The 57,671-nt window shown below is 48.0% G+C and carries 54 protein-coding genes and 1 riboswitch (1 of these 55 running past the window's edge); of the genes, 35 read left to right on the forward strand and 19 right to left on the reverse strand.

Annotated elements, in window-relative coordinates:
- Positions 1-222: hypothetical protein (locus KNQ13_RS07915; protein ID WP_214773209.1), on the forward strand; the 222-nt coding region annotated here is incomplete at its 5' end.
- Here KNQ13_RS07915 and KNQ13_RS07920 read toward each other — a convergent pair.
- The 7 genes from KNQ13_RS07920 to dnaA form a co-directional block, all read right to left on the reverse strand.
- Entirely contained in the window at positions 192-1,238 is a 1,047-nt protein-coding gene (locus tag KNQ13_RS07920) for an HD-GYP domain-containing protein (protein ID WP_014969064.1), read from the reverse strand. The genes KNQ13_RS07915 and KNQ13_RS07920 overlap by 31 nt on opposite strands.
- Before the next feature lie 93 nt (positions 1,239-1,331).
- Positions 1,332-4,004, reverse strand: coding sequence for a DNA gyrase subunit A (gene gyrA / locus KNQ13_RS07925; RefSeq protein WP_014969063.1), 2,673 nt, complete (start codon positions 4,002-4,004; stop codon positions 1,332-1,334).
- Between the two features lie 27 nt (positions 4,005-4,031).
- A complete protein-coding gene (gene gyrB, locus KNQ13_RS07930) occupies positions 4,032-5,945 on the reverse strand; it encodes a DNA topoisomerase (ATP-hydrolyzing) subunit B (RefSeq protein WP_201770341.1) in 1,914 nt (637 codons plus the stop codon).
- Between the two features lie 10 nt (positions 5,946-5,955).
- Positions 5,956-7,110, reverse strand: a complete 1,155-nt coding sequence (recF, locus tag KNQ13_RS07935) for a DNA replication/repair protein RecF (RefSeq protein ID WP_014969061.1) — start codon at positions 7,108-7,110, stop codon at positions 5,956-5,958.
- Position 7,111: 1 nt separating this feature from the next.
- A complete protein-coding gene (yaaA, locus tag KNQ13_RS07940; protein WP_012368917.1) occupies positions 7,112-7,333 on the reverse strand; it encodes a S4 domain-containing protein YaaA in 222 nt (73 codons plus the stop codon).
- A 140-nt stretch (positions 7,334-7,473) separates the two neighbouring features.
- On the reverse strand, positions 7,474-8,607 hold the full coding sequence (gene dnaN / locus KNQ13_RS07945) for a DNA polymerase III subunit beta (RefSeq protein WP_026830491.1): 1,134 nt from the start codon (positions 8,605-8,607) through the stop codon (positions 7,474-7,476).
- A gap of 186 nt (positions 8,608-8,793) precedes the next feature.
- Entirely contained in the window at positions 8,794-10,179 is a 1,386-nt protein-coding gene (gene dnaA / locus KNQ13_RS07950) for a chromosomal replication initiator protein DnaA (protein WP_014969059.1), read from the reverse strand.
- Between the two features lie 734 nt (positions 10,180-10,913).
- Here dnaA and rpmH point away from each other — a divergent pair.
- From rpmH to KNQ13_RS07990, 8 genes are all read left to right on the forward strand, one after another.
- Complete coding sequence (gene rpmH, locus KNQ13_RS07955) at positions 10,914-11,048, forward strand: 50S ribosomal protein L34 (protein WP_012371910.1); 135 nt, start codon at positions 10,914-10,916, stop codon at positions 11,046-11,048.
- A gap of 168 nt (positions 11,049-11,216) precedes the next feature.
- Positions 11,217-11,567, forward strand: a complete 351-nt coding sequence (rnpA, locus tag KNQ13_RS07960) for a ribonuclease P protein component (RefSeq protein WP_012371909.1) — start codon at positions 11,217-11,219, stop codon at positions 11,565-11,567.
- A gap of 99 nt (positions 11,568-11,666) precedes the next feature.
- The gene (gene yidC, locus KNQ13_RS07965; RefSeq protein WP_014971746.1) at positions 11,667-12,521 is read left to right on the forward strand and encodes a membrane protein insertase YidC; all 855 of its coding nucleotides are present in this window, start codon (positions 11,667-11,669) and stop codon (positions 12,519-12,521) included.
- A 149-nt stretch (positions 12,522-12,670) separates the two neighbouring features.
- Entirely contained in the window at positions 12,671-14,053 is a 1,383-nt protein-coding gene (mnmE, locus tag KNQ13_RS07970; RefSeq protein WP_026830490.1) for a tRNA uridine-5-carboxymethylaminomethyl(34) synthesis GTPase MnmE, read from the forward strand.
- Positions 14,054-14,095: 42 nt separating this feature from the next.
- The gene (mnmG, locus tag KNQ13_RS07975) at positions 14,096-15,982 is read left to right on the forward strand and encodes a tRNA uridine-5-carboxymethylaminomethyl(34) synthesis enzyme MnmG (protein ID WP_026830489.1); all 1,887 of its coding nucleotides are present in this window, start codon (positions 14,096-14,098) and stop codon (positions 15,980-15,982) included.
- A 5-nt stretch (positions 15,983-15,987) separates the two neighbouring features.
- Complete coding sequence (gene rsmG / locus KNQ13_RS07980) at positions 15,988-16,704, forward strand: 16S rRNA (guanine(527)-N(7))-methyltransferase RsmG (protein ID WP_026830488.1); 717 nt, start codon at positions 15,988-15,990, stop codon at positions 16,702-16,704.
- A 49-nt stretch (positions 16,705-16,753) separates the two neighbouring features.
- Positions 16,754-17,587: a nucleoid occlusion protein gene (gene noc, locus KNQ13_RS07985; RefSeq protein WP_014971742.1), complete on the forward strand. Its 834-nt coding sequence runs from the start codon at positions 16,754-16,756 to the stop codon at positions 17,585-17,587.
- Between the two features lie 40 nt (positions 17,588-17,627).
- Positions 17,628-18,392: a ParB/RepB/Spo0J family partition protein gene (locus KNQ13_RS07990; RefSeq protein ID WP_014971741.1), complete on the forward strand. Its 765-nt coding sequence runs from the start codon at positions 17,628-17,630 to the stop codon at positions 18,390-18,392.
- 82 nt (positions 18,393-18,474) lie between these two features.
- Here KNQ13_RS07990 and yyaC read toward each other — a convergent pair whose 3' ends face one another.
- Entirely contained in the window at positions 18,475-19,092 is a 618-nt protein-coding gene (gene yyaC / locus KNQ13_RS07995) for a spore protease YyaC (RefSeq protein ID WP_026830487.1), read from the reverse strand.
- 183 nt (positions 19,093-19,275) lie between these two features.
- On the opposite strand from yyaC, the gene KNQ13_RS08000 reads away from it, so the two are divergent.
- The 18 genes from KNQ13_RS08000 (at position 19,276) to rlmH (ending at position 36,664) form a co-directional block, all read left to right on the forward strand.
- On the forward strand, positions 19,276-20,205 hold the full coding sequence (locus KNQ13_RS08000) for a mechanosensitive ion channel family protein (RefSeq protein WP_014971739.1): 930 nt from the start codon (positions 19,276-19,278) through the stop codon (positions 20,203-20,205).
- Positions 20,177-20,365 (forward strand): DUF951 domain-containing protein, encoded by a 189-nt coding sequence (locus KNQ13_RS08005; RefSeq protein ID WP_012371900.1) that lies wholly within the window; start codon positions 20,177-20,179, stop codon positions 20,363-20,365. Before KNQ13_RS08000 ends, KNQ13_RS08005 begins: the two co-directional genes overlap by 29 nt.
- 265 nt (positions 20,366-20,630) lie before the next feature.
- Positions 20,631-21,731 (forward strand): redox-regulated ATPase YchF, encoded by a 1,101-nt coding sequence (gene ychF, locus KNQ13_RS08010; protein ID WP_014971736.1) that lies wholly within the window; start codon positions 20,631-20,633, stop codon positions 21,729-21,731.
- Between the two features lie 123 nt (positions 21,732-21,854).
- Positions 21,855-22,142 carry a 30S ribosomal protein S6 gene (gene rpsF / locus KNQ13_RS08015; RefSeq protein WP_012371898.1) on the forward strand — a complete coding sequence of 96 codons (288 nt, stop codon included), beginning with the start codon at positions 21,855-21,857 and terminating at the stop codon, positions 22,140-22,142.
- A gap of 23 nt (positions 22,143-22,165) precedes the next feature.
- Positions 22,166-22,693 carry a single-stranded DNA-binding protein gene (locus KNQ13_RS08020; protein WP_014971735.1) on the forward strand — a complete coding sequence of 176 codons (528 nt, stop codon included), beginning with the start codon at positions 22,166-22,168 and terminating at the stop codon, positions 22,691-22,693.
- Positions 22,694-22,741: 48 nt separating this feature from the next.
- A complete protein-coding gene (rpsR, locus tag KNQ13_RS08025; protein WP_012371896.1) occupies positions 22,742-22,972 on the forward strand; it encodes a 30S ribosomal protein S18 in 231 nt (76 codons plus the stop codon).
- 137 nt (positions 22,973-23,109) lie between these two features.
- Positions 23,110-25,095 carry a DHH family phosphoesterase gene (locus KNQ13_RS08030; protein WP_014971734.1) on the forward strand — a complete coding sequence of 662 codons (1,986 nt, stop codon included), beginning with the start codon at positions 23,110-23,112 and terminating at the stop codon, positions 25,093-25,095.
- Entirely contained in the window at positions 25,092-25,535 is a 444-nt protein-coding gene (gene rplI / locus KNQ13_RS08035) for a 50S ribosomal protein L9 (protein WP_014971733.1), read from the forward strand. The genes KNQ13_RS08030 and rplI overlap by 4 nt, the downstream gene beginning before the upstream one ends.
- A 19-nt stretch (positions 25,536-25,554) precedes the next feature.
- Positions 25,555-26,907: a replicative DNA helicase gene (gene dnaB, locus KNQ13_RS08040; protein ID WP_014971732.1), complete on the forward strand. Its 1,353-nt coding sequence runs from the start codon at positions 25,555-25,557 to the stop codon at positions 26,905-26,907.
- Positions 26,908-27,125: 218 nt separating this feature from the next.
- On the forward strand, positions 27,126-28,418 hold the full coding sequence (locus KNQ13_RS08045; protein WP_014971731.1) for an adenylosuccinate synthase: 1,293 nt from the start codon (positions 27,126-27,128) through the stop codon (positions 28,416-28,418).
- 249 nt (positions 28,419-28,667) lie between these two features.
- Entirely contained in the window at positions 28,668-29,378 is a 711-nt protein-coding gene (gene yycF / locus KNQ13_RS08050) for a response regulator YycF (RefSeq protein WP_014971730.1), read from the forward strand.
- 2 nt (positions 29,379-29,380) lie between these two features.
- Complete coding sequence (walK, locus tag KNQ13_RS08055) at positions 29,381-31,231, forward strand: cell wall metabolism sensor histidine kinase WalK (protein ID WP_014971729.1); 1,851 nt, start codon at positions 29,381-29,383, stop codon at positions 31,229-31,231.
- Positions 31,228-32,544: a YycH family regulatory protein gene (locus KNQ13_RS08060; protein WP_014971728.1), complete on the forward strand. Its 1,317-nt coding sequence runs from the start codon at positions 31,228-31,230 to the stop codon at positions 32,542-32,544. The genes walK and KNQ13_RS08060 overlap by 4 nt, the downstream gene beginning before the upstream one ends.
- Before the next feature lie 6 nt (positions 32,545-32,550).
- Positions 32,551-33,387, forward strand: a complete 837-nt coding sequence (locus KNQ13_RS08065; protein WP_014971727.1) for a two-component system regulatory protein YycI — start codon at positions 32,551-32,553, stop codon at positions 33,385-33,387.
- Between the two features lie 10 nt (positions 33,388-33,397).
- Positions 33,398-34,189 carry an MBL fold metallo-hydrolase gene (locus KNQ13_RS08070; RefSeq protein WP_026830485.1) on the forward strand — a complete coding sequence of 264 codons (792 nt, stop codon included), beginning with the start codon at positions 33,398-33,400 and terminating at the stop codon, positions 34,187-34,189.
- A 105-nt stretch (positions 34,190-34,294) separates the two neighbouring features.
- Positions 34,295-35,584, forward strand: a complete 1,290-nt coding sequence (locus tag KNQ13_RS08075; RefSeq protein WP_026830484.1) for a S1C family serine protease — start codon at positions 34,295-34,297, stop codon at positions 35,582-35,584.
- Positions 35,585-35,950: 366 nt separating this feature from the next.
- Positions 35,951-36,112, forward strand: coding sequence for a CxxH/CxxC protein (locus KNQ13_RS08080; protein WP_014971724.1), 162 nt, complete (start codon positions 35,951-35,953; stop codon positions 36,110-36,112).
- A 72-nt stretch (positions 36,113-36,184) separates the two neighbouring features.
- Positions 36,185-36,664, forward strand: coding sequence for a 23S rRNA (pseudouridine(1915)-N(3))-methyltransferase RlmH (gene rlmH, locus KNQ13_RS08085; protein WP_012371884.1), 480 nt, complete (start codon positions 36,185-36,187; stop codon positions 36,662-36,664).
- 306 nt (positions 36,665-36,970) lie between these two features.
- Here rlmH and KNQ13_RS08090 read toward each other — a convergent pair whose 3' ends face one another.
- The 5 genes from KNQ13_RS08090 to KNQ13_RS08110 form a co-directional block, all read right to left on the reverse strand.
- Positions 36,971-37,660 (reverse strand): class I SAM-dependent methyltransferase, encoded by a 690-nt coding sequence (locus KNQ13_RS08090; RefSeq protein WP_209548315.1) that lies wholly within the window; start codon positions 37,658-37,660, stop codon positions 36,971-36,973.
- A 181-nt stretch (positions 37,661-37,841) separates the two neighbouring features.
- A complete protein-coding gene (locus tag KNQ13_RS08095) occupies positions 37,842-37,997 on the reverse strand; it encodes a hypothetical protein (RefSeq protein WP_160166517.1) in 156 nt (51 codons plus the stop codon).
- 139 nt (positions 37,998-38,136) lie between these two features.
- On the reverse strand, positions 38,137-38,922 hold the full coding sequence (locus KNQ13_RS08100; RefSeq protein WP_209548314.1) for a hypothetical protein: 786 nt from the start codon (positions 38,920-38,922) through the stop codon (positions 38,137-38,139).
- 202 nt (positions 38,923-39,124) lie between these two features.
- Complete coding sequence (locus tag KNQ13_RS08105) at positions 39,125-39,367, reverse strand: hypothetical protein (RefSeq protein ID WP_014971721.1); 243 nt, start codon at positions 39,365-39,367, stop codon at positions 39,125-39,127.
- Positions 39,368-39,382: 15 nt separating this feature from the next.
- Positions 39,383-40,015, reverse strand: a complete 633-nt coding sequence (locus KNQ13_RS08110) for an HNH endonuclease family protein (RefSeq protein WP_014971720.1) — start codon at positions 40,013-40,015, stop codon at positions 39,383-39,385.
- A 342-nt stretch (positions 40,016-40,357) separates the two neighbouring features.
- Between KNQ13_RS08110 and KNQ13_RS08115 the strand changes: the two genes are divergently transcribed.
- From KNQ13_RS08115 to KNQ13_RS08125, 3 genes are all read left to right on the forward strand, one after another.
- Positions 40,358-41,554: a DUF4317 domain-containing protein gene (locus KNQ13_RS08115; protein ID WP_026830482.1), complete on the forward strand. Its 1,197-nt coding sequence runs from the start codon at positions 40,358-40,360 to the stop codon at positions 41,552-41,554.
- A gap of 256 nt (positions 41,555-41,810) precedes the next feature.
- Positions 41,811-42,920, forward strand: a complete 1,110-nt coding sequence (locus tag KNQ13_RS08120; RefSeq protein ID WP_026830481.1) for an alpha/beta hydrolase — start codon at positions 41,811-41,813, stop codon at positions 42,918-42,920.
- 4 nt (positions 42,921-42,924) lie between these two features.
- Positions 42,925-45,699, forward strand: a complete 2,775-nt coding sequence (locus KNQ13_RS08125; RefSeq protein WP_026830480.1) for a glycoside hydrolase family 3 protein — start codon at positions 42,925-42,927, stop codon at positions 45,697-45,699.
- An 89-nt stretch (positions 45,700-45,788) separates the two neighbouring features.
- Here KNQ13_RS08125 and KNQ13_RS08130 read toward each other — a convergent pair whose 3' ends face one another.
- From KNQ13_RS08130 to tnpB, 3 genes are all read right to left on the reverse strand, one after another.
- Positions 45,789-46,784, reverse strand: coding sequence for a tRNA dihydrouridine synthase (locus KNQ13_RS08130; protein WP_026830479.1), 996 nt, complete (start codon positions 46,782-46,784; stop codon positions 45,789-45,791).
- A gap of 101 nt (positions 46,785-46,885) precedes the next feature.
- On the reverse strand, positions 46,886-48,481 hold the full coding sequence (locus tag KNQ13_RS08135; protein WP_051590472.1) for an FMN-binding glutamate synthase family protein: 1,596 nt from the start codon (positions 48,479-48,481) through the stop codon (positions 46,886-46,888).
- A gap of 158 nt (positions 48,482-48,639) precedes the next feature.
- Positions 48,640-49,812: an IS200/IS605 family element RNA-guided endonuclease TnpB gene (tnpB, locus tag KNQ13_RS08140; protein ID WP_214773212.1), complete on the reverse strand. Its 1,173-nt coding sequence runs from the start codon at positions 49,810-49,812 to the stop codon at positions 48,640-48,642.
- 217 nt (positions 49,813-50,029) lie between these two features.
- Between tnpB and KNQ13_RS08145 the strand changes: the two genes are divergently transcribed.
- The 3 genes from KNQ13_RS08145 to KNQ13_RS08155 are packed head-to-tail and all read left to right on the forward strand — an operon-like array spanning position 50,030 to position 51,561.
- Positions 50,030-50,515 (forward strand): LURP-one-related/scramblase family protein, encoded by a 486-nt coding sequence (locus tag KNQ13_RS08145; protein WP_026830477.1) that lies wholly within the window; start codon positions 50,030-50,032, stop codon positions 50,513-50,515.
- A gap of 17 nt (positions 50,516-50,532) precedes the next feature.
- Complete coding sequence (locus KNQ13_RS08150) at positions 50,533-51,042, forward strand: LURP-one-related/scramblase family protein (RefSeq protein WP_026830476.1); 510 nt, start codon at positions 50,533-50,535, stop codon at positions 51,040-51,042.
- Complete coding sequence (locus KNQ13_RS08155; protein ID WP_014971712.1) at positions 51,043-51,561, forward strand: NUDIX hydrolase; 519 nt, start codon at positions 51,043-51,045, stop codon at positions 51,559-51,561.
- A gap of 41 nt (positions 51,562-51,602) precedes the next feature.
- Here KNQ13_RS08155 and KNQ13_RS08160 read toward each other — a convergent pair whose 3' ends face one another.
- On the reverse strand, positions 51,603-52,847 hold the full coding sequence (locus KNQ13_RS08160; RefSeq protein WP_026830475.1) for an MFS transporter: 1,245 nt from the start codon (positions 52,845-52,847) through the stop codon (positions 51,603-51,605).
- Positions 52,848-53,060: 213 nt separating this feature from the next.
- Positions 53,061-53,603: a histidine phosphatase family protein gene (locus tag KNQ13_RS08165; RefSeq protein WP_026830474.1), complete on the reverse strand. Its 543-nt coding sequence runs from the start codon at positions 53,601-53,603 to the stop codon at positions 53,061-53,063.
- Positions 53,604-53,820: 217 nt separating this feature from the next.
- Positions 53,821-53,896: riboswitch (glycine riboswitch) on the forward strand.
- Positions 53,897-54,058: 162 nt separating this feature from the next.
- On the opposite strand from KNQ13_RS08165, the gene KNQ13_RS08170 reads away from it, so the two are divergent.
- Positions 54,059-55,426 (forward strand): amino acid permease, encoded by a 1,368-nt coding sequence (locus KNQ13_RS08170; protein WP_014971709.1) that lies wholly within the window; start codon positions 54,059-54,061, stop codon positions 55,424-55,426.
- Between the two features lie 145 nt (positions 55,427-55,571).
- Here the strand turns inward: KNQ13_RS08170 and KNQ13_RS08175 are convergent, their stop codons facing one another.
- Positions 55,572-57,098, reverse strand: coding sequence for a cryptochrome/photolyase family protein (locus tag KNQ13_RS08175; protein ID WP_026830473.1), 1,527 nt, complete (start codon positions 57,096-57,098; stop codon positions 55,572-55,574).
- A 233-nt stretch (positions 57,099-57,331) separates the two neighbouring features.
- On the opposite strand from KNQ13_RS08175, the gene KNQ13_RS08180 reads away from it, so the two are divergent.
- Positions 57,332-57,671, forward strand: the beginning of a protein-coding gene (locus KNQ13_RS08180) for a malate:quinone oxidoreductase (protein WP_026830472.1). It continues 1,154 nt past the right edge of the window; the window shows 340 of its 1,494 coding nt (coding positions 1-340); its start codon is at positions 57,332-57,334; its stop codon lies off the right edge, out of view.

The following is a 57,671-nucleotide window of genomic DNA, read 5'->3' on the forward strand; positions in this document are numbered from 1 at the left end:
CAATGGGAGACCACGGAAATGTCTCAACTGGAAAACTGCATACGAGGTCTTCTCGGAAGAAGTGTTGCACTTAATTTGACAAACCGTCATAAAAAAAAGAAAAACTCTTTTTTTCACTCATCATACGATGAACAAAAGAGTTTTTCTTCTATAGAAGAACATAGTACTAAACAGGTTTTAAGACAATTGTTTCAGTCCATGAGTTGGATGATGTTCAGCTGACGTTCTTCCATTAAATCTTTGACAACTCGTTGGTTATGTTCTTCATAGGCAATCACCGGGCGATCAAAAACCGGATTCTTTCGAAGGACCGTCGCGATTTTACCGTTGCTGATCAACACACGGTCCCCAATTTCGATCGGCAGCAACAGTTGTCCGAGCAGTGTGACGTATTTCGAATCGTATTGCATCGGTCGCGATTTTAAATGACAGTAGGCATCATACACAGTATATGCTTCACGGTACGGACGCCAACTGGTCATAGCGGCGAATACATCTGCAACGATGAAGAGTCGGGTATGATCCATGATTTTATCGCCTTTGACTTTTAACGGGTAACCCGATCCATCTAACCGTTCATGGTGTTGGACAATTAATCGTTTGACCGTATCTGAAATGACACTTTCTTTTTGTAAGGCTTGAAAAGCCATTGCTGGATGACGATGAAAAATCTCTTGTTGCATCGCTTCATACCGTTTTGTATGGCGCCACTCCATGATCCGGGCCAACCCACAATCTGCAAAATAGGACGCAACCCATAAATCATGAAGCATCTTCCGTTCTTTTCCTACTTCTTCTGCTAGTAGCTGGGCAATCGCCCCACGGTAAATCGCGTGCCGGACTGTGTAGGCTTCTGTTCCCCGTTCTAAGAAGTACGGTAAGATATCTTCCCGACGGACCATTTCCGGCATCGACTCCTTGACCCAACGTAACGCATCATAGACGTTCGGGACTAATCCTTGTTCCCACGATGTAAAAACGTGATTGTACGTATCGATCAATTGATCAAATGGACTGCTCTCTGTCATGTCGCCTACTTCGACATCCATCAACGGATCCTCGTTCATCCCTTCTGGTCGTTCCTCGATGTCGACTTCTTTTATCAAAAACCGTTTGATCCGTCTTAATTCATCTGCTCCAAGTTTTTTTCCTGCTTCAACGATCGGGATATCAGTATGTAAAAAAAGAGATTCCGTTATTCGGTCACCAAGGATGAGCCGCTCACTTGCCACACGCATCTTTGTCTCGTTCCTTCCTCATAATGATTTTTAGAAAAACAGCAGAGTAAAGACAAAACTGTCCTCACTCTGCTGTACCTCATTCTACTCGGTTTATTCTTCTGGCGCCTGTTCAGATTCCTCACTTACTTGAGAAGCAGCGTCATCCTGTTCATCTGAAACAGTGACTCCTTCTTCTAAGATAGCGAGTTCTTCCTCGGCAACATCTTCTTTTTTCAGTTTTGCAACGGTCGCGACACGGTCACCTTCTTCGATTCGAATCACTTTCACCCCTTGTGCGTTACGTCCGACACTTGAGATGTTTTGTGAATCCGTCCGAATGACGATTCCGCTTTCTGTCATGATCATGATGTCATCATCCACATCAACAATCCGAAGCGCAACGATTTGACCAACACGTTCCGTCACTTTACTCGCGATCAGTCCTTTACCACCACGTGATTGCGTCCGGAATTCGGTCATTGGCGTCCGTTTCCCGAACCCTTTTTCCGTGATAACAAGTACGTCCTGGTCGTCTCGGGCAAGCTCCATCCCAATGACGATTGCGTCTGCTGACAGGTTCATCGCTTTGACGCCTCGTGCACCACGTCCCATCGAGCGGACATTCGTAATGGGGAAACGGATCGCTTTCCCACTATTTGAGACCGTAAAGACTTCATCTTCCGTTGAAGCCAGTCGAACGGATGTCAGTTCGTCGTCTTCGAATAGACGAATCGCAATCAGACCATTTTTATTGATACGAGCGTAGGCAGATAACGGTGAACGTTTGACACGCCCTTTACGGGTCATGAAAATCAACGACTTCTGCTCGTCTTGCATCACTTCTTCTGTATCTAAGACTTCTTCCGGTTCTTCCAGACCTTCTGAAGATCCAACCGTCTCATCCGACTCAACCGCAACATCGATGACCGTTTCCGTCTCTTCCGTTGCTTGTTGTTCTTCGAGATACCGTTTGAAGTTGACCGGAATCATCGTTTCTACTTTTTCATCGCGCTCGATTTGAATCAAGTTGATGATTGGTACACCTTTTGAGGTCCGGCTCATCTCCGGTACTTCATATCCACGAATCCGGTAGACTTTACCACGGTTCGTAAAGAACAAGATCGTATCATGCGTCGAACATGATAAGAGACGCGTCACGTAATCGGCATCATTCGTTCCGATGCCTTGGACACCGCGTCCTCCACGACGTTGAGCACGATATGAATCCGTCGTCAAACGTTTGATGTAGCCGCTGCTTGTCAACGTGATGATGATGTCTTTTTCCGGAATCAAATCTTCATCTTCGAATTCGATATGGTCCATCCGAATTTCAGTCCGACGTTTATCGTTGAAGCGTTCTTTTACTTCTTCGAGTTCTGTCCGAATTAATTCGAGTAACTCTTCATCACTTTCGAGGATGGTTTTGAGTTCCGTAATCAACTGCATGATTTCATCGTACTCAGCATCAATCTTCTCACGCTCAAGACCGGTCAAACGTTGGAGACGCATATCGAGAATCGCTTGTGATTGTTTCTCTGATAACGCAAAACGTTCCATCAACTGCTCGCGGGCAGCATCTGCCGTCCGGTTCGCACGAATGATCCGGATGACTTCATCCAAGTGATCCAACGCAATCCGTAAACCCGCTAAGAGATGTTCACGTGCTTCCGCCTTCTCAAGATCAAACTGCGTCCGGCGACGAACGATTTCTTTTTGGTGCTCTAAATAGTGATACAACATTTCCTTCAACGTCAACGTACGTGGACGACCATTGACGATCGCAAGCATGTTGACCCCAAATGTCGTTTGCATCGACGTTTGTTTGTACAGGTTGTTGAGGATGACACTTGCATTCGCATCACGACGGATTTCCATCACGACACGCATACCACGGCGATCCGACTCATCCCGTAAGTCGGTGATGCCTTCAATTTTCTTCTCCCGGACGAGATCGGCAATTTTTTCAACGAGACGGGCTTTATTGACCTGGTACGGCAACTCCGTCACGATGATCCGTTCGCGATCTTTTTTTGTCTGTTCGATTTCCGCTTTGGCTCGGACGATGATCGATCCGCGACCTGTTTCGTAAGCACGACGGATTCCACTGCGTCCTAAGATTTCACCGGCTGTCGGGAAATCAGGTCCTGGTATATGTTGCATCAGTTCCTGGATCGTGATGTCCGGGTTATGCGAAAGAGCTAACACGCCGTCGATGACTTCACCGAGTTGGTGAGGTGGGATGTTTGTTGCCATCCCGACCGCGATCCCACTCGAACCGTTGACGAGTAAGTTCGGGAAACGAGAAGGTAATACTTCTGGTTCCCGTTCCGAACCATCGTAGTTGTCTTTAAAGTTGACGGTGTTTTTATTGATATCGCGGATGATCTCCATCGCGATTTTTGACATACGAGCTTCCGTATACCGCATGGCTGCGGCCGAATCCCCATCAACGGATCCAAAGTTTCCGTGACCGTCGACGAGTTCATAACGGTAACTGAAGTCCTGCGCCATTCGAACCATCGTGTCGTAAACGGCAGAATCACCGTGCGGGTGATACTTACCGATGACTTCACCAACGATACGGGCGGATTTTTTATGTGGTTTGTCGGCGCGAATACCTAAGTCGTTCATCGCGTACAAAATACGACGATGACCTGGTTTCAAGCCATCACGGACGTCCGGTAAGGCACGTGCGACGATGACACTCATCGCATAATCCATGAAGGACGTACGCATTTCTTGACTGATGTTGATATCTTTAATGATCCCTTGTTGATCGGACATTCGTATGGCCACCCTCTCTATTCAACGTTAAATATCCAAGTTCTTCACATAGTGTGCGTGCGACTGGATAAAGTCACGACGTGGTTCTACCTGGTCTCCCATCAAAATATCAAAGACCTCATCTGCTTCGATCGCATCTTGAAGCTCGACACGGAGCATTTGGCGACCACTTGGATCCATCGTGGTTTCCCACAGTTGCTCCGGATCCATCTCACCGAGACCTTTGTAACGCTGAATGTCGTATCGTGCATTTTCTGGAAGTGCTGCTAATGCTTCGTTCAGTTCACGTTCGTTATGCACATACGTGATGTTTTTCCCTTGTTTGATGCCGTAAAGCGGTGGCTGAGCGATGTAGACATACCCATGCTCGACAAGGGGACGCATGTAGCGATAGAAGAATGTCAATAAGAGTGTCCGGATGTGGGCACCATCGACATCGGCATCGGTCATGATGATGACTTTATGATACCGGGCTTTCTCGATGTTGAATTCAGAACCGATACTCGTCCCAAGCGCCGTGATGATCGTCCGGATTTCGTTACTGCCAAGAATCTTGTCGAGACGTGCTTTTTCGACGTTCAAGATTTTACCTCGGATTGGTAAAATCGCCTGGAAGTGACGGTCACGTCCGGATTTTGCCGAACCACCCGCTGAGTCACCCTCAACGATATAGATTTCAGAGATCGTCGCATCACGTGACGAACAGTCGGCCAGTTTACCCGGAAGTGAGCTGACTTCGAGAACGCCTTTACGCCGTGTTAATTCACGCGCACGTTTCGCAGCCATTCGGGCGCGAGACGCCATCATTCCTTTTTCGACGATTGCACGGGCACTCGTCGGATTCTCCATCATGAACTGCTCGAATGCCGAAGAAAATAGCGTGTCCGTAGCAGTCCGCGCATCGGAGTTGCCGAGTTTCGTTTTCGTCTGTCCTTCGAACTGTGGATTCGGGTGTTTGATCGAGACGATCGCTATCATCCCTTCACGCACATCTTCGCCAGACAATGTGCCGTCTGCATCTTTCATCAAACCAAACTTTTTCGCATAGTCGTTGACGACACGTGTCAACGCGGTCTTAAAACCGGTTTCGTGTGTCCCACCTTCATGCGTCGGGATGTTGTTCGTAAACGAGTAGATGTTTGCTGCAAATCCATCGTTGTACTGTAACGCCACTTCGACTTCGATGCCGTCGCGGTTGCCGTGTACATAGACCGGCTCTTCGTGAACGACTTCTTTCGAACGGTTTAAATGCTCGACATATGACTTGATTCCGCCTTCGTAATGGAAACTACGCGTAATCGGTTCATCAGAACGGTCATCCGTGATCTGAATCGTCAGTCCTTTATTTAGGAATGCCAGCTCACGTAAGCGTGTCGCAAGCAGATCATAATCGTATTCGAGTGTTTCTTGGAAAATCTCATCATCCGGGAAGAAACGAATCATCGTTCCTGTCTCTTCTGACGTACCGATGACCGCTAAATCTTCAGCCGGTACACCACGGTGATACGCTTGGTAGTACAACTTTTCATTCCGCTTGACGAAAACTTCCAGTTTCGTCGAGAGCGCGTTAACGACGGATGCCCCGACACCGTGTAGACCACCGGATACTTTATATCCGCCGCCGCCGAATTTACCGCCCGCATGAAGGACCGTCAAGATGACTTCTACTGCCGGACGTCCCATCTTTTCTTGAATATCGACCGGGATGCCCCGTCCGTTATCCTCGACTAAAATCGAATTCCCTGATTCAATCGTCACTTTAATCGTATCGCAATACCCTGCGAGTGCTTCATCGATCGAGTTATCGACGATTTCCCAGACTAAATGGTGAAGTCCCTTCGACGCAGTCGATCCGATATACATACCCGGACGTTTCCGAACGGCTTCTAGACCTTCAAGCACCTGAATCTGATCGGCACCGTACCCTTGTTCTACTTCCATATCTTCATGATTACTCATCGGTTTTCTCACCTACTATTTCTTTGTATGATGTCTCTTCCAAAATGACAGCCCCCTGTTTCACGTGGAACAACTTTGCCTGTTTGATCGTTTCGTGTGCAATTCCATCGACGCTTGTCGTCGTCAGGATCGTCTGCACTTTTTGTTGCATCGTATCGAGCAAATGGGTTTGACGATGATCATCGAGCTCGGATAAGACATCGTCTAGAAGTAGCAACGGATATTCCCCCACTTCTTCATGAATCAATTCAATCTCTGCTAATTTCAAAGAGAGTGCCGCCGTCCGTTGTTGTCCTTGTGAACCGTATGTCTGGACATTCCTTCCGTTGACTTCCATTTCAAAGTCATCGCGATGGGGTCCGAACAGCGTCACACCTCTTCTAATTTCGTTTGTCTTCATTTTACCAAACTTCTGCGTATAAGAAGCAGTCATTCCTTCGACATCGAGCAAATCATTGCTAAATGTATCGGAACGATAGATCAAGACGAGCTTTTCCTGTCCGCGACTGATTCCTTCATGAATCGGACGTGCCCATTTTTCAAGCTGGGCAATGAAGTGATGGCGGCGCTGGACGATTTTAACGGCAAGCGTAATCATCTGCTCCGTCAAGACATCGAGGAACGTCTCATCTCCACCTTTGATCGACAACTGTTTCAACAGCGCATTACGTTGTTTGAGGACTTTTAAATACTGACTTAATTCATGTAGATAGACCGGACTGACCTGACCAATTTCCATATCCAAAAAGCGACGTCTGATTTGCGGGCTACCTTTGACGATGTGTAAGTCCTCTGGCGCAAACAACACGATGTTCAATGCCCCGACATAATCACTCAGGCGGCGTTGCTCGAGATGATTCAACTTCGCCTTTTTCCCACGACTTGAAATGACGATTTCCTGTGAATGGGATCCTCTACGTTTATGAATCCGTCCTTCCACCCGCGCCGTCTCCGCATCCCACTGGATCAATTCCTTGTCGTGCGTCGTCCGGTGGGACTTGGCGAGAGCCAGTACATAGATGGCTTCAAGCAGATTCGTTTTCCCTTGGGCGTTTTCCCCAATCAGAACGTTCGTCTTTTCTGAAAAAGATAATTCCAACGACTCGTAGTTGCGATAATGACTGAGTCGGACCGAATCGAGTCGCACGTTAGTTCCCCTCGTTCTTAATGATGAACTGACCGTAATCTTCTACGTCAATCACATCTCCATCCCGTAGTTTACGACCACGTCGCTGATCGACTTCACCGTTGACGAGAATGGGTACCTCAGCGAGAAATGGTTTGGCTTGTCCACCGCTCGATATGATATCTGAAAGTTTCAGGAACTGACCTAATGTGACGTATTCTGTTGAAATCTTGATTTGATTCATGGTTTGACTCCTCCTACCTACATATTATAAATGACGTACTCTTTATTGTACTAAAAAACTCGCGATTTGGCAAAATGAACGAACGTATATACGGATTTCAAAAAAAGCCCAAGGAACAGAGGCTGTTCCTTGGGTGCAAATCATGCCGTTCGAACCGGTAAGATCAGCTGTAAGACATTGTCTTGATCGACAGGGTGCAAGATGAACGGTCGAATCGAACCGGTGAACTGGATTTCGATATCCGTCGCATCCAGTGCCTTTAAGGCGTCCATCATGTATTTCGAATTGAACGAGATTTTTAACTCTTCTCCTTCAAGTGACAAGATGCTGACCTGCTCCGATACTTTACCGACTTCTGGTGAATGAGACGAGATTTCAACAGCCGTCGTCCCTTCCGCCGCGAACTTGATCACGTTGTTGCGGTCTTCACGTGCGAGCAAAGATGCGCGATCGATCGCTTGCAACAAGTCTTTTGCGTTCATTCGGACAGCAGTCCGGTACTCTTCCGGGATCAGACGGGACGTATCCGGGTAATTGCCGTCAAGCAGACGCGAGAAGAATAGGACATGTTTCATCTTAAAGAGGATCTGTTGATTCGTAATCGTGATATCGACATGACCATCACTAAGTAATTTCGATAACTCGTTTAAACTTTTCCCTGGAACGATGACGTTCTGGAACGAGATTTCATGATCCGTCTCAAATTGTGCGCGGCGTAACGCCAGTCGGTGACTGTCCGTCGAGACGCACGTCAAGATGTCTTTATCCGCCGAGAAATTGACACCTGTCAGTACGGGACGTGTTTCCTGTACTGCGACGGCAAAACTCGTTTGACGAATCATTGACCGCAATAAGTCTGCTGGTAAACGGAACTGTTGTCCGCCATCGACTTGCGGAAGACGCGGGAACTCATCTGGATCGAGTCCGTTTAAATGGAATTCTGCCGTACCGGACTGAATCCGTGTCATGAAGTTCGGTGAGACTTCGAGGATCACTTCATCCGTTGGTAACTTTTTCACGATATCTCCAAAGAAGCGGGCGTTTAAGACGACGCTTCCTGCACGATGGACCGTGACGTACGACGTACCGTTCTCTTCCGCATAAATCGTCCGTTCGATCGAGATTTCTGTATCGCTTCCTGTCAGCGTCATACCATCTCCATGAGCCTCGAGTTTAATTCCTGTCAGGATCGGAATCGTCGTTCGGGATGAAACGGCTTTTGCTACATCTTGAATTGCTTGGATTAAAGTATCACGTTGAATTGTAATATGCATATTGTCGTTAAGCTCCTCTCAAAATGGGCGTTACATCATCATAACATAATAATATATTTTTTTAATAATAGTATTAGGGGCTGTGGATAGTGTGGATAAGTCGGTGGATAACTTGGTATAGAGCCAAAACGCTTGTGGATAACTTGTGGATAACTAGCCTCTTTTATCCACAGCTTATCCACAGGTTTAAGAATGTTTCAATTCATGCTTGATTTGTTCGATGACTTTTCCCGTTTCTCCGTCTGATTTGACGAGTGTACTGATTTTCTCATGGGCATGGATGACGGTCGTGTGATCACGCCCCCCAAACTCTTCACCGATTTTCGGCAAGGAGCTTTCTGTCATTTCCCGTGACAGGTACATCGCAATCTGACGGGGGAAAGCAATCGACTTCGTTCGCTTTTTAGCTTTTAAATCATCAAACGGCAGATTAAAGTGTTTACTGACCGATTCTTGAATGTCACGAATCGTCACTTTGCGGGGTTCACTCGCAGGCATGATGTTATGCAAAGCTTCGGCAGCAACATTCGGATCAATCGTTCGCCCGACAAGGTTCGCGTAAGCAATGACACGGGTTAAGGCGCCTTCAAGTTCCCGGATGTTCGTATCGATCTGGCTGGCGATGTAGAGCATGACTTCATTGGAAACATCCAATTGTTCCGCATTGGCTTTTTTTCGGAGAATCGCAATCCGTGTCTCAAGATCCGGTGGCGTGATATCCGTGATCAGTCCCCATTCGAAGCGTGAACGCAGTCGATCTTCGAGCGTCGGGATTTCTTTAGGCGGACGATCACTTGAGATGATGATTTGTTTCTGATCGTTATGCAACGCATTGAAAGTATGGAAAAACTCTTCCTGCGTCTGTTCTTTTCCGGCAAGAAACTGAATATCATCTATTAATAGAACATCGATGTTCCGATATTTGTTCCGAAACTGAACCGTTTTGTTATCACGAATCGAATTGATGAAGTCGTTTGTAAACTGTTCCGATGAAACATAAGCAATTTTGGTACCGAGTTTTTGATCTTGGACGTACTGACCGATCGCATGCATCAAATGCGTTTTTCCAAGTCCGACCCCACCATAGATGAAAAGTGGATTGTAGGCTTTAGCCGGTGCTTCTGCCACGGCCAAAGAGGCAGCATGGGCAAAGCGGTTGCCCGACCCGATGACGAACGTATCAAAGGTATATTTGGCATTGAGTTGTCCCAGCTCACTCATGACGAGCTCATCCGTCGGTGTACGTTTCTTTGGGACTTTTGTTGGTGGAGCTGCTTCGATTACTTCCTCATTTTGACGATCGAGCATATGTTTTGCTTGACCTTCCTCGATGAATTGAATATCAAGCCGGCTTCCTGTCACTTCTTCGACGGTATCTTCTAATAGAGATAAGTACTGACGTTCTAACCAAGTTACTGTAAAAGCTGCTGGTGCGGAGACGATCAAGGTCGTTCCATTCAGCGTGACTCCTTCTGTAGACTTTAACCACATGTCGTAACTGGCTTTTGGGGTACGTTGTTCTTCCTCGATTACAGATAATACATTGTGCCAAAGTTCGGCAGCGTTTTTCATAAATACCCCCCTTTTTCTATCATAATATAAAAAATTATACACAGGTTTATACACAGGACTAACTTAATGAAGAAACACGACTTATCCCCAGAACATAAAAACTGTGGATAACGTTATCCACAGGGGTTGATTTCTGTGTATAAAGTTATCCACAGGCTGTGTATAACTTGAAGAATCAATTTGTCTTACGTTCATGTTATGCACAATTAGTGTATCAAATGAAATGGGGTCTGGCAATGGTTAGAACGATTTATCCACAAGTAAATCAACATATACACAGGCAGTTACCCACAGGCTGTGGATAGTGTGGATAAGTTGTGGATAAGATGTGTATAACTTTTCGAAAGAGGAAGCGTTCAAAAAAGTTATACACAAAATCAAAGAAGTTGTGCAAAAAAAATCCGGAAACAGACCTTGACGTTGATTTTAAAAAATACTATTGTAGACAAAGTGATAAGTTATCCACGGAACATGTGGATAGTGTGGATAAGTCTGTGGATAGTTTAAACGAGGAAGTTCTTGATCCGTCTTACGAAGCAAACGATATCGTATGATATGAAACAGGCTGGTGAATTCTATTTCCATGAATCGCGTTCATGATTGCTGAAAAGGCTCATGATAATTCTTATGAACTTTCATTGACAAGGTCACTTTTGATTTATATAATATACAAGACTGCCTTAAAGTAGAAAACGATGATTTTTATAGAGTATTTTTAAAGGAGGTGCAGACTAATGAAACCAACTTTCAACCCAAACAACCGTAAGCGCAAAAAAGTTCACGGATTCCGTGCGCGCATGGCAACTAAGAGTGGCCGCCGGATCTTGGCTGCTCGCCGTCTTAAAGGCCGCAAAGCCTTGACTGTATAATCGAGCGATGATGAGATCACTTCTGGCGATGCCTGGAGTGATCTTTTTTTTGTTGTTTTTTAGGATGTTCGTGTTTTTGTCACAAGACGACTCTCGCAGAGCAGGTTTATTCTATGATATGATGAAAGACGACGAATTTTCGTGATGTCAGGATGGGGTGTGATCAAGGTGAAAAAGGAATACCGCGTCAAGAAAGACAAGGAGTTCCAAGCGGTGTTTACTCGAGGAGCCTCTGTCGCAAATCGGCAATTTGTCGTATATGCACTAAAAAAAGAGCAGCAGACTCACTTTCGGATTGGTTTATCGGTGAGTAAGAAAATCGGGAACGCCGTTGTTCGCAACCAAGTCAAACGTTACGTTCGCGAAGCCTGTCAGCTTCATGAAGCGTCGCTTGCCCCGAATTATGATTTTGTGATCATCGCGCGCAATCCGGCTGCGAAGATGACTGCTCAAGAAGTCGCGGACAGTTTGCGCCACGTCTTTAAACGTTCTGGTGTCTGGAAGCGACAAGTTAAATAAACGTGCAGTATATCCTGTTGATTTGTAGCGGCCGCTCGCCTACTTCTATCATATAGAAATACGAGGACCGACCACGTGTAAACATTACTAGGAGGAATTATGAACAAGAGAACTAAGATTTGGCTGACGCTTGGGCTGATGTCCGTACTCGCAATCGTTCTATCTGGTTGTACCCCTGGAACATACGGGACCGGTGAACCGATTACCGCTGATACAGAAGGTTTCTGGAAACACTACTTTGTTTGGCCGATGGCATGGTTGATTGGTAAATTTGCTGAGTACTTTAATGGAGATTACGGGATTGCGATCGTTATCACAACATTGATCGTCCGTCTGGTCATCTTACCGTTGATGATTAAACAAACGAAGAGCATGGGTGGTATGCAAGTCATTCAGCCAGAAATGATGAAACTTCGTGAGAAATATAGTTCGAAAGATCAAGAAACACAGCAAAAATTGCAACAAGAAATGATGAAGCTGTATCAAGAACACAACGTCAATCCGCTTGCCGGCTGTTTACCAATCTTGATTCAGATGCCGATTTTGATTGCTTTCTACAATGCGATCATCTATACGCCGGCGATTTTCCAACATTCGTTCCTCTGGTTCGATCTCGGAAAACCGGATCCGCTTTTCATCCTGCCGATTTTGTCAGCCGTCTTTACGTACTTGCAACAGAAAATCTCGATGGCCGGTCAAGACGATAATCCACAGATGAAAATCATGTTGTATGTCTTCCCAGTCATGATCTTCGTCATGGGTGTGACGTTACCATCTGCCTTGTCTCTCTACTGGGTCGTTGGTTATATCTTCTCCATTATCGTGACAATCGTCATCATGAAACCGATGCGCGAGAAGATCAAAGTGCAGACGGAAGCAACAATTGCTTCAAAACGTGAAAAAGAAGCGGCTGAAGCAGCTCCTGCTCCAAAGAAACCGAAAAAGAAACGTTAATCACAAATGAGGGCGATACTCCGTTTTTACAGAGTGTCGCTCTTTTTCTTTTGGGCTATTTCGTGTATAGTTGTCACGTTATACCCATTTATATCATTCCTGAACATTAACTATAGAAAAGCTTGCAGAAAACGAGGTGTGAACAACAGATGATGGAATTTGATACGATAGCCGCGATTTCAACACCGATGGGGGAAGGAGCGATTGCGATTGTTCGCTTGTCCGGTCCACAGGCGGTCGCAACAGCCGATCGTGTCTACCGTGGCGCGAACCGCTTGAACAACGTCCCGACGCATACGATCCATTACGGTAAATTGGTCGAACAGACGACTGAACAAGTCGTCGATGAAGTGATGGTCAGTGTCATGCGGGCTCCGAAAACCTTTACGCGTGAAGATGTCGTGGAATTGAACTGTCACGGAGGCATCGTCGCCGTCAACCGTGTACTCGAATTGATTCTGGAGCAACCAGATGTGCGATTAGCAGAACCCGGCGAATTCACGAAACGTGCCTTTTTGAACGGACGGATCGACTTGTCACAGGCGGAAGCCGTGATGGACTTGATTCGTGCCAAAACAGACCGGGCGATGACCGTCGCCGTCGGTCAAATCGAAGGACGTCTCTCGAAACTGGTCCAAGATTTACGGGAACAATTGTTACAGACGATTGCTTCGATTGAAGTGAACATCGACTATCCGGAATATGATGCGGAAGAGATGACACAACAAATCGTGCAAACGAATGCAGGAGAAGTACGACAGATCTTAACGGAATTGCTCGCAACGGCGCGCCAAGGAAAGATCCTCCGAGAAGGGTTATCGACAGCGATCATCGGACGACCGAACGTCGGGAAATCGTCCTTGCTCAACACATTGGTGCAAGAAGCAAAAGCGATCGTCACCGACATCGCCGGGACGACCCGCGATACGATTGAAGAATACGTCAATGTCCGTGGTGTTCCACTAAAGTTGATCGACACGGCCGGGATTCGGGAAACGGAAGATATCGTCGAACGGATGGGTGTCGAGAAGTCAAGGCAGGCACTCAATTCCGCCGATCTGATTTTACTTGTCCTGAACGGGAACGATGAACTGACAGAAGAAGATGTTCTGTTATTCGAGGCGATTCGTGGGATGAACGCCATCATCATTGTTAATAAAAGTGATTTACCGCAACAGATTGATCTCGAGCGCGTGAAACAGTTGGCAGATGACCGTCCGATCGTGACGACGTCCCTGCTGGAAGAAGCAGGGGTCATGGATCTTGAAGCAGCAATCGCGGCCCTCTTCTTTGAACAAGGAGTCGAGGGGCAGGACATGACGTATGTCTCGAATGCCCGTCATATCCAGTTGATCAAACAAGCAAGTCAGATGATCGAAGATGCCCTTGGTGCAGCGGAAGCATCGATGCCAATCGATATGGTACAGATCGATTTACGCCGTGCGTGGGATACGCTCGGAGAAATCAATGGCGATACGGCGCAAGACAGCTTGCTCGATAAATTGTTCTCACAATTTTGTTTAGGTAAATAATAGATAGTAGGTTGTTGATTTTTAAAAGGAGGAACCACAGTTATGGCTTATCAAGCAGGTGAATTCGACGTCATCGTCATCGGAGCGGGTCATGCGGGAATTGAAGCATCCCTCGCTGCCGCTCGAATGGGTTCGAAGACTGTCATGTTGACGATGAACCCCGATATGGTCGGATTCATGTATTGTAATCCGTCGATCGGCGGTCCGGCAAAAGGAATCGTTGTCCGGGAAATCGATGCACTCGGTGGAGAAATGGCACGTGCCATCGATGCGACGTATATTCAAATGAAAATGCTCAATACTTCAAAAGGTCCAGCCGTCCGCGCACTGCGGGCACAAGCGGATAAGTTCGAGTACCAAAACCGCATGAAGAAGGCACTCGAAGATGAACCGAATCTCTTGTTGCGTCAAGCCCTCGTCGAACGACTATTGATCGAAGACGAGACGTGTGTGGGTGTCGTCACGAATACAGGAGCAGAGTACCGGGCGAAAGCGGTCATCATTACGACCGGGACGTTCATGCGCGGAAAAATCATCATCGGCGAATTGTCGTATGAGAGTGGTCCGAACAATCAGATGCCTTCGGTCAATCTTTCGAAACATCTGGAGGAACTCGGATTTGAATTAGCCCGTTTCAAAACAGGAACACCACCCCGAATCGACGGCAAAACAATCGATTATTCGAAAACCGAGATTCAACCAGGTGACGCGGTTGCCTTGCCGTTCAGCCATGAAACAACACAGATGATCACAGAACAGATTCCATGCTGGTTGACGTATACGACCGAATATACGCACCAGTTGATTGATGCGAATCTTCATCGGTCACCGATGTTCTCCGGGATGATCAAAGGAACGGGTCCCCGTTACTGCCCGTCGATCGAAGATAAGGTCGTTCGGTTCAGTGATAAACCCCGTCACCAGATTTTCTTAGAACCAGAAGGTCGTGACACGGAAGAAGTCTACGTCCAAGGATTATCGACGAGTCTGCCGGAAGACGTCCAGCACGATATCTTACGGTCGATTCCAGGTCTTGAGAAATCGGAAATGATGCGTCCCGGTTATGCAATCGAATATGATGCGGTCGTGCCGACACAACTCTGGCCGACACTTGAGACGAAACGGATCGCCGGATTATTTACAGCCGGACAAATCAACGGGACAAGCGGATATGAAGAAGCAGCCGGACAAGGTATCATGGCGGGTATCAATGCGGCACTCAAGGTCCAACAAAAAGACCCGCTCATCCTGTCACGTTCCCAAGGCTATATCGGCGTCATGATTGATGATCTCGTGACAAAAGGAACCAATGAACCATACCGTCTGTTGACATCACGTGCCGAATACCGGTTATTGTTACGTCATGACAATGCCGATTTACGCTTGTCGGATATCGGTCACGAACTGGGACTGATCACTGAGGCCCGCCATGCGAAATTAGCGGAGAAAAAACAAGAAATCGAGCGGGAAATGAAACGTCTTGAAAAAGTTGTCATCAAGGCAACGAGTGACGTCAATGAACAGTTGACGGCAATCGGCGTCTCCCCGTTAAAAGAAGCATTGCATGCCATCACGTTACTGAAACGTCCAGAAATCACATACGCGATGATTGCCGAGATGACGCCAGCACCAGTCGCACTTTCACCGGAAGCAGCCGAGCAAGTCGAAATCCAGGTCAAATATGCGGGTTATATCGACAAGCAGCTGGATCAAGTCGAGCGGATGATGCGGATGGAGAAAAAACGGATTCCTGAACGTCTTGACTATGATGTGATCAGTGGTCTTGCGATGGAAGCGAAACAAAAACTAAACCAAGTGCGTCCGCTCTCGATTGGACAAGCCTCACGTATTTCAGGCGTCAATCCGTCTGATATCTCGATTTTGCTTGTCTACATCGAACAAGGCCAATACGCATTGACTGCGGAGTGAATCAGATGAATCAACAGCAATTCGTAACAGCATTAGCGGAACAAGGGCTTGACGTCTCGGAGCACCAATTGAAACAGTTCCAACGGTATTATGAACTACTCGTCGAATGGAACGAAAAGATGAACTTGACGGCGATTACGGCGGAAGAAGATGTGTACCTGAAACATTTTTACGATTCGATCACAGCGGCGTTTTACTTTGATTTTACAGAAGTCGAAACCGTCTGTGATGTCGGTGCCGGTGCCGGATTCCCGAGTCTCCCGATTAAAATCATGTTCCCACACCTCAAAGTCACCATCATCGATTCGTTGAATAAACGAATCGGATTCTTGAACATGCTGGCGACGGAACTGGGTCTTGAAGGAGTTGCCTTCCATCACGGTCGTGCGGAAGAATTCGGTAAAAATAAACAATTCCGGGAACATTTTGATGTCGTGACGGCACGTGCCGTCGCCCGGATGTCGGTCCTTGCGGAATACTGCTTGCCCCTTGCCAAAGTAGGCGGACAATTCGTCGCCTTGAAAGCCGCCAAACTGGGAGAAGAGCTGGAAGAAGGCGCAACTGCCTTGAAAGTGTTGGGTGGGAATTTGCGGGAAAGTTTCCAATTCCAATTGCCAGGTGAGGAAAGTGAGCGTAATATCGTTATTGTCGACAAAAAACGATTAACACCCGGGAAATATCCGCGTAAAGCAGGTACACCGGCGAAAGACCCACTAGGTTAACACACCGTTTCACGTGAAACGATGACTGATGAAGGCGAGGTACACCAACGTGAAGAATGCAATTGCCAAACTGCTCGGTAAGGGAGGAACCGTTTCCCTAGAGCTAGATCCACAAGATACCGTCCGTGAGTTGAAGTTAACGGAATTGGTCGCCAACCAGTTCCAACCGCGGACCGTCTTTGACGGGGAACGGATTACCGAACTAGCGACCACGATTGAAGAACATGGTTTACTGCAACCGATTGTCGTCCGAAAACAAGGCGAAGGGTATGAAATCATCGCCGGGGAAAGACGTTTTCGGGCTGTGCAATCGCTCGGATGGGACACGATTCCCGCCATCATTAAGCAGATGACGGACGAGACGACGGCTGCCCTCGCACTCATCGAAAATCTACAACGTGAAGAGCTGACACCAATCGAAGAAGCAGAAGCCTATGCCCGCTTACTCGCGATGCAAGACATCACACAGGAAGTGTTGGCGAGAAGACTCGGACGTAGTCAGTCCACGATTGCGAATAAACTTCGCTTACTCCGTTTGCCGGACGTCGTCCGCGAGGCACTCAAACAGCGAAAGATCACAGAACGGCATGCCCGTGCCCTTCTGCCATTAAAAGCAACGGATTTACAGACCCAGGTCTTACTTGAAATCATCGAACGGGAATGGAACGTCAAGGAGACGGAACAACGTGTCGAACGATTACTGACCCCGAAGGTCCCTAAAAAGCGTCATAAAAGTTTTGCGCGGGATACACGGATTGCGTTGAATACGATTCGGGATTCGGTCGATATGATTGAACGGACCGGATTGCTGGTCGAAAAGGAAGAAGTAGATTGTGAAGAATATGTCGAGGTGCGGATCCGCATCGTGAAGGCACGTCCGTAAACAGCGGTCGTGCCTTCCGCTACGTTTAGGAGAGATTAGCATGAATGAAATACCCATTGGAGCGATTCGCCCCAATCCGGGACAACCTCGGAAACAGTTTCATGAAAAAGCATTAGAGGAATTGGCGAATTCCTTAAAACGGCATGGGATGATCCAACCGATTGTCGTCCGTCCACGCGAAGGGTTTTATGAAATCGTTGCCGGTGAACGGCGGTATCAAGCGGCGAAACAGGCGGGTTTTACACGTGTCCCCGTGTTGATCATTGAAGCGAATGAGACCCGTGTCATGGAACTGGCTTTGATCGAAAACATTCAACGAGCCGACTTGAGCGCAATCGAAGAAGCGATGGCCTATGCCGAGATGTTAGAGGAATTTAACGTGACGCAAGCCGAACTCGCCGCACGTGTCGGGAAAAGCCGTTCTCATATCACAAACAGTCTCCGGTTGTTGCAGTTACCGGTCAACGTCCAGCAAGCGGTGATGGAAGAACGGTTGTCGATGGGGCATGCCCGTGCCTTATTGTCTTTAAAAAACCCACTGAAAATTGAACGGATGGCAGAACGCGTCATGCATGAAAATTGGAACGTCCGGCGTCTTGAACAAGAATTACGGGAAAAAAAACAAGTCCGTCCTGCGACGAGAAGATCGACCGAACTTGATTTTATCGAAGAAACTTTACGGGAACGAATCGGTGCGACCGTCCGGATCAAAACGACGAAACAGGCCGGGAAACTCGAAATCGATTTTACGGATGAAGAGGATCTGAATCGGATTCTCGAGCTCCTCTTGCCGGAAGACGACTGACTGTTAAAAAGGATCCACTCCGCTGTTTTTCGGAATGGATCCTTTTGTTGTATCAGGATGACCAAATGGGGAGGCGCATCGATTAGATCGAGCGTGGTGTGAAGGAAATCGTCGTACGTGTCGTCTCAGCGACCAACTTCGTATCGAGTAATGCAAAACTGTCGGCGACGAGTTCTGCTAGCTCATAGACCAGGTGAAGACGTGTATTTTGGAGAATCATCATTTCCATGAACCCACTGACGTTGACGACGGCTTTGATATTAAAATCACCGACAGCCGGAAGTTCTTTTTGGACACCAGCGCCAGGCGCAAGTGGTCCTTCGGAGAAAAAGACATGACCGACACTCGATAAGCGACCGAGGCAAGCATCGATGGCGATGACGAGTGGACGATAATGGGTCGTTTGAATCGAGTGGATCGTCTCAGCCAAATTCAAAGCATGGACAGGCTTTGCTAACGTCCCGTAAACATGCATGTTTGCCGGACGATTTTTTTCTAAAAATGTACCGACGAGTGGTCCAAGTGAATCTCCTGTCGAACGATCGGAACCGATGCAGACGAGAACGACAGGTCGATTTTCTTTTAGTGCACTGACCTGTTCATGTAATTGTTCGGCAAGTCGTTCTTTCGCGAATGGTTCTGTATATTCTAGAAAGAAGGAATAGGGCTTTTTTTCGTGGGAATGGAAACGGAAGTTCATCTAGATCATCCTTTCTTCTCCTGGTGTCAGCGTCCTGGTGTCATGGTGAGAGTGAAGGCGTTCTGTAATGATTTTCCTTTCCCGGTTTTTAAGGAAATCTAACGTCAAAATCGGTTCTTTAGTTGAAAGTCATTTAAAATCACGTATACTGTCGTAATAGAGAGAACTGAAAGGATGGAGAGAATGGCTACCAATCAAGATGTACAAAATTCAGTCGCCCAGGTCGATCGAATTCTGGAGCAAGTAATGGACGCAGACATGTGGATTCGTTTTGGACTCAAATTGTTGATCGCCCTGATCATCATCGCCGGGTTTTATATATTGACACGTGTTTTGACAGGGGCGGTGTCGAGGTTATTTACGATTCGAAAGATTAATGAACACGACTATTTGGCGCAACGACAAAATGAAACGTTGTTGAAATTACTCCAAAATGCCATTCGTTATGTCTTAGGAATCGTCATGTTGTTGACCGTGCTCAGTCAGTTTGGAATCAATATCACGGGACTGGTCGCAAGTGCCGGTATCGCGGGTCTGGCGATTTCATTTGGTGCCAAAAACTTAGTCCAGGACATCATTACGGGAGCCTTCATCATCTTTGAGCGTCAGTTCAAGGTCGGAGATTTTGTTCGTGTCGGTCTGATCGAAGGGGTCGTCACAGAACTTGGGATTCGAACAACGAAGTTGAAGGGATTGAATGGAGAAATTCATATCATTCCGAATGGTCAAATCTTACAAGTGACGAACTTTTCGGTCGATAACAGTTTCGCTTTGGTCGATGTCCAAGTGTCGTATGAAGAAGATTTGGAACGCGTCGAACGGGTCTTGCACCAAATTGCCGATACGACGACTAAAAAATATGAAGACATGTTCGTCGAACCGATTGAAATGCTGGGTGTTCAGACGCTTGGTCCTTCTGAAGTCGTCTACCGGCTGATGGCGGAGGTCCCACCGATGCAGCACTTCCAGGCAGGACGCTTAATCCGGAAAGAACTGAAGCAAGGACTCGAAGTGGAAGGAATCAAGATTCCATATCCACGGATGGTCATGATGAATACAGAACAAGGGAATGGTGGTCAAGCCGATGATGCCAAAAACGTACAATCTTCATGATTATGTCGAAATGAAAAAACAACATCCATGCGGCACAAACCGCTGGCAGATCATTCGGGTCGGAATGGACATCCGGATCAAGTGTCAAGGGTGTGGCGCAAGCATCCTGATGCCACGCCGTGACTTTGATAAACGTTTAAAAAAAGTCTTACCAGAATGAATTCGGATCAAGCCCTTGACGATGAAGCATGTCGTCAGGGGCTTTTCGTTGGATCCACACGTATAAAAAAACCGATGGCTTGCTTCGAATTACAGAAAAACGTACATCAAACAGCCATGTCTTTAAAAAAGAATTCGCATCTCCTTGCTTAAAAAAATTGAACTATCTATAATTGTGAAAGATGTGCTGACGTGGTGTAATCATTCTACCCACTGCGGCCGCTAGCACGGATTTCCTAGGAAATACCGAAAAGGAGGAATTCCAAGTGGGATTAACAGCCGGAATCGTTGGCTTACCAAACGTAGGAAAATCAACACTTTTTAATGCAATTACACAAGCAGGTGTCGAGGCGGCGAACTATCCGTTCGCAACGATCGATCCAAACGTCGGTGTCGTCGAAGTACCAGACGCACGCTTGCGTAAATTAACAGAACTCGTCAACCCAAAGAAAACGATCCCGACGGCATTCGAATTCACGGACATCGCCGGAATCGTCAAGGGTGCATCAAAAGGAGAAGGGTTAGGAAATAAATTCCTCGCCAATATCCGTGAAGTGGATGCAATCTGTCAGGTCGTCCGTTGTTTCATTGACGAAAACATCACACACGTCTCAGGAAAAGTCTCACCAATCGATGACATCGAAACAATCAATCTCGAGTTGATTCTTGCCGATCTCGAATTGGTCGAAAAACGGATCCAACGTGTCCAAAAACAAGTCAAGTCGCGTGATAAAAATGCAGCAGGTGAACTCGAAGCACTCGAAATCATCCTTGCTCTATTAGAAGACGAAAAACCAGCCCGTCTCGCTGAACTAAACGAAGATCAAGCAGCAATCGTCAAACACTTCCAGTTACTGACGATGAAACCGATGCTTTACGTCGCAAATGTCGGCGAAGATGAAGTCGCGGATGCGGACAGCAACGAAAACGTCCAGCTCGTGCGCGAATTTGCGGCAAAAGAAGGCGCAGAGGTCATCATCATCTGTGCCCGCATTGAAGAAGAAATCGCAGAACTCGAGCCGGAAGAACGCCAAGAGTTCCTGGTTGATCTCGGAATCGAAGAATCAGGTCTCGATCAACTGATTCATGCTGCGTATAACACGCTGGGTCTCGCAACGTACTTCACGGCTGGTGAAAAAGAAGTCCGTGCTTGGACATTCAAAAAAGGCATGAAGGCCCCACAATGTGCGGGTGTCATCCACTCTGACTTCGAACGTGGTTTCATTCGTGCTGAAGTTGTCGCATACGATGACTTAGCAGCAGCTGGGAACATGGCGACGGTCAAAGAACAAGGACGTTACCGTTCTGAAGGAAAAGAATATGTCTTCCAAGATGGCGATGTTGTCACATTCCGCTTCAACGTTTAAGAGGAGCGAACGAATCGTTATTGCATAAACCAAAATACTTTGATAGTATTAACAAATGTGAGTAATGAATTATTGCTCCTTGCTCGATGAATCGAGCCGCCAGTCCAAGAGGAGGTGACAGATATGCGTAAATACGAAGTACTTTACATCATCCGTCCGGAAGTTGATGAGGAAGCACGAAAAGCTCTAGTTGAGCGTTTCAACAAAGTCCTCACTGACAACGGTGGTACAGTTGAAAAAACAACTGAAATGGGTAAACGTCGTTTTGCTTACGAAATCAATGATATGCGTGAAGGTTTCTACGTTCTTCTTAACGTGACTGCTGAACCAGCAGCTACAAAAGAACTTGACCGTCTCATGAAGATCAGTGACGATATCGTTCGCTTAATGATCACAAAAGACGAGAAATAAGCTGAAACAGGAGAGTGATTCTGATGATTAACCGCGTCGTTTTAGTCGGTCGGTTAACTCGTGACCCTGAAATGCGTTATACGCAGAGCGGGATTGCGGTAACGCGATTCACACTCGCTTGTGACCGTCCGTTTACAGGACAAGATGGGAAGCGAGAAGCTGACTTCATCGATTGCGTCGTATGGCGCAAGCAAGCAGAGAACGTTGCTCAGTATTTGAAAAAAGGGAGCCTCGCAGGTGTTGAGGGTCGCCTTCAGATTAGTAGCTATGACGATAAAGATGGTCAACGTCGTTATCGTGCAGAAGTCGTCGCGGATAGTGTTCGATTCCTAGAATCACGCAATGCAAGCCGTTCTTCCGATAGTGATAGCTACTCTTCAACTTCAAATACAGGTGGAAACGGAAATGCTGCAGGATGGGGTTCACAGCAACAGCAGAACAACTCTTCCTCGCCAGCACCCGCTTCATCTTCATCGAATTCGGGCTTCGGCGCTGATCCGTTCAGCGGCGGCAGTTCGATCGATCTTTCAGACGACGATCTCCCGTTCTAATCGGGAACGTCGGACTGAAAAATTTACTCTAAAAAGGAGGTTAATCACATGGCACGTCGTCCAGGTGGAAAACGTCGTCGTAAAGTATGTTACTTCACGTCGAACCACATCACTCATATCGATTATAAAGACGTAGAACTTCTTAAACGTTTCATTTCGGAACGCGGTAAGATTCTTCCACGTCGTGTGACTGGTACTTCAGCGAAATACCAACGTCCACTTACAATCGCAATCAAACGTTCACGTCAAATGGCTTTAATTCCATACGTAGCTGACTGATTACGGTCTAGCGCTTTTCCTTTTCGAAGGGAAGGCGCTTTTTTTCGCTTCGCTTTCAACCTGTCCTGCTTTTCGGTTATAATATACAAGTTAACGAATTTTTTAGATGAGTATATTCAGTATACAAGGAGGACGCGATGGGGTTAGGTCAGCAAGTATCACCCGAACGAGAACGGCGATTCTTTCGTTTCGTTCCGTATCTATTAATCGTGGCTCTACTTTTTGTCATTGCCGTCGATCACCCCGTTATCGCGGCCATCGGTGCCGTCTTGACGATGGGTCTGTTCGCTCTTCATATCCTGGAGGAGCGACGTGGGCGTAAGTCGTGGGAAAGTTATGTCGCCGGCATATCGATTCAGGTGGAAGACACCGGTCAGGATGCGCTGACGAACATGCCAATTGGTATTTTACTTTATGATGAAGAAACACGCGTCACCTGGTTTAATGATCCGATGCGTGAGATTTTTGATGATTTGGCAATGGGACAGGTTTTGACGGATCTTGATTCTCTGTTCGTCGAGATGATTGCGGTCGATGAAGATCAAGCGACACTCGAGATCGGCGAGTCCGTCTATCGGGTGTTTTCAAACAGTGAGAACCGGACGTTTTATCTGTTTGATATGACAGAAGAAGCCCAGGTCGAACAGCAACTCGTCGATAATCAAACGGTCATCGGTGTCATTTATCTCGATAACTATGATGAGATGACACAAGGGATTGAAGATCAGCTCCGGAGTGAGTTGAACAGTCGCGTCACGCAACTGTTGAACCACTGGGCAGCCGATCATGGTACGTACATCAAGCGGACGGCTTCCGATCGTTACTTTATCGTGACGACGGAAGAAAATTTACGGGTCTTGGAACGATCGAAATTTACAATCCTCGATACCGTCCGTGAAGAGACGAGCCAACGCGGTGTCCAGTTGACCTTGTCGATTGGGATCGGGTGTGGAAGCGATCCAATCCCAGCGCTTGGTCTGATGGCTCAATCAAGTTTAGACTTAGCATTAGGACGTGGTGGAGACCAGGTCGTCATCAAACGGGATGGCAAAGTTCGCTTTTACGGTGGAAAAACCAATCCAACGGAAAAACGTACCCGTGTCCGCGCGCGGGTCATTGCCAACTCCCTGCGTGATTTAATGCAGGAGTCGAGTCGAATCCTCATCATGGGACACCGGAATCCGGATATGGATTCACTGGGATCCTCGATCGGAATTCTGAAGTTGGCTGAAATGAATGAGAAAGAGGCACACATCGTCTTGCCGGAAGCAGAAATCGGACAAGGTATTCGACGGATGATGCATGAAATCAGTCAAGAACCAAAACTTGCGACCCGTTTCGTCAACGCGTTCCAGGCCGATCAGTTGATTGATGATCAAGCTTTACTGATCATCGTCGATACACATAAACCGTCGCTTGTCGTCGTGCCCGCTCTGCTTGAACGGTTTGAACGGATGGTCGTCATCGACCATCACCGACGGGGAGAAGACTTCATCGAAGAGCCAGTCCTCGTTTACCTCGAACCGTACGCGTCGTCGACTTCGGAACTGGTCACGGAATTGATTGAGTACCAACCGACGAACGAAAAACTGGCGATGCTTGAAGCGACGGCGTTACTCGCCGGCATCATCGTTGATACAAAAGGGTTTACGTTACGGACCGGTTCGCGGACGTTTGACGCGGCGTCCTACCTCCGCTCCCAAGGGGCGGATACGGTCTTGGTCCAAGAGTTTCTCAGCCAGGATCTTGAGACATATGTCGAACAGTCGCATATCTTAGAACGGACGGAAGTCTATACGGCCGGGATGGCGATTGCGACGGCAGAGCCCGGTGTGATTCATGATCAAGTCTTGATCGCTCAAACGGCGGATCAATTGTTATCGCTCCAAGGTATCCGAGCCGCTTTCGTCATCGCGGAATTACAGGATGGTCGGACGGCGATCAGTGCCCGTTCACTTGGTGAAGTGAACGTCCAGTTGATCATGGAGACGCTCGGTGGCGGCGGTCATTTAACGAATGCTGCGACTCAGATGACAGAATCGGTTCTGACCGTCGCAATTGAATTACGAAAAGCGATTGATCATTATTTAGCAGATGAAACAAAAGGAGAGGAAACAGAATGAAAGTTATTTTCTTGCAAGATGTAAAAGGTCAAGGTAAAACAGGGGACGTCAAAGAAGTCGCCGATGCGTATGCGAACAACGTGTTGTTCAAACAGAAATTAGCACGCCCGGCAACAACCGGAAACCTCAAACAACATGAGGCCCATGAGCGAAAAGCGGCAGAACAAGCGAAACAGGTGTTGTTAGACGCACAAGCGTTAAAAGAGAAGATTGAAAAAGAAACGATCGTCGTCTCAACGAAAACAGGTGAAGGTGGTCGGGTCTTCGGATCGGTCACAAGCAAACAAATCGCCGATGAGCTAAAACAGATGGGCTACAAGATCGATAAGCGTAAAATCGAACTCGAGCACCCGATCAAAACACTTGGCGTAACGAAAGTACCACTCAAATTGCATAACGAAGTCACAGCAACGTTAAACGTTCAGGTCAAAGAAGCGTGAGTAGAAAAGGGGACCGGTGATGAGTGATGTAATGCAAAATACGCCACCCCAAAGCATTGAGGCGGAACAAGCCGTCCTTGGGGCGATCATGATCGATGCGGATCGACTGATCAGTGCGTCCGAACGATTATTACCACAAGATTTTTATCGTGCGGCCCACCAACGGATTTTTGAAACGATGCTGGTGTTATCTGACCGTGGCGAAGCGATTGACTTAGTAACGGTCACGGCGGAGCTGAGTACGCTTGGCATCTTGGAGGAAGTCGGTGGACTCCCGTACCTCGGTGAGCTTGCGGAAGGTGTTCCGACCGCGGCGAACATCAACTATTACGTCAATGTCGTCGATCAAAAATCGACACTCCGCCGCCTGATCCGGACAGCCAATGAAATCGTCACGGATGGATATGAACGACAAAATGAGGTCGACGTTTTGCTCAACGAAGCAGAACGGAAGATTCTCGAAGTGTCACAAGGAAAAGGGAGCGCCAGTTTCATTCCGATTTCTGACGTCTTGACGAGTGCCTATGCAACGATCGATAAATTGCATAAGCAAAGTGGCGAAACGACCGGGATTCCGACCGGGTTCCGTGATCTTGATAAGGTGACGGCCGGATTCCAACGAAATGATTTGATCATCGTCGCGGCCCGTCCATCCGTCGGTAAAACAGCGTTTGCCTTGAACATCTCCCAAAACGTCGCGACCCGTGCCGACGAAAATGTGGCCATCTTTAGTCTCGAGATGGGTGCAGAACAGCTCGTCATGCGGATGTTGTGTGCGGAAGGGAATGTCGACGCGCAGCGCCTCCGGACCGGACAACTCGAAGATGAGGACTGGGGTAAGTTATCGCTTGCGATGAGCAGTTTGTCGCAAGCCGGAATCTATATCGACGATACACCAGGAATTCGTGTCAATGACATTCGGGCGAAATGCCGTCGTCTGAAGCAGGAACATGGTCTTGGTATGATCATGATCGATTATTTGCAATTGATTCAAGGGAATGGTCGTTCAAGCGATAATCGCCAACAGGAAGTCTCAGAGATTTCCCGTTCCCTGAAGTCGCTTGCCCGTGAACTTGAAGTCCCGGTCATCGCGTTATCGCAGCTGTCACGGGGTGTTGAGAGTCGGCAGGATAAACGACCGATGATGTCCGATATCCGGGAATCCGGAGCGATCGAGCAGGATGCGGATATCGTCGCCTTCTTGTACCGCGATGATTACTACAACAAAGAAACGGAAGATGCGAATACGATCGAGATCATCATCGCCAAACAGCGGAATGGTCCGACTGGTACCGTCAAACTCGCTTTCCGGAAAGAATTCAATAAGTTCGTCGATCTTGAACCAAGTAATTCCTATGCACCACCCGCTTGAACAGGTTCAAAACTCCTCTGTCGATTCCGGCAGAGGAGTTTTTTGAATCGTTATGTTTGAATATCTTGAAGAGAAAGGAAAAAAGTGAATTAAAACAGCGAATTAAACGAACGAAAAAGAATTGTAACAATTAATTGTTCGGTATTTGGTTGACTTCTGTTTTTTTCCGCGTTACACTTAGTCGTGGTTTTGAATCGTACGTGGAGGTGGATGAGAATATGTCATCAGTAGTAGTAGTCGGAACACAGTGGGGCGACGAAGGAAAAGGAAAGATCACCGATTTTCTTTCGAAAAAAGCCGATGTCGTTGCACGTTATCAAGGTGGAGACAACGCAGGACATACGATCGTATTTAATAATGAGACGTATAAGTTACACCTGATTCCTTCAGGGATCTTTTACTCAGACAAGAAATGTGTCATCGGGAACGGTTTGGTCGTCAACCCGAAATCGCTCGTCAAGGAATTGAAGTATCTGCACGATCGTGGTGTTTCAACAGATAACTTACTCATTTCAAACCGGGCACATGTCATCTTGCCATATCACCAACTGCAGGATCAGCTCGAAGAAGAAGCAAAAGGCGATGCGAAAGTCGGAACGACGCTGAAAGGAATCGGACCGTGCTACATGGATAAAGCGGCACGGATCGGAATTCGGATGGCGGATTTACTCGACAAAGAAACATTCGCAGAAAAATTACAGATTGTTCTCGAACAAAAAAATCGGATGTTCACGAAGATGTACGACGCTGAACCGATTGCGTTCGATGATATTTTCGAAGAATATTATGCATACGGTCAAGAGTTCGCGAAATATGTCTGTGACACATCGGTCGTCGTCAACGACAGCCTCGATAAAGGCGAAAAGGTATTATTCGAAGGCGCACAAGGTGTCCTGCTCGACCTTGACCACGGGACGTATCCATTCGTCACGTCATCGAATGCATCAGCGGGCGGTGTCGCATCAGGTGTCGGCGTCGGACCAGCTCGGATTGATCACGTCGTTGGTGTCTGTAAGGCCTACACGTCACGTGTCGGCGATGGTCCTTTCCCAACGGAACTGTTTGACGAAATTGGTCACCACATTCGTGAAGTCGGCCGTGAATACGGTACGACGACAGGTCGTCCACGTCGTGTCGGTTGGTTTGACTCGGTCGTCGTCCGCCATTCACGCCGGACAAGTGGTTTGACGGATCTTGCATTGAACTCAATCGATGTCCTGACAGGGATTGAAACGCTTAAAATCTGTACGTCATACGAGTTTAAAGGCAAACAGATTGACGAGTACCCAGCAAGCTTCCGCGATCTTGAAGCATGTGTCCCGGTCTATGAAGAGTTACCAGGCTGGAAAGAAGATATCACGCACATTCGGAAGTTTGAAGATCTTCCACTCAATGCCCAAAATTATGTAAAACGAATTGCTGATTTGACGGACATTTCACTCGTCACGTTCTCAGTCGGACCAGGACGAGAACAGACGGTTGTCCTGCGTGATCTGTACGAAGAAGCATAATTTTTTTCAGAGGAGCGGATCCAGATATCAAATCTGGATCGGCTTCTTTTTTGATGAGGAATCAAGCGAAAACATTCACAACATGAATCAAAAGAGCGTATACTAAAAGTAATGTTTCACGTGGAACGATGGACGTGAACGGGTCATGTAGTCAGCAGAGTGGCGTCGGGAGTTTCCGTCGCCACCTTTCTATATGCCTCAAAAACAGGTAAAATAGATTGAATAGAATTTTTTAAGGGGGAACACCCAGTGACGGAACGTAAAATCCTCGTCGTCGACGACGAGCAGCCGATTGCCGATATATTAAAATTTAAATTAGAAAAAGAAGGTTATAGTGTTGCAGTAGCAAATGATGGTGTCGAAGCACTAGAGAAAGTCGAGGAGTTCAAACCCGACCTGATCTTACTCGATATCATGTTGCCATTGATGGACGGAATGGAAGTCTGCCGCGAAGTCCGGAAGACATCAAAAGTCCCAATCATCATGTTGACGGCAAAGGATTCTGAAATCGATACGGTTTTAGGACTTGAGCTTGGCGCAAACGATTATGTGACGAAGCCATTCAGCTCACGTGAACTATTAGCGCGAGTCAAAGCACATCTACGAAATGTCAACGCAGTAGAGGCAACTCCTACGAACGCCGGTCCTGGTCCGTTAAAAGTGGGAGAACTGTATATCGATACAAATTCTCATACCGTGACACGGAAAGATCAAAAAATCGAACTCACCCAACGTGAATTCGAGTTGTTGCATTATTTAGCGAAAAACATCGGACAAGTCATGACGCGTGAGCACTTGTTACAGACGGTCTGGGGTTACGACTACTTTGGAGATGTCCGGACGGTCGATGTGACGGTGCGCCGTCTGCGTGAAAAAGTCGAGGATAACCCAAGTACACCGATCTATATCATGACCCGCCGTGGTGTCGGCTACTATCTCCAAGACGGGGAGAATGAATAACGATGTTAAAAGGAACGAACTTTTTTAAATCGATCCAGTGGAAGCTTGTCGTCATTTATGCGTTGTTGATTTTAGTCGCGATGCAAGTCATTGGTGTTTACTTCGTTCGTTCTCTTGAAAAGCAGTACATTACGAACTTCTCAAAATCTGTCGAAGACCGGGCCGGACTTGTTGCGTACAACGTCGGGAAGGAATTTGATAAGACAGGCGATGATGAAGCCTCAAAACGGCAGTTGTCTGAATCTCTTGGACAACTGCTGTCTGAGTTTAGTAGTGGCTCCACTTCAAGAAACGATATTCTCGAGGTCCAGATCATCGATCAGGACTCGATCATTCAAGCGACATCTGATGAAGACAATCAGTCGGCCGTCGGACAACGGGCGACGAATTCACTGATCAAAAAAGCCCAAGCGACCAGTTCCTCACGTGTCGATACGGTGCTTGATCCGGGGACGGAAGATAAGATTCGGATCTTTGCAGTACCTGTCACATCGGAACGGACCGGTGCGACGACAGGGATGATTTATGTCCGGGCTTCGATGGAGTCGATTTATGCTCAGATGCAACAAGTCACACGGATCTTAGCGACGGGGACAGTGATCGCACTTGTCATCACCTCGATCCTCGGTGTCCTGTTATCGCGGACGATCACTCGTCCGATTTCCGATATGCGGCGTCAGGCCATCGAAATGCGGCGCGGGAATTTCTCGCGTAAGGTCAAAGTCTATTCGGATGATGAGATTGGACAGCTCGCGCGGTCCTTTAATGAATTGACGGATGAGTTGCTCGAAGCCAATGCGACGACGGAAGCCGAGCGGCGGAAGTTGACGAGTGTCCTCGAAAACATGACGGACGGTGTGATCGCGACCGACCGGACGTTACGGGTCATCTTGATGAACGATCAGGCGAAAGATATCGTCGGAGTGGATGACGCGGGAATCGTCGGGACGAATCTGAAGGATTTGCTTGCGCTAGGAGACGACTTCATGATTCCGGAAGACGGAACGATGCCCCCTCGTTTACTTGATTTCAGTAGCGAAGACGAACTGTTTCTCGTCCGGGCCTTTTTCTCTCCGGTCAAAAAACACAGTGGACCGATTACCGGGATGATCATCGTCCTGCATGATGTCACGGAACAAGAACAAGTCGAACAGGATCGCCGGGAATTCGTGGCGAACGTCAGTCATGAACTCCGGACACCGCTGACGACGATGCGCAGTTACCTCGAAGCGTTAGCAGAAGGGGCCTATCAAGATGAGGAACTGGCCCCACGTTTCCTGGAGACGACCCAAAACGAGACAGAACGGATGATTCGTCTTGTCACCGACTTGCTCCAACTGTCGAAAATGGACAGTAAGGAATACAAGATGAACAAAGTCCGCTTTGACTACATTCAATTCTTAAATGAGATTCTCGACCGGCATGATATGACGAAACCGGAACGGATTCGTTTCCGCCGGAAGATCATGAAACGGAGAGTCTACATTCGAGGCGATCAAGATAAATTGATTCAGGTCGCGGATAATATCTTGACGAATGCAATCAAGTATTCACCGGAAGGCGGAACGATTACCGTCCGGACGATGTTGCGGGCGAAACGAATCGTCATCAGCATCAAGGATGAAGGGGTCGGGATTCCAAAAGCCAACCTACAAAAGATTTTCGAACGTTTTTACCGGGTCGATAAAGCCCGGGCACGAAAGATTGGTGGAACCGGACTGGGTCTTTCGATCGCCAAAGACGTCGTCTCGGCGCACGGTGGCGACATCTGGGCAGAAAGCGAGTGGGGACGCGGTACGACGATTTACTTTACGTTACCGTATGAGGTGATCGAAGAGGTGGATATCGGATGACGAAACAGCGACTGAAAACCGTCCTCTTGATTTTGCTTGTCAGTGGCTCGATAGTTCAGACAGCCATGCTGTGGACGTATCATCCGAGCAGTGAATCGATCGAACAGGAACAGGTGTCGTTTAATGAGATCGATGCCTCGAAGACGGTCGAAGGGAATCAGCTCGTCAATCCGGAGCTCGTCGTCTACTCGAACGGTGAAACCGCTTATCAGACACAAATCATCGGCCGGACGATCTTGAACCGGATCGGGGCTTCCTTTGATGTTGGTGTTTTAGTCTTGACGGATAAGGCCTCGAACATCCCGGCGAGCAAACGAAGTGTCGAGATGATTTTCCCGACTCCGATCAGTGCAAAGATGCTGGAGGAATTGCTCGGAGAAGACCAGATTGCGATGTCAGAACCAATCAAACGGTTGTATCTACTGGACTATGAGGGTCCGATTCTGCGGCTCGAGTCAACGACAGGACGGTTCAAGGACTTTAAATTGATTGGTGACGAGACGGTCTTAAAACGACTGTTTGCCTACGATAAGAAAAAAACGATGACGAAAGTCGAGCTGAAAGGTGGCGACTATACGTATGTCCCAAGTACGACACCTAAGCTCGAAGAAGTATTCGTCTACGATGATATCGCGCAGGATCCGAAACCACTCAGTCGGATCGAAAGTGCCTTCTTTACGGAAAATTCGAACGTCCAACAAATCAAGAGTCGGGATGACCTCGACGTCTTGACGGACGGAGTCAGCGTCTCGACGTACGACCGGGATTACAACGCGTTTCGATTCAATACGTTATCACCGAATACCCAGACGTCTTCCGTCGATTACAGTACGATCGTCAGTTACATCAATATTCACGGCGGCTGGCTTGATCAGTTGACGCAACGTAGCGGTTTCCGCTATTACTTCGATCAGATGTCGAAAACGGATGAAGAACAGGCAGCGACGTTCCGTCTGTATCTGAATCGGTATCCGGTGTTTGGCGAAGCCGGACCGTTGCTTGAGCAACCGGATTTTGATTTAGCGACAATCAAGGTGACGTTCGAGGAAAATCAAATCCGTTCGCTCAGTCGGAGCATGCTCCGGGCAGACCGGAAGCTGTTGCTTCGGGAATCCAGTTTGCCATCCGTCGAACAAGTCCAACAACAACTGCAGGCAGCAGATGTGCTGGATGAGATATCGGGCATTCGGATGGGATACAAGATGACCTACAAGATTTCAACAAGCCGCTACGCCTTGTTTGAACCGGCTTGGTTCATCAAACGGAACGGGAAATGGACCACGGTCAATCAAGCTATCGGAAAAGAGGGATAAGGTTTCATGGATTGGAGTAAAGCAAAAACATTACTGATTCTGACTTTTCTGATCCTGAACGTCTATCTTGCCGTTCAATTGATGGATCGAATGGTCGATCCCCGAGTTGTCACGACCAATGCGGATGGGAAAACCGTATTGAAGGAACGAAAAATTGATGAGAAAAAACTACAATCCGTCTCAAAAGAGATTGGATATTTGACGGCAGAAGTCGATGCCAGTTCGCTCGCCCCAAAAGCGGGTTCTTCGATTGAAGATGCGATTATATCGGTCAAAAACCAAATTGAATGGTCGGTCCGTTTGACGAAATCGTATCCGCTCGAAGCCAAAGCGATGCGTGATTCCGCGACATCATTTGTCCGGTCTTCCGTCGCATATGGTACGGATTATACGTTTTGGAAGTATGACAGCAAACATAATGAGATGACGTTTGTCCAGACGTATAAAGAACAACCGCTCTATTCGACGCCACAACAATCGCGTGAAGACGATGCGATGATTGGTCCGTCGTTGCTCGTCCTTCAGTTAAACGAACAAAAGGAAATCGTCAGCTATAAACAACGTCACTTAAACAAGGTCGTCCGTCAGGCACAAGATGTCACGTTGTTGTCGGCCAGTGAATCCATCATTCAACTGTCAGAGCAGGGATTGTTCCGAGCCTCAAAACGAATGACGAGCCAGCAGCTTGGCTACTTTTGTCTCGTGACAGAAGGAACGACGTCGGTCCAGATTTTACCGCCGACGTGGCAGATTGAACTGAATGGAGAAGAACTGTATTTCGTCAATGCGATCGACGGCGGAGTTCAGACCATCGAACGGCTTGATACCGTTTCAGAGAAATGAGGAATGCACGATGAGCCTACACTATAGCGTCCTTGCCAGTGGCTCGACGGGGAATGCCCTCTACATCGAAAGTGAACAGACGCGCCTGCTCGTCGATGCCGGATTGACTGGTAAAGCGATGATCGCCCTGTTTGATCAGATTCACCGGTCGCCGGAAAAAATCGACGGGTTGTTCGTCACCCATGAACACTCGGACCATATCAAAGGCGTCGGGATTTTAGCACGTAAATATAAGATTCCGCTGTATGCGAACGAAAAGACATGGGCAGCGATGGAGACGAAGATCGGGAAGATTGATCCCGCCCTCAAGTTCCTCTGGGAAGTCGGCGAAGTGAAACAGTTTGGTGACATCGAAGTCGAATCGTTTAACGTCAGTCATGATGCGGCCGATCCGATGTTCTTCCAGTTTGCCCACGACGGGAAACGCCTCGCCCACATCACAGATACCGGCTACGTGTCGGACCGGATGAAAGGGGTCATCCGCGGTGCTGATGCCTATATCTTCGAAGCGAACCACGATATCGGGATGCTCCAGATGGGACATTACCCGTGGAGCGTCAAACGGCGGATCCTCGGTGACTACGGTCACGTCTCGAATGAGGATGCGGCGATCGCGATGAGCGAAGTTTTGGATGATCGGACAAAACGGATCCACATGGCCCACTTGAGCAAGGACAACAACATGAAGGAGCTGGCCCGCATGAGTGTCTCGCAGACACTTACGAGCCGAGACGTCGATCTCAGCAAGATCCAGTTGCTCGATACGGATCCGGTCATTCCGACGCCGCTCTTGAAGCTCTGATTATGGGAAATTACTGAATATGCTCAAAAGACCCCCACATTTGGCTAACTCGTCACGTGATGGGGGTATACTTGTGTAAAGAGAGTTAGAAGGAGGCGTGTGTCGATGGATCGACCAGAAGAACCACGGAACGAATCGGATCAGCCTTACGCATCGACCGATGAGACAAACGGCTTTCCGCCGCGACGACCAAGTGAAGACGAGCCGGTCAGTCCTTATCGTGAATCATATGAAGAAGAACCACCCGTACCAAAACGCCGTGGCGGCGGGAAAGCCTTTTTTGTCGGCTTGATCGGCGGTATCATCGGTGCCTTGTTGATTGCCTTGATCGCCTGGCCGTTCGTCCGCGACGAGATGACAAGTGCACCGGTCTCGACCGCGATGCCGGAACAAGCGGCGACGAGTGCGACGGAATCGGAAAATGATATCGTCAGTGCCGTCAGTCAGACGAAGGAAGCGGTCGTCAGCGTGACGAATTTACAAAGTTCGTTCCAAGGTGCCGATCAAGAGACCGGTGCCGGGTCCGGGGTCATCTATAAAAAAGACGGCAATAAAGCATATGTCGTCACGAACTATCACGTCGTCGAAGGGGCAAGCCGTTTGTCGGTCACGTTATCCGACGGGACAGCGCTTGAAGCAAAAGTGCTCGGAGAAGATCCGACGTATGATTTAGCAGTCCTCTCGATCGATGCCTCAAAAGTGACGCAAGTCGTCAAACTCGGTGATTCGGATACGTTACGTGCCGGGGAGACGGTCCTTGCAATCGGGAACCCGCTCGGGATTTTTGCGAACTCGGTGACGCGTGGTGTCATCAGTGCCCAGGAACGGACGGTGCCGGTTGATACGAACAAAGACGGTCAGCAGGACTTCAATACGGAAGTCATCCAGACGGATGCGGCAATCAACCCGGGTAACTCAGGCGGAGCACTCATCAATACGTCCGGTCAATTGATCGGGATCAACTCGATGAAGATCGCCGAAGCAAGTGTCGAAGGCGTCGGTTTTGCGATTCCGATCAACGAAGCCTTGCCGATCATGCGTGACCTTGAACAAAACGGTGAAGTGATTCGTCCGCAACTCGGCATTCAGATTCGGGATGTCCAAGAGTTTCCGAGCGGTTTCCGGGAAGATCGTCTGAAGTTACCAAATGACGTCACACGCGGAATCGTCGTCGTCGGTTTGACCGGCAACAGCGGAGCGGAAAAAGCAGGAATGAAAGAAAATGATGTCATCGTCGAGATCAACGGCAAGGACATCAACTCGTTTGCCGATCTAAAAAGTGTCCTGTACCGGGATGCGAAAGTCGGCGATAACGTCAAGGTGACGTTCTACCGTGGCGGCGAGAAACAGACACTTGATGTCAAACTGTCGGCGCAAGCGGCGACAGTACAATAACAGATTCAGATCGACTACTCGTATACGTACGGGTAGTTTTTTTGTGCACAGAAAAGATAGTGTCTCTGGTTCTCATCGTATCTTGCTGACATGCGCTTTCCTCAGGCGAGGAACAAGTCGCGGGCTGCTTGCCTGTCGGCGTCGATGCCCGGGTCTCGTTTTCCTCTGACAGCGCGGACGAGCCGCGCTTTTTCCTGTAGGAGTCGCGTGCAGCGGACACGATGAAGGGATTGGTGGTGAAGGGGGAGCCGATCAAGGAAGTAACTCCAAAGAAGAGGTGTGGATAACTTTTTCCGACCGGAGAAGTCAATTTTTGTTATACTGGTAGCGGATAAATGTGGATAACTTAAAAGGAGGAGAAGACCTGTGGATAAATATGTCTGTTTGGAACACGTCGAGTTAGCACTTGACGAAGTAGTCGATGAAACGGAACAATACCCGATTTTGGAAGAGGTATCGGCAGAGAAAAACATGACCTGTGAGTACTGTGACCAGCCTGCGACATATCTTGTGTCAAGCAAAAAATAATTATCAACATGTGGACATGTGGATAACTCTGTGGATAACTCCTGAATTTTCTGTCAGAAAGCGAGAAAAATGATGCAAATTACCATTATCACGGTCGGAAAGCTAAAAGAGAAGTACTTGAAGCAAGGAATTGCCGAATATACAAAACGTCTCGGCGCCTATTGTTCGATTCAAGAAATCGAGGTGCCGGACGAAAAAGCACCGGAACAATTGAGTGATGCCGAGATGCAACAAGTGAAGAAAAAAGAGGGCGAACGGATTTTAGCGAAGATTGGACCGGATGTTCATGTCTATGCACTTGCTATCGAAGGAAAGCAACGGACGAGTGAACAGTTTGCGACAGAACTTGATCGTCTGGCGACGTACGGCAAAAGTAAAATCGCGTTTGTCATCGGCGGATCGCTCGGTCTGGCGCCGGAAGTCATGCAACGGGCGAACGATACAATTTCCTTCTCGAAGATGACGTTCCCGCATCAATTGATGAAAATGATTTTGTGTGAGCAGATTTACCGGGCGTACAGGATTAATCGGAATGAACCGTACCATAAGTAAATGCGGTTGCTCAAAAAATTTCCATGACAATAAATAGTGAGTTCCAAAAGTCAGAAAAGACGACTTTTGAGGATGGCCCTTTCTCCACCTTAAATATAGTTATAACGAAGAAGCACCAAAAACTATACGATAGCTTTTGGTGCTCTTTTTTGGTGCCTAACACCGATTTTAATAGCCTGTGAATTGGAATCAGAGAGGAAGAAGAAAAATATAGATATACAATGGTGTGAGGTGGAAAATGGACGCAATTATTTCTTTCGTTATTCTAGTTTAATTCTATACATAGTACATACTTTAAGAGAGGCATTATTTTAACTCAGCTGCCCAGCCGCCAATTTGGTATGCAGAGTAGAATTTGACAATGCTCTGGAACCCCGCCTCATCCAGTAATTCTAATATCCTTTCTTCTGGAATGAGGGGCATTTTAAGAATTCTTTGTACGTCCTCACTCTTCTCGGGGTCCACCCCGTTACTTCGAAAACGCTCTTTCCAGGCAGCAAAATTTTTGTGGAATTCAGCAGATTCTTTATCTCCAAATATACTCACAAGAATAAAGGGAGCCCCATGTTCCAGCCGTTCAGCCACGCTCTTTAACAAGTTGAGTTTAGCATTATCATCCGGCAGGAATTGGAGAACTAGGATGCAGGTAGCCATATCAAATTTACTATCAGTTGGCAATTCATGAACAAACCCTTGATGCAGTTTGACACGGTTCTCTGTACCTACCTGCCGTATTTTATGCGAAGCAATCTTCATCATTTGGTCGGAAGGGTCCACTCCTGTAAGAAACCAGCTAGGGTGGGTTTGACTAAAGTAAAGTAACTCAGCTCCTCCTCCGGCTCCAACAACCAGGAGATTTGGAGACGTTTTTTTCGGTTGATAAAAAAAAGAATCAGACATCGAAAATAATTGATCATAGGCAGGAACTGCTAAACGAATAAATGAATCATATTGTAAAGCAAAATCAGAGTTAAAATCGGGCTGGCCATTATTCATGATTAACCTCCTAAGATTTCAGATGTTGTTCATGATACCAAGGAAACTTTATCCACCCCCTTTAGAAAGAATCAAATCATTCTCTTGTTCAGCACACGTTGCAATAAATCCACTGATTGCGATAGAGTCAGATGCTCGAATCAATTCATGGATCATGGCGTTGCCTCCTTATAGATAACGGTCAATCTACCTTCTTCTTTTTCGTTAACATTGCTAGGGCTACACCAAAAGTGACCGTAACCAAACCGATAAAACCCTGTGGGATATGTCCATACAACAACATGAAAATACCGGCACTACTCAGCGCTACACCTGATCCAATCAAAATTTCTCTCATACAGAACTCCCTTAAATAAATTATTTGATAAATAATTCTCATCATGAATCAAATGTATTCGATAAATAGGAGCAACATCAATCGACGTATTTTTAATCTTTAGTAACGAGTAAGTGAAAAATGTATAACGACCTGTAGATTATTTAGGATAGCGTATGTATTTTCGCTGCCCTTCAATTATTGGTTTATTTTCTTCTATCATTTTATTGTAATTCAAGGTTATCATGGTTTCAAAATCGTCATCTATGATAAGGTTCAGATTGTCCATGCTCTTACGCATTTCCCCAGGATTACCACTAATTCCTTGAACGAACTTTTTAGATTGTCGATCAAGTTTCCTCCATTGTTTCGTTGTCTTTAAAAAAGAAGAGAAAGCATGTATTTCATCATTGTTATCAAGTAAAATTTTTAAATTTAAGTATTGATAAAGTGTCAATAAATTTGCTGCTTCCTGTGTTTTAATAATGTCTTTCATAAAGATTTCCCGACGTATTAATATATCGCTCTCATAATATTGCTTATATTCAGTTACTAACGAAAATATTTTTTGCTGATTTTTCCAAAGCTCTGAAAATGCTTCTTTTCCAGTCAATACAGACAAATTAGCGTCATCAACAGGTATACTGAGCGGTTGTGTAAAATAGTTTGAATTAATTTTTAAAAAAACTGTTCCGATATCAAATATATTATTATTTAAGTCGGCAAAAATCGCCAAGTGTCTTTGAGCCTCTAATGCCTCGTCTAGCTTTTCATCACCGATTGTCAAATATGCTGTTGCCACAGGAGCATTATTCTTAGTAAATCCAGCCATATAATAAGGTGTTCCATTTACCATCCAATACACCGGATTGACAAACCCTTCCTCTGTCCATTTCTTATACTTTTTTACTTTTTTCATGAGCAGTCGAGTAACTGAATCATCCATTTCTATATCGCCTCCTTTAAACATTATTACCAAATAATAGCACTATCTAAACTATGGGTATGTAAATTCCGTGTTTAAGAAATGAGATAGCATTTCTAAAGATGTGTTGTAATGAAAAATCCCTTTATAAAGATAAGCAGATTCATTGAACTGCTTATCTTTATAAGGGAGATATCAAAAGAATTATATTGTTTTATACTTTTTATGTCCGTTCCAGCACCGTCGCGAGCATCCGGTGCACGACTTCGTGGTCGCGGACATCATGCAGCTGATAATCCTTGCCGGGTAATGTGTAAACGTCGGTTGAGCCGACGTAGGAGATGGCGAGTTCGAGTTTGCCATCTTCTTGGCAGGTCGTCCGTAATTCCAGTTCGCCGCTGATGACGCCGACTTCATTCGTCATCACGCCATGCGTGGCGGTGAAAGTAGAGGTTTTCGTTTCCATCGAATCGACTCCTTCTTAGTAAGTACACGTGTTCAGCATCGTTTGCAGTGCTGTTTTTTCAGAGGATTGGAGACTTAAGCCCCAACGGCTTTTCGTGTTGATCCACATCTTCGAGTACGCACAGCTTGCGCCGGCACGGGTTGGTTTCCATGTTGACGGATCCTGGTCACCTTTTGAACGGTTCGAACTTGCGGAGACTGCAATCAATTGCGGACCGTTGAGGTCGTTTGCGAACGCCTGACGTGTCGTTGTCGTCCAACTGCTTGCACCTGACCGCCATGCTTCCGCGAGCGGCACGACATGATCGATGTCGAGATCGGACGGATTCGTGAATGTCAGTCCATCATAATAACTGTACCATGAGCCGGACGTGACCGGACAGTTGCCGACATAAGAATCCGCATCACGTTTCAAGACGACTTGTCGGGTATCACAGCCGCTTCCTTGGCTGCTCCAATGCGGGAAGAGATCACGGGAGTAACCGATCATCGTGCTTTCGGTCTTGACTGTCAACGCGTTGAGCTCGGATTGCGCCGTCGCTTTTGACGGAATACCGGACGGAAGGGCGGAAACGGGTGAGAGGTCGAACTGAAATGCAGTGAGGAACAAAACAAACGATACGGCGAGTAACTTGAGTTTCTGGAACATGAACTGCCTCCTCTTATGTATGGTCGTGAAAGAAATCTCTCACATCTCCCAGTATCCCATTGAACATTTTGGATAGGGTTAAAATAATGTAAATATTATAAAAGTTGAATACTTTTTATTAAAAATATTTTTTTGGAATTAGGTCCAAAGTAATAGAGAAAGGAATTACTTAAAAAAATAAAATCAATATTAGACAAAAAACAAAGTGAATGATTTAAAATTGCTGGGACTTTCAACATAAAAAAATTCAACTCTTGTATAGTAAAGGGGTACCTCTGTTCGATTCGGACATGAGTTGAGAAGTTATCAGGAATTCAAACGCCAAGGAGCTGAGACCGTACCATGAACAAACAAGACATCAGTGATATCCGTCGCCATTTTAAGGTCGACTCGGAACTACTTAAAATCAACGAAATTTATAACGTATATATCCGCAAGGAAACGAGTGAAATATTCTACGAAGAAAGCCGACCGTTCGCTTTTCTCGAACTCGAGCAACAGGAGCTGTTCCTCGCGAACTTCAAGAAAGTCCTGACCGGGAAACTCGACATCAAGCTGTTTGAGGTCAAGTTCCAGCAACCGGAAGAAGGGGCGACCGGACATACGCAGCAACTGCTGTATGAAGGATTGTACACGGAAGAGACGGAAGACTGGACGGAACAGATGCAACAGATTGCATTGAAGATGGTCCAGGACGTCCAGTACGACAACGATATTGTTGTCACCTTCATCCGCGGACAGTATTACAAGACAACGAAACGGCAGGCGGACGAGACGGAAGTCGATAAGAACGATGAAGTCTATACGACACCGTTCATTCTCAGCAGTCTCAATCAGACGGAACTGCCGAAACAGTCGCTTGTCTTTGACTATGTCGATCTCGAGTTCAAGTCGAACCTGCTGATCAATCCGGTCATCAAACTGGCTTCACCAATCGGCGGCTTTTTATTCCCGTGTTTTACGGACAACGCGGCGGACGTCAACCGTGTCCTCTATACGGCAAGCAAACCAAACAAACCGGACCTTCTGTTTATCGAAAACGTCTTGAACGGTGACCAGATCGTGACGGCGGAAGAAGACAAAGCCGTGTTTGAAGAGATCGTCAAACTCGTCATCGGCGAATCAGTTGATTCGAAAACACTGGCGGGTGTCTACGAGGAAGTGAATCATCTGCTCGTCGTAGAAGACGAGAAGGAAGATGAGGCGGAAGACATTCCGATGCTTAACGTCAAAGAAGTGGAACGGGTCTTAAAAGCAAGCGGCATCGAAGACATCAGCACGGAACAGGTCGAACAGGCCTTCAAGACGGTCATCGATGATACGGCATATGAGATGAAGGCGAGTAACATCGTCCCGAACTACGAAGCAAAATCGATCAAAATCAATACAAAAGTCGCGAACATCTCCGTCAGTCCACAAGACTTGAAGTACATCAAACAAGTCAATTACAACGGGAAACAGTGTCTCTTGATCGAAGTTGAGGAAGACACGATCATCGACGGTTTCAAGCTTGTCTCGGAAGAAAATATTTTAAGTTAATTAAAAAAGGCACTCGTTTCGCGTCATTCCGACAAGGAAAGTACACGAAAGACGGGTGCCTTTTTTTGAATCATCCAGAATGATTGATTAATCGGATGAAGATGCGTATGATTGATTTTGTAAGCGGTATCTTTTTGAGAAAAAAAGATATCGAACATTTTTTTTAATTATTTACGAAAGCGGTTTCGATACTTATTTTGACAAATGAGATATCTCTGATAAGCAGGAATATGATTCGGTTGAAGGAGGAAGATTCATGGCGCAGGACTACAATAAACTGGTTGATCTTTTAGCGACGGACATGACGAGTGAGCTGCAAGACGGTGTTCAAGTCGTCATCAAACCGGTGCCCGACCGAAAAGAACGTGGGGTACTTGATCCGCGTGTCTTAGCAGTCACGCTCAAGCAGCAACAAGAGCACCTAGCTGAATCTGTCCCGTTTTCACTGGAAGCAGCGCGGGCCGGGATGGGCTGGGTCAATACAGATTTAACGACGACGGTGATCACGACAGAAGAAGTGTTGATTCCAAGCGTCGCGCAACCGATTCTGGCGCGGGTCTATCGTCCCCAGTCGACGGAACTGCTACCGGCGGTTGTCTATTTTCACGGCGGCGGCTTTTTTGGTGGAACGCTTGAACCGGTCGAACATCCGTGTCGGCTTTTAGCGGAGCGGGCGAACGTCGTCGTCATTTCCGTCGATTATCGCTTAGCACCGGAACACCCATTTCCAGCCGGTCTGAACGATTGTTTCACTGCCGTCACATGGGTTTACGAACAGGCGGAAGAGCTCGGAATCAACCGCACACAACTGGCTGTCGCCGGGGACAGTGCCGGTGGAAACTTAGCGACCGTCTGTGCCCTGCTTGACCGCGAACAGCAGACACGGATGATCCAGTATCAAGTCCTGCTCTACCCGGTCGTCAATCTCGCCGCTTTGCCGACAGATGATTTCGAGTGGCGTCTTGATGACTATGAAATGAACGAGAATCGGGAACTCCTCGAAGGCATCGTCACAGCTCTTGCAGACACGGATGGCTTGTTGAACCGCCTATACCTGCAAGGGACGACGGACGTCCAGGATCCGCATGTGTCCCCGCTCTTCAGCGACAAGCTGGCAGGACTACCGGAAGCATTGATCATCACGGCGGAATATGATTATCTCCGTCTCGAAGGCGAAGCGTATGGACGGAAACTCGCACGTGCCGGCGTTAAAACAAAACGGATTCAATATAACGGCATGGATCATGCTTTTATCGAAAAACTCGGACAGTATCCGCAAGCGGAAGACTGCATCACGGAAATCGCGAACGGTCTGAAAGGCCGGTTTGCTGTAATGAAATCTGATACAAAAACCATAGGGAGATGAGCAGATGACGACATATACATTAGATTGGAACGCTTATACGGCACTGGCCCGGCAGACGGTCGCAGAAGGTGCGGTCCTTCTGAAAAATGACAAACAGACGTTGCCGCTCTTAGCGGGGACGACGATTTCGGTCTTCGGACGCAATCAGTTTAATTATTATAAAAGCGGAACGGGATCGGGTGGGATGGTCAACGTGTCGCACGTGACAAGTCCGCTGGAAGCCCTGCAGCAACACCCGGACCTGACGGTGAACCAATCATTGCTCGACGTCTACGAGGCATGGCTCAAGGACCATCCGTTTGATAAAGGCGAAGGCTGGGCGGCGGAACCATGGTCGCAGGAAGAAATGTCCGTCACGGATGAAGTCGTCACTCAGGCAGCGGGGCAGTCGGATGTCGCCATCGTCATGATCGGTCGGACGGCGGGTGAAGACCGTGACAATACGGCAGACCCGGGCAGTTACCTGCTGACGGACGTCGAATTGACATTGATCGAAAAAGTCTCGCAGACGTTCCCGAAGACGGTTGTCTTGTTAAACGTCGGCAATGTCATCGACATGCAGTGGGCACTTGATTTTAACCCGAGTGCGATTTTGTATGGATGGCAAGGCGGAATGGAAGGCGGCAATGCACTAGTCGATCTCTTGACAGGTGCGGTCACACCATCCGGGAAACTGCCGGATACGATTGTCCGTTCCCTCGACGCGTACCCGTCAACACCGTATTTCGGCCATGAGGACCGGGCGATTTACAAGGAAGACATCTATGTCGGATACCGTTACTTCGAGACGTTTGCGAAGGACGACGTCCTCTATCCGTTCGGATTTGGCTTATCTTATACGACGTTTGATGTCGTAACAAATACGGTCGATATGACGGAGCAACAGGTGACGTTAACGGTTGCCGTCACGAATACAGGGACGCGCAGCGGGAAAGAAGTCGTGCAGGTGTACCTTGAGAAACCACAGGGACAACTCGGCAATCCGGTCCGCGGACTCGTGACCTTTGCGAAAACGCAGCAGCTCGAACCGGGTCAACAGGAGACCTTGACGTTGACCGTTCCACTGACGGAATATGCAAGTTACGATGATGCTGGTGTGACCGGCCATAAATCATCTTACGTCATCGAAGCAGGGGCCTATCACCTGTACGTCGGCACGGACGTCCGGACAGCGGCGCACGTGGCGACGCAAACGATCGATACGTTACGTGTCACCGAGACGTTAAGCGAGAACATGTCACCGGTCACGGCATTCGACCGGTTAAAGCCGCAACAGACAGAGACCGGGTATGACGTCACGTACGAAGCAACACCGCTACGGAAGATGGATCCGGAAGCCCGTCGCTTAGCCGAGCGACCTGCTGATCGAACGTACTCGGACGATCAAGGACTGACACTGAAAGATGTCTACGAAGGCAACACATCACTCGACGTTTTCCTCGATCAGTTAACGGATGAGGATCTCGCGGCGATCGTCCGCGGTGAGGGGATGAACTCACCGCGTGTCACTCCGGGCACGGCGGCTGCTTTTGGCGGTGTCACCGATCGGTTGACGGCCTTCGGTATTCCGGCAGCCTGCTGTGCCGACGGCCCGTCCGGCATCCGGATGGATATCGGAACAAAAGCCTTTTCGTTACCGAACGGGACGCTTGTCGCCTCGACGTTCAACGTGGATCTCGTAGCGGACCTGTTTGAAATGACAGGACTCGAGCTCCGGAAAAACGGCATTGATACATTGCTTGGACCAGGGATGAACATTCACCGTCATCCGCTCAACGGCCGGAACTTCGAATACTTCTCGGAAGATCCGCACCTGACAGGAATGATGGCCGTCGCCCAGCTCGACGGCATGCACCGGGTCGGTGTGACCGGAACGCTTAAACACTTAAGTGCCAACAATCAGGAATTCCATCGCCATGATCTCGATTCGATTGTCTCGGAACGGGCTTTGCGTGAGATTTATCTCAAAGGATTTGAGCATGCCGTCAAACGGGGACAGGCCTATGCCATCATGACGACATACGGTGCCGTCAACGGACTGTGGACCGCTGGATTGTATGATCAGAACACGCGGATTCTCCGTGATGAGTGGGGCTTTGACGGTGTCGTCATGACCGACTGGTGGGCGAAGATTAATACGGAAGAAACGGAAGCCAATCGTCAACAGACGGCGACGATGGTCCGTTCGCAAAACGATCTCTACATGGTCGTCGGGGAACCGGGTGCGAATCCGTTTGAGGATGATACGTTGTCGTCGCTTGCAGACGGTACGTTGACACGGGCGGAATTGTTACGGAGTGCGGCGAACATTTGTCAGTTCATCTTGCGGTCACCGGTCATGGAACGGACGCTCGGTCAAGAATCGACAGTCGACGTCACCGGATTACCGGAAGAAACAGATGAGCTCAACGAACAGGCGGTGACGCATCAGCAACTTCAGAGCGGCGTCCCGATCGTATTTGATGAACTCGATACGTCGACTGGAAGCAGTCATGTCTTTGCCGTCACGGCAGAAGAAACGGGAATGTATCACGTCACGTTCGAGGCCCGGTCATATGCCGGTGAACTGGCGCAGATGCCGGTGACGTTGTTTGCGAACAATATGCCAGTCGCAACGTTTACATTCAACGGGACAAACGGCGAATGGGTGACGCAGACGAAAGACGTCTTCGTCTTTAATCCGCACAACTACTTCAAGCTGTACTTTGCACTTGGCGGGCTTGAGCTCAAAAACATTACGTTCACGTTAACAGAGTCATTCCATATGAAAAACGGGTAAGTGTGTCACAATATCTAAAAAACAGGGACGACAAAAAGAGAGAAGCGATGCCTAAGCTGCTTCTCTCTTTTTGTGCTTCTATTTTTTTCTTAAATCGAAAACGAATTAACAGCGTGAATGCCTTCTTGTTCGACGAACTCGTCAAGGAGTGCGCGAACGTCATCCGTTGAATTCGTGTCCATCAAACGGGCACGCAATTCGCTGGCGCCGCGGAAACCACGGACATAAATCTTGAAGAACCGACGCAGCGGCTTGAAGAGACGGGGTTCGAATTCAGATGAATACTGATCGTGTAAGTCGAGTTGCAGACGTAACAGATCAAGTAATTCTTCACTCGAATGGTCTTTCTTTTCGACTTCGAACGCAAACGGATTATGGAAAATCCCGCGTCCGATCATCACACCATCAACACCGTACTGCTCGACGAGTTCAAGACCGTGTTGCCGGTCGTTGATATCTCCGTTGATTGTCAAGAGTGTCTGCGGCGCGATTTCATCCCGGAGTTTCTTGATTTCCGGAATCAGTTCGAAGTGCGCCGGGACGGCACTCATCTCTTTGCGCGTGCGTAAGTGAATCGAAAGGTTGGCGATGTCTTGCTCGAGGATGTGGCGTAACCAGTCGTGCCACTCCTCGACTTTCGAGTAACCGAGACGTGTCTTGACGCTGACCGGCAGACCGCCGGCTTTTGCTGCTTGAATCAGTTCAGCGGCGACATCGGGACGGTTGATCAGCCCCGATCCTTTTCCGTTGACGGCGACGTTCTGAACCGGGCAGCCCATGTTGATGTCGATACCCTTAAAGCCCATTTCCGCCATCCCGATACTCATCTCACGGAAATATTCCGGTTTGTCGCCCCAGATATGGGCGACCATCGGCTGTTCATCTTCCGTGAACTCAAGGCGTCCGCGGACACTCTGTTTGCCTTTCGGGTGACAATAACTTTCGGTGTTCGTGAACTCAGTAAAGAAGACATCCGGTCGTGCCGCTTTCGCGACGACGTGACGGAAGACGACGTCCGTGACATCTTCCATTGGTGCAAGTACAAAAAATGGTCGTGGCAGGTCCTGCCAAAAGTTGTTTTTCATCGTATATAAAACCCTTTCCTTAAGGTAATTCGTTTTGCTCAATTAAAATTTCATCAACTATACACTTTAAGCGTAATAAAGAAAAAGTGCAAGTGGATGGTTTAGGAAAGGGGGGGTGTCGGATAATGAATCAAGGCGGTGGCGGGTGTGACTTGTCCGTTTGATTGTTTATAGATGATATGTGCTGCCGATAACTCGGTCGGAGAGGTTAGTCCGGCAGCGGCGGTCAAGTTATACAAACCTTCCCGCAACGAGATGATGTAGTTCGTCACCCGAAAACTTTTTTCATCGACGATCAACGCTTGCTGGAGTTTCGGATCGGTCGTCGCGACCCCGACCGGACAGTGGTTCGTATGACAGACCTGTGCTTGAATGCAGCCGACGTTAAACATCAATCCGCGGGCGATGTTGACGAAATCAGCGCCGAGCCCTAAGGCGACGGCAATCTTATCGGCACTGATGAGTTTTCCGGAAGCAAACAGTTTGATCCGGTCACGGATGCCGTGAGCGACGAGTAACTGATGCAGGTACGGCAAGGCCGACTTGAGTGGTAAACCGGCTGCATCCGCGAGTTCTTGGAACGACGCCCCCGTCCCGCCTTCGCCCCCATCCACGGTAATGAAATCAGGATGTTTTCCGGACTCCGCCATGTAGGCGACAAGTTCGTGAAGATCATGAAGGTTACCGACGACGAGTTTGATCCCGACTGGTTTGCCGCCTGTTTCGCGCAACAGTTCAACAAAGGCGAGCATCTCTTCTGCTGTCTTGAATTCGTTGAATCGGTTCGGACTATCGATACTGACGCCGACTTTGACGTTCCGGACCGCCGCGATTTCAGCCGACACCTTTTCTCCTTCGAGGTGTCCACCGCGTGTTTTTGCACCTTGGGCGAGTTTCAACTCAAACGCTTTGATTTGTGTCAGCTCACTTTTCTTTTTGAATTCCTCGAGCGAAAAGGTCCCGTCTTCCGTCCGGACACCAAAAAGTCCGGGACCAATCTGGAAGATGATGTCGACGTCCCCTTTTAGATGATAGTCGGATAATCCGCCTTCCCCGGTATTCATCCAGGTCCCACGTGCGCGTCCGAGACCGATTGATAGAGCTGTGATCGCCCGGTCCCCGAGGGCGCCAAAGCTCATCGCGGATTGACCAATCAATCCAAACACTTGAAACGGTTGACGACAGGTATGTTCACCGATAATCGGAGCATCACGTGCCGGGAGTAAAAAAGGAGCGATTTGTTTTTCGACCAGATGTTCTTTTCGTGTCAACAGATTATCTTGATCGAGCTGATACAAATGCGTCGAGACCGTATACTGATTGTCGACCCGCAATTCCTGCCGATTGGTCGGGAAAAGCGCATTTTGGAGATAAAAACCCGCTTGTTCAAAATCCCGTTCGGAACCAAACCCCATCGTCCGCGTATTATATTTACCGGATAATACCGCTGTTTTGTAATCATTCCGGGAAAACGGTTTGTCTTCATTGTTGTTGAGGAACAAATATTGCCGGAGTTCTGGACCAATCTTTTCGAGAATATAACGGATTTTCCCGAGAACCGGGAAGTTCCGTAAGATGGAATGTTCTTGTTGTCTGTGATCGATGTTCCAGAGATACAGACCAAGTGAAAGCGGGACGAAGAGGATGAGCGAAATCAATGTCAGGATGATCGTCAGAATGATTGTATCGGTCGACATAGGAGTGCCTCCTTCAAAGGACAGAGCGGCGGAGTGATGAGGATGGGAAGGGATGGAAGGGCATATCTGTCGGATAGGATACGTTGAACTACCCCCACCTACGCCTTGCTTAGAGGTGGGGGATTCCTGAGTTATTCGACCTGACGGTCGAAACCTGATCAGGCTAGCCCCGTCGTCCCGACGGTTGAAGAAGCCAAGATGCGTTTAGCTTCTCGTTTAAGATTCAGTCCTGCGTTCACATCACGGTCGTGGTGGATCCCGCAATTCGGACATGTCCATTCACGCAAGCCAAGATGTTTCACGTCTTTGTGTTGATGTCCGCAACTGGAGCACAGTTGGCTGGAAGCAAAGGTCTTCCCGACCTTCACGACGTTCTTCCCGCACCAGTCCGCCTTATATTCGAGCATGCGGAAGAACTCCGACCAACTGACCTCGGAGATGGACTTGCTCAACTTGCGGTTCTTCTGCATGTTCTTCACCTGCAAGGTCTCGATTCCGATGACGTCGTGGTTTTTGACGATCTCGGTGGATACCTTGTGAAGGAAGTCGGTTCGCTTGTTGTCAATCTTTTCGTGGATGCGGGCGACCTTTCGCTTCTGCTTCTGGTAGTTCTTCGACTCGGAAAGTTTCACTTTCTTGTCCAAGGCCATGCGCTGACGACGAGAGAGCTTGCGTTGCTCGCGCGCCAGCTTTTTCTCGAGCGAACGGAAGTAGCGGTCGTTCTTGTATACCGTACCGTCCGACAGGATGGCAAAGTTCTTCAACCCGACGTCTACGCCGACGGATGAACCGGTCTTCGGCAGTTCGTGGATTTCCTGCTCGACGAGCAGGGAGACGAAGTATTTTCCTGAAGCGTTACGCCGGATGGTCGCGTTCAAGATGCGTCCTGCGACCTGCCTCGAGTTGGCGAAACGGATCCACTTCAACTTCGGGAGTTTTAACTTGCTGCCGACAATCGAGACTTCGAGAAGTTGGTTCTTCTTCTCGATATTGGTCTTGTAGGATTGGACGGGATTGCGCTTCGATTTGAATCGAGGCCGTTCGTTCTGCTTCTTGAAGAAGCGGTCATACGCATCGGTCAGGTGTTTGACACTCGATTGAAGCGAATGGCTATCGACTTCTTTCAGCCAGTCGAACTCTTGCTTCAGCATCGTGATTTCTTTCGAACAAGAACCGTAAGACAGTCCTTTGCCTGTCGCTTTATACGTCTCATCCCACTTCGCTAAAAAGTGGTTGAAGACGAAGCGCGAACAACCAATGGTCTTCGCGATCAGGATTTCCTGCTCTTTTGTCGGGTAGATTCTGAATTTGTAGGCCTTATGCTTCAACATGATTTTCACCTCCTTGAAAGGTATTATACCCGAAAGGGAGGGGGGCGATTCACCTCCCACTTTCACTTCGTTTAGAAGTGGGAGTACTCTCGCCTAATTTTGATAGAGAGGACTGTTGTATCTCGATACCACTTGTATATGGAATGCAAACCTAACTACCGGGGGTGCCGGAAGAGAATCGGGCAGGCTGATTGGACAGACGAAAGGATGAAGTCGGATGCATACACTGTACATGAAACAGAAAGCACTGAGTTTACGAGGCCGTTTTTCGATTAAGGATGAACAAGAACAGGATCAGTATCTCGTCGAAGGCAGCTTCATGAAAATTCCGAAGTCGTTTTCGATTACGACGACGGATGGGGAAGAAGTGGCGACGATCACGAAAAAGACGTTCAGCCTCCGACCGAAGTTTTTTGTTGAGGTCGATGGACAAACGATGACGATCGAAAAGGAATTTTCGTTGTTCAAAGCCCGTTATACGATTGACGCAGCTGGAATCGAGATTGACGGAAACTGGTGGGACATGGATTTCCAGGTCAAGCGGCAAGGGGAAGTCGTCGGACAGGTTGAGAAAAAGTGGTTGTCGTTTGGCGACAGCTACGAAATTCAGGTGATTGATGCCGCGATGGAGACGATTCTGATTGCGCTCGTCGTTGCGATTGATTGTGTGAAGGCAGACGATGCGGCAAACGCGTCGTCTTAACAGAATAGGAGAGACGGATGAAGCAACTTTTGATGAAACAGACGTTTGAGTTAAACAGGAGATTCACGATTCAAGATGAAGCCGGACAGATTACGTATGAAGTGACGGGACAAGTATTTCAAATGCAGAAAAACTGGCAACTCCTTCATAAAAAAACAAAGGTCGGTCGTGTAACGAAACAAACATTCAGTATGTTGCCGCATGTCCTCGTGGAAGTCGACGGACGTGTCATCGCGACGATCCAAAAAACAGGTGCTTTTATCTTTTCAGATTACCGGATTGACAGCCGTGAACTAAAAATCGACATCAATTGGTCGACGATGGCATTTAGCGTCATGTACCAGGGAAACAAAATCGGGCAAGGCAAAAGACGGTGGGTCCGCTTCGGAAAACAGTACGAACTGACGGTATTCGATGACGCAGCAGAAGTACTGTTTTTAAGTGTCGTGCTCGGACTGGACCGGGCGAAAGCGGATAAGACGGTCTCCACGCTCTTTTCTGACAATTGGACAGGGAGGAAGAAGTGAATGGAGCAATGGGATATCTATACAGCCGACCGTCAAAAGACCGGACGGACATGGCCGCGTGGGAAAGAGTTGCAGGACGGGGACTACCATCTCGTCGTTCATGTCTGTCTCTTCAACCAACAGGGACAGATGTTGATTCAACAACGCCAACCGTTTAAGTCAGGCTGGCCGAATATGTGGGACCTTAGCGTCGGTGGCAGTGCGACGACGGGAGATACGAGTCAAACGGCAGCAGAGCGTGAATTGTTTGAGGAACTGGGACTATCCCTGTCATTCGCAGGACGGCGTCCGCATATGACGATTCCGTTTGAAGTGGGGTTTGACGACTATTACTTAATCGAAACGGACGTTGATCTGACGACACTGACGTTGCAGGAAGAAGAAGTCCAAGCCGTCAAGTGGGCGACGGAAGACGAGATCATTGCCGGCATCAAGGAAGGTACGTTCATTTCATACCATGAACCGTTGATCCGGTTACTGTTCATCTTACGGCATCAATACGGTGCCCATCGAAAATAAACAATCCCCAGGTCGCGAACGACTCTGGGGATTGTTGCGAATCAGGCTGTTTTTTTCGAAGCCGGAACCGCCTGTTTTGGTTTGGTTTCCGGTAAGAAGACACTGAAGAGCAGATACGTCGAACAGCAAAGGAAAAAGACGACCATCGAAGCCGTGTATCCCATTTGTCCGAGCGTATAACTCCAAAGAATCGTAAAAAGTGTCTGCGTCGCATAGGCAATCGCCCAGAACAGACCGAATAAGACGGTGATTTTTTGCGGTGTCATGCCCTTCATCTCGTGGGCCAGATTCATGAAAATCGGATACTGGATGTACATCGCAAACCCGGAAACGAAGGCAAAGACATACGAAACGAGTGGCGAAATGTTGCCGAACGCGACCGTAACGATGAAACTGCCGATCATCACGAATCCGCTGATCAGAAGAATCGGTTTTCGCGGTGTACCACGGCTTCCGATTTTCAGACCGACAAACGTCCCGATGATGCCGGCACCGGAGACGAGCAGATTGACGAGTGATCCGTTTAACTCCGTATACGTATCAAACACCGGTTTGAGTCCGACGAGCGACAGGATATAGAGCGTTAAGAAACCACCAAACGCTAGAGCATACTTCCAGAGGAACCGATCTTTGATCGCATCCCCGTAGCCGTAGGCCGTGACGACTTCGTTTTGATCACTTGCCGTGTTCAAATCAAATTCTTCACTGAAGATCAACCAGGCAAGGAACAGGACGGCTGTCAAAGCAGCAAAAATCGTCAACGTCAGTTGCCAGTTGTTCGTGAACTGTGTCGCAAAAAACGTAAACAGTAACGAAACGACGAACGCTCCGACATTATAGGAGACGGTATTCAGCGCATTGATCCGCAGTTTTTCCGTCGGATCACTGATGTAGCGGGTGACGACCGGATTCATGTAGACGATGACCATCGAACCACCAAGGCCCATGACCATCCGTGCTGCTGTGTAGGCCCAGTAGTTCGGCAGATAGATGGCAACGATCGACATCATCAAGAACAACAAGGCGAGCATCGGTGCTTTTTTCGGTCCAAGCTTCATCAGGATGAGTGCTGCTAAGATATTCGCAAAAACGCGTGCTGTCGTGATTGAATAGTTGACGAGTTGTGAGATCAATGGATCGACGGTCCGGTCTCCGAAGAAATGAGCCGTAATCTGTGGTGTTAATGAGGATCCAGCGACCCAGTTCATGGCGAACGTCGCATACGCGAACCAGAGAACGGCCATCATCAAGTAACCTTTACGTGCATGATTGGATTGTGTAGACATAAGATACCCCTTCTTTTCCTAAGCCGAATCTCCGCGTACACGGGGATTCGAATTACTTCATCTTGTTATCAATTCGTTAAATGTAGCGGAGTTCGAAGGGGAAGTAAAATAGATAATTCTTATGTTTTCCATAAGTTAAAAGAATAGGTTAAAAGTATTCGTATGCGTTTGTCGAATACATGAAAAATACCTTTCACCTTTTTACTGTTCTGTTCAGCCGAAGTTCAACCGTTCGTAAATCAGAGTCTCAGACGTCTGGACGAGACGATACACTTCGGGATTGCGTAGCCGATTCCAGTCCTCGTAACTAAAGGTCGAATCGATTGATTTCAATAATAAGGCCATCGCATTTCCGTGCGTGACAAGTACAGTATGACGGGCGGGATAGAGCAACGCTTCTTCGAGTACAGACGACATTCGTTCCATCGTCTCACGACTTGATTCACCACCGGGAAACCGGAGATCTAGGTCGACGAATGTTTGCTGTAAGGCAGTGCGCCAATCGCTTAAAGGCGAGATGCTGAGAATCCGTTCTTGAAGCTGATCCTCGATTTCAACCGGACAATCATGAAGAGTGGCGAGAGGTAAAATCGTTTCCCGTGCCCGGCGAAACGGACTGGATACAATCCGGTCGACCGGGATGGTCTTGAAAAAGTCGGCGAGTGCGTCTGCCTGGTTTTGACCTTGTTTCGTCAAAGGAGCATCGGGAGCTTGCCCGGTTGCTTCACAATGGCGGACGATATAGTATGTTTTCACGATCAGTTCCTCCTCCTGCTGTAGTCTTGTAGGAGACTTCTGGAAATGGAAGGGAAAGTCCTGTTTCACGTTATGAAAGAAGAAATGAAAGAATTACATAAAACGGTTGACAAACGATCACAAGATTACTAGTATTAGAAACAATTCAGGTGATTATGTCACCTCAGCAACCGAATAAAAAAAGAAAGCTATGATTGTCATGGGTCACACTATGGCAGGAGCAGCTTCTGGAGAGACCGTGTATACGGCGCCGAAGGGTTCACAATCTCAGGCAAAAGGACAGAAGAGTACTGAATTTTGGTTTTTTGTATTGGCATCGCTGATACGGAAAATGATTATTTGCTATTCTGATGATTTTTTTGAGATTGGACACCCGTCCAGTCTCTTTTTTTGTTGGACTGACAGAACAGTCTGACCGAGGGAAACAGAGAGATCATCAAAGGAGGAGTTTTGGTTTGGAACAGCAAGGATTAAAACGGGATTTATCGAATCGTCATGTCCAATTGATTGCGATTGGTGGAACGATCGGAACAGGGTTGTTTTTAGGATCGGGGAAAGCGATTCAACTGGCCGGTCCGTCGATTGTATTTGCCTACCTGCTTGTCGGGATTGCGATTTTCTTCGTCATGCGGGCACTGGGCGAATTGTTATTGTCAAAAGCCGGTTATCAGTCACTGACGGATATCGCGGAAGATTATCTCGGTCCGCGGGCCGCGTTCGTGACCGGCTGGACATATTGGTTCTGTTGGATCATGACGGCGATGGCAGATGTCATCGCGGTCGGTGTCTACGTGAAATATTGGTTTGATATCCCGCAGTGGATTCCGGCCGTCATCGCCTTGTTGATTTTACTCGGTTTTAACCTTTTGACGGTCAAACTGTTCGGGGAACTCGAGTTTTGGTTCGCGTTGATCAAGGTCATCACGATTTTAGCCTTGATCGGCGTCGGGATCGTCTTGCTCGTGATTGGCTTTAACACCGACGCCGGACCGGTCACGGTCAAGAATCTGTGGCAGCACGGCGGGATGTTCCCGAACGGCATCACCGGGTTCCTGTTATCGTTCCAGATGGTCGTCTTCGCTTATGTCGGAGTCGAGCTCGTTGGTGTCTCGGCAGCAGAAACGGCCGATCCGAAAAAGAATATTCCATCAGCCATCAATAAAATTCCGTTACGGATTCTATTTTTCTACGTCGGTGCCTTGCTCATTCTCTTGATGATCAACCCGTGGACAGGACTGAACGCAACGGAAAGTCCGTTCGTCAAGACGTTTAGTCTGATCGGGATTCCGCTTGCTGCCGGAATCATCAACTTCGTTGTCCTGACGTCGGCCGCTTCCGCTTGTAACAGCGGAATGTTCTCAACGAGCCGAATTTTGTATAATCTCGGGAATCAAAAGCAAGCACCCAAATCTTTTTCGAAGCTGAATAAAAACCACGTGCCGGCAAATGCCTTGTTCATCTCGACATTGGTCGTCTCGGGTGGTGCGTTATTAAGTAAATTAATTCCAGGACAAGCGTTCAGCATCGTCACGACGATCAGTGCGATCTGTTTCATCTGGGTCTGGGGTGTCATTCTCGTCTGTCACTTGAAATACAAGAAGACACAGCCGGAACTGCATGCGGCGTCGACATTCAAAGCACCGTGGACACCATTCGTCAACTACCTCGTGCTTGCGCTGTTTACGCTGATTCTAGTCGTCATGCTCGTCGCGGATGAAACACGTCCGGCCTTGCTCCTGACACCGGTCTGGTTCATCGGATTGTTCGTCTTGTACCAGCTGCGGACAAAAAAACATCAAAAAGCAGAACGGCATAGTGCGTGATTGGTGAAGAATACAGAACAGAGTCTGACGAAAAAGAAATCCTTTTTCTTCACTCGCGTTCCTGAGATGAAATACAGAGACCCGATTTCCTGTCGAAGAAGACAGGGAATCGGGTCTTATTTGTCGAGCTGTCTTAGTGACAGACTCAGCGGTGAAATTCTCCGTCCGCCAACTGCTGTTTCAATACGGTCGCTTTTTTACGAATCGCCTGCTGACCCGCTTGATTCCGTTTCGCCCATTGCCGGTACATCATCGTCATCCGTGGGTTGCCGGCAAAACGTTCCTCATGCCGGGCGATGAAGTCCCAGTACAGGGCATTGAACGGACAGGCATTTTCACCGAGTGCATCCTTCTGATTAAAGGGGCAATTCCCGCAGTAGTCACTCATCTTGTGGATGTAGTTTGCCGATGCGATATACGGTTTCGTCGACAGGAGACCACCATCCGCGTGCAACGCCATCCCGAGGACATTCGGGAGAACGACCCAATCGTAGGCATCGATGTACATCTCGTTGAACCAGTCCGCTGTCTGTTGCGGGGAAATCTCAAACAGATTGGCAAAGTTTCCAAGCACCATCAGCCGCTGGATGTGATGGTTGTGCGCATTTTCGATGACGGGACGTAACGACTCTGCGACACACGTCATCGTTGTCTGACCATCCCAGAAGAAATCAGGTAAATCACGGTTATGTTGCAGGACATTGACCTGTTCGTAACCCGGCATCTGACTCAAATAGACGGCCCGCATGTATTCGCGCCAACCGAGAATCTGCCGGATGAATCCTTCGACAGCATTGAGCGGTGCGTCCTGGTCTTCCAGTGCGGCGGCGACAGTTTGAATGACTTCGTCCGGTGACAGCAAGCCGATATTAATCGATGAAGAGAGCAGGGAGTGCGATAACGTATCCTCTCCCGTCAGCATGGCATCCTGATAGGTCCCGAACGTCGCAAGCCGTTCGTCGATGAAACGGGCGAGCGCCCGCTGTGCCTCTGCTCGCGTGACCGGCCAATGAAACGCATCGAGCTGACCCGGATGGTCGGCAAACGACGTCTCGACTTTTTGGATGACGTCACGCGTGATCTGATCCGGGCGGAACCGGATCGGTGCTTTAAAATCAACGCCGTCCTTCGCCGGTTTTCGGTTATCGGCGTCAAACGACCACTTTCCGCCGAGCGGTTTGTTTCCGTTCATCAACAGTCGGCGGTCCTTTCGAAGCTGCCGGTAAAAGCGGTCCATCTTCCACGGTTGATCTCCGAGCATCGACACCGCTTCGTCTTGCGTCAATAAAAAGAGCGGAACATCGGAACAGACATCGACGGTGATCGTTTTCGGGAGAGTATCCTGAAATTTTTGCATGACACGGCGCATCGGTTCTTCTGTGATGGCTGTATACAGGAGATGCGTCGGTTGGTACGTCTTCTGGTGCTGCTTCCACGCATCGTCAAACGAGTCTGCTTCCCGGTAATCGACCGTGAATCCTTTGTCCCGAAGTTCTTCTGCGAAATGACGCATCGCTGAAAAAATCAGTACGAGTTTTTGTTTATGATACGCTTTCCAGGTGGAGCGCGACGTCGCCTCCACCATCAGGATAATATCTTCTTTCGGATCCGCTTCCGTCAGAAGCGGTAAGCTGTGACTGAGTTGATTGCCGAAAATCCAACGCGTTGCCATGCACGTTCCTCCTTTTTCTTCTATATGAGTATATAGCCCGTTTATCCGAAAGTATGTCTTCGGATGTGTCGCCTTATATCAGGAAGTGGATTTTTTTTAAGTGGAGACACCCAATATTTTAATTTATGAATGACCTGTGATAGGGTTATACTGGAAAGGTAAGTTGTCGTCATACGAGCGCTTTCAACTGGTATGACAGGTCCATAATATCAAACGGGGATAGGAAGGATATCATGAGCAGTATGCCTAAACAAACAGATGTTATTTTGATTGGTGCCGGAGTCATGAGCGCAACACTAGGGGTCTTATTAAAAGAGCTTGCGCCAGACATGAACATTAAAGTATTCGAGAAATTAGCGAGTGCTGGGGAAGAAAGTTCAAATGAATGGAACAACGCGGGGACAGGTCACGCAGCACTCTGCGAACTGAACTATACGACGGAAAATGCTGACGGAACGATTGATATCAGCAAGGCGGTCAAGGTCAACGAACAGTTCCAACTGTCACGCCAATTTTGGTCGCACCTCGTCAAAGAACAAGTCTTGCCGAATCCGAAAGAATTCATCATGCCGA

It is taken from the genome of Exiguobacterium sp. s128 (assembly GCF_018618815.1).
In the GTDB taxonomy this organism is placed as follows: domain Bacteria; phylum Bacillota; class Bacilli; order Exiguobacteriales; family Exiguobacteriaceae; genus Exiguobacterium_A; species Exiguobacterium_A antarcticum.

Coding starts and splice junctions, on each gene's coding strand:
- KNQ13_RS07920 (WP_014969064.1), bottom strand. CDS start 1,238: ATGCGTGTGGCAAGTGAGCGGCTCATCCTTGGTGACCGAATAACGGAA.
- gyrA (WP_014969063.1), bottom strand. CDS start 4,004: ATGTCCGATCAACAAGGGATCATTAAAGATATCAACATCAGTCAAGAA.
- gyrB (WP_201770341.1), bottom strand. CDS start 5,945: ATGGAAGTAGAACAAGGGTACGGTGCCGATCAGATTCAGGTGCTTGAA.
- yaaA (WP_012368917.1), bottom strand. CDS start 7,333: ATGAATCAAATCAAGATTTCAACAGAATACGTCACATTAGGTCAGTTC.
- dnaN (WP_026830491.1), bottom strand. CDS start 8,607: ATGCATATTACAATTCAACGTGATACTTTAATCCAAGCAATTCAAGAT.
- dnaA (WP_014969059.1), bottom strand. CDS start 10,179: ATGAAAAACGCTGCCGAACTTTGGCACAATGTATTATCTGTAATCGAG.
- rpmH (WP_012371910.1), top strand. CDS start 10,914: ATGAAACCAACTTTCAACCCAAACAACCGTAAGCGCAAAAAAGTTCAC.
- yidC (WP_014971746.1), top strand. CDS start 11,667: ATGAACAAGAGAACTAAGATTTGGCTGACGCTTGGGCTGATGTCCGTA.
- mnmE (WP_026830490.1), top strand. CDS start 12,671: ATGATGGAATTTGATACGATAGCCGCGATTTCAACACCGATGGGGGAA.
- mnmG (WP_026830489.1), top strand. CDS start 14,096: ATGGCTTATCAAGCAGGTGAATTCGACGTCATCGTCATCGGAGCGGGT.
- rsmG (WP_026830488.1), top strand. CDS start 15,988: ATGAATCAACAGCAATTCGTAACAGCATTAGCGGAACAAGGGCTTGAC.
- KNQ13_RS07990 (WP_014971741.1), top strand. CDS start 17,628: ATGAATGAAATACCCATTGGAGCGATTCGCCCCAATCCGGGACAACCT.
- yyaC (WP_026830487.1), bottom strand. CDS start 19,092: ATGAACTTCCGTTTCCATTCCCACGAAAAAAAGCCCTATTCCTTCTTT.
- KNQ13_RS08000 (WP_014971739.1), top strand. CDS start 19,276: ATGGCTACCAATCAAGATGTACAAAATTCAGTCGCCCAGGTCGATCGA.
- KNQ13_RS08005 (WP_012371900.1), top strand. CDS start 20,177: ATGATGCCAAAAACGTACAATCTTCATGATTATGTCGAAATGAAAAAA.
- rpsF (WP_012371898.1), top strand. CDS start 21,855: ATGCGTAAATACGAAGTACTTTACATCATCCGTCCGGAAGTTGATGAG.
- KNQ13_RS08020 (WP_014971735.1), top strand. CDS start 22,166: ATGATTAACCGCGTCGTTTTAGTCGGTCGGTTAACTCGTGACCCTGAA.
- rpsR (WP_012371896.1), top strand. CDS start 22,742: ATGGCACGTCGTCCAGGTGGAAAACGTCGTCGTAAAGTATGTTACTTC.
- KNQ13_RS08030 (WP_014971734.1), top strand. CDS start 23,110: ATGGGGTTAGGTCAGCAAGTATCACCCGAACGAGAACGGCGATTCTTT.
- rplI (WP_014971733.1), top strand. CDS start 25,092: ATGAAAGTTATTTTCTTGCAAGATGTAAAAGGTCAAGGTAAAACAGGG.
- dnaB (WP_014971732.1), top strand. CDS start 25,555: ATGAGTGATGTAATGCAAAATACGCCACCCCAAAGCATTGAGGCGGAA.
- KNQ13_RS08045 (WP_014971731.1), top strand. CDS start 27,126: ATGTCATCAGTAGTAGTAGTCGGAACACAGTGGGGCGACGAAGGAAAA.
- walK (WP_014971729.1), top strand. CDS start 29,381: ATGTTAAAAGGAACGAACTTTTTTAAATCGATCCAGTGGAAGCTTGTC.
- KNQ13_RS08060 (WP_014971728.1), top strand. CDS start 31,228: ATGACGAAACAGCGACTGAAAACCGTCCTCTTGATTTTGCTTGTCAGT.
- KNQ13_RS08065 (WP_014971727.1), top strand. CDS start 32,551: ATGGATTGGAGTAAAGCAAAAACATTACTGATTCTGACTTTTCTGATC.
- KNQ13_RS08070 (WP_026830485.1), top strand. CDS start 33,398: ATGAGCCTACACTATAGCGTCCTTGCCAGTGGCTCGACGGGGAATGCC.
- KNQ13_RS08075 (WP_026830484.1), top strand. CDS start 34,295: ATGGATCGACCAGAAGAACCACGGAACGAATCGGATCAGCCTTACGCA.
- rlmH (WP_012371884.1), top strand. CDS start 36,185: ATGCAAATTACCATTATCACGGTCGGAAAGCTAAAAGAGAAGTACTTG.
- KNQ13_RS08090 (WP_209548315.1), bottom strand. CDS start 37,660: ATGAATAATGGCCAGCCCGATTTTAACTCTGATTTTGCTTTACAATAT.
- KNQ13_RS08095 (WP_160166517.1), bottom strand. CDS start 37,997: ATGAGAGAAATTTTGATTGGATCAGGTGTAGCGCTGAGTAGTGCCGGT.
- KNQ13_RS08100 (WP_209548314.1), bottom strand. CDS start 38,922: ATGGATGATTCAGTTACTCGACTGCTCATGAAAAAAGTAAAAAAGTAT.
- KNQ13_RS08105 (WP_014971721.1), bottom strand. CDS start 39,367: ATGGAAACGAAAACCTCTACTTTCACCGCCACGCATGGCGTGATGACG.
- KNQ13_RS08110 (WP_014971720.1), bottom strand. CDS start 40,015: ATGTTCCAGAAACTCAAGTTACTCGCCGTATCGTTTGTTTTGTTCCTC.
- KNQ13_RS08115 (WP_026830482.1), top strand. CDS start 40,358: ATGAACAAACAAGACATCAGTGATATCCGTCGCCATTTTAAGGTCGAC.
- KNQ13_RS08120 (WP_026830481.1), top strand. CDS start 41,811: ATGGCGCAGGACTACAATAAACTGGTTGATCTTTTAGCGACGGACATG.
- KNQ13_RS08125 (WP_026830480.1), top strand. CDS start 42,925: ATGACGACATATACATTAGATTGGAACGCTTATACGGCACTGGCCCGG.
- KNQ13_RS08130 (WP_026830479.1), bottom strand. CDS start 46,784: ATGAAAAACAACTTTTGGCAGGACCTGCCACGACCATTTTTTGTACTT.
- KNQ13_RS08135 (WP_051590472.1), bottom strand. CDS start 48,481: ATGTCGACCGATACAATCATTCTGACGATCATCCTGACATTGATTTCG.
- tnpB (WP_214773212.1), bottom strand. CDS start 49,812: ATGTTGAAGCATAAGGCCTACAAATTCAGAATCTACCCGACAAAAGAG.
- KNQ13_RS08145 (WP_026830477.1), top strand. CDS start 50,030: ATGCATACACTGTACATGAAACAGAAAGCACTGAGTTTACGAGGCCGT.
- KNQ13_RS08150 (WP_026830476.1), top strand. CDS start 50,533: ATGAAGCAACTTTTGATGAAACAGACGTTTGAGTTAAACAGGAGATTC.
- KNQ13_RS08155 (WP_014971712.1), top strand. CDS start 51,043: ATGGAGCAATGGGATATCTATACAGCCGACCGTCAAAAGACCGGACGG.
- KNQ13_RS08160 (WP_026830475.1), bottom strand. CDS start 52,847: ATGTCTACACAATCCAATCATGCACGTAAAGGTTACTTGATGATGGCC.
- KNQ13_RS08175 (WP_026830473.1), bottom strand. CDS start 57,098: ATGGCAACGCGTTGGATTTTCGGCAATCAACTCAGTCACAGCTTACCG.